The sequence below is a fragment of the Roseateles puraquae genome, assembly GCF_002205845.1.
Taxonomy (GTDB): Bacteria; Pseudomonadota; Gammaproteobacteria; order Burkholderiales; family Burkholderiaceae_C; genus Pelomonas; species Pelomonas puraquae.
On record NZ_NISI01000007.1, the window covers coordinates 226,157 to 282,565 of the forward strand.

General features: G+C 68.9%; 48 protein-coding genes (2 of these 48 only partly in view). 26 read left to right on the forward strand and 22 right to left on the reverse strand.

What is annotated here, in order from left to right; translation table 11 throughout:
* On the reverse strand, positions 1-271 hold the start of the coding sequence (locus CDO81_RS18255) for an ROK family transcriptional regulator (RefSeq protein ID WP_158218344.1). It extends 962 nt beyond the left edge of the window; the window shows 271 of its 1,233 coding nt (coding positions 1-271); its start codon is at positions 269-271; its stop codon lies beyond the left edge, outside the window.
* A gap of 192 nt (positions 272-463) precedes the next feature.
* On the opposite strand from CDO81_RS18255, the gene CDO81_RS18260 reads away from it, so the two are divergent.
* From CDO81_RS18260 to CDO81_RS18280, 5 genes are all read left to right on the forward strand, one after another.
* On the forward strand, positions 464-1,987 hold the full coding sequence (locus CDO81_RS18260) for a tryptophan halogenase family protein (RefSeq protein WP_088484657.1): 1,524 nt from the start codon (positions 464-466) through the stop codon (positions 1,985-1,987).
* Between the two features lie 199 nt (positions 1,988-2,186).
* Positions 2,187-4,460 carry an alpha-xylosidase gene (yicI, locus tag CDO81_RS18265; RefSeq protein ID WP_088484658.1) on the forward strand — a complete coding sequence of 758 codons (2,274 nt, stop codon included), beginning with the start codon at positions 2,187-2,189 and terminating at the stop codon, positions 4,458-4,460.
* Positions 4,457-6,193 carry a glycoside hydrolase family 9 protein gene (locus CDO81_RS18270; protein ID WP_088484659.1) on the forward strand — a complete coding sequence of 579 codons (1,737 nt, stop codon included), beginning with the start codon at positions 4,457-4,459 and terminating at the stop codon, positions 6,191-6,193. Before yicI ends, CDO81_RS18270 begins: the two co-directional genes overlap by 4 nt.
* Positions 6,190-7,506: an MFS transporter gene (locus CDO81_RS18275; RefSeq protein WP_088484660.1), complete on the forward strand. Its 1,317-nt coding sequence runs from the start codon at positions 6,190-6,192 to the stop codon at positions 7,504-7,506. The genes CDO81_RS18270 and CDO81_RS18275 overlap by 4 nt, the downstream gene beginning before the upstream one ends.
* The gene (locus CDO81_RS18280; protein ID WP_088484661.1) at positions 7,506-8,222 is read left to right on the forward strand and encodes a polysaccharide deacetylase family protein; all 717 of its coding nucleotides are present in this window, start codon (positions 7,506-7,508) and stop codon (positions 8,220-8,222) included. The genes CDO81_RS18275 and CDO81_RS18280 overlap by 1 nt, the downstream gene beginning before the upstream one ends.
* Positions 8,223-8,280: 58 nt before the next feature.
* Here CDO81_RS18280 and fusA read toward each other — a convergent pair whose 3' ends face one another.
* The 10 genes from fusA to CDO81_RS18330 all read right to left on the reverse strand — a co-directional run bounded on the left by fusA (position 8,281) and on the right by CDO81_RS18330 (position 24,829).
* Positions 8,281-10,296 (reverse strand): elongation factor G, encoded by a 2,016-nt coding sequence (fusA, locus tag CDO81_RS18285; protein WP_088484662.1) that lies wholly within the window; start codon positions 10,294-10,296, stop codon positions 8,281-8,283.
* A gap of 354 nt (positions 10,297-10,650) precedes the next feature.
* Positions 10,651-12,192 carry a tryptophan halogenase family protein gene (locus tag CDO81_RS18290; protein ID WP_088484663.1) on the reverse strand — a complete coding sequence of 514 codons (1,542 nt, stop codon included), beginning with the start codon at positions 12,190-12,192 and terminating at the stop codon, positions 10,651-10,653.
* Positions 12,189-13,196: a cupin-like domain-containing protein gene (locus CDO81_RS18295; protein ID WP_088484664.1), complete on the reverse strand. Its 1,008-nt coding sequence runs from the start codon at positions 13,194-13,196 to the stop codon at positions 12,189-12,191. The genes CDO81_RS18290 and CDO81_RS18295 overlap by 4 nt, the downstream gene beginning before the upstream one ends.
* A 3-nt stretch (positions 13,197-13,199) precedes the next feature.
* A complete protein-coding gene (locus CDO81_RS18300; protein ID WP_088484665.1) occupies positions 13,200-13,907 on the reverse strand; it encodes a SapC family protein in 708 nt (235 codons plus the stop codon).
* Complete coding sequence (locus tag CDO81_RS18305; RefSeq protein WP_088484666.1) at positions 13,904-15,436, reverse strand: tryptophan halogenase family protein; 1,533 nt, start codon at positions 15,434-15,436, stop codon at positions 13,904-13,906. The genes CDO81_RS18300 and CDO81_RS18305 overlap by 4 nt, the downstream gene beginning before the upstream one ends.
* A 188-nt stretch (positions 15,437-15,624) precedes the next feature.
* Positions 15,625-18,618 (reverse strand): TonB-dependent receptor, encoded by a 2,994-nt coding sequence (locus CDO81_RS18310; RefSeq protein ID WP_206602129.1) that lies wholly within the window; start codon positions 18,616-18,618, stop codon positions 15,625-15,627.
* A 346-nt stretch (positions 18,619-18,964) separates the two neighbouring features.
* Positions 18,965-20,014, reverse strand: a complete 1,050-nt coding sequence (locus CDO81_RS18315; protein WP_088484667.1) for a LacI family DNA-binding transcriptional regulator — start codon at positions 20,012-20,014, stop codon at positions 18,965-18,967.
* Positions 20,015-20,075: 61 nt separating this feature from the next.
* Positions 20,076-21,215, reverse strand: a complete 1,140-nt coding sequence (locus tag CDO81_RS18320) for a carbohydrate-binding protein (RefSeq protein WP_088484668.1) — start codon at positions 21,213-21,215, stop codon at positions 20,076-20,078.
* Positions 21,216-21,395: 180 nt separating this feature from the next.
* Complete coding sequence (locus tag CDO81_RS28880; RefSeq protein ID WP_144397300.1) at positions 21,396-22,997, reverse strand: chitinase; 1,602 nt, start codon at positions 22,995-22,997, stop codon at positions 21,396-21,398.
* Positions 22,998-23,086: 89 nt separating this feature from the next.
* On the reverse strand, positions 23,087-24,829 hold the full coding sequence (locus CDO81_RS18330; RefSeq protein WP_088484669.1) for a glycosyl hydrolase family 18 protein: 1,743 nt from the start codon (positions 24,827-24,829) through the stop codon (positions 23,087-23,089).
* Between the two features lie 340 nt (positions 24,830-25,169).
* Here CDO81_RS18330 and CDO81_RS18335 point away from each other — a divergent pair, with 340 nt between their 5' ends.
* The 7 genes from CDO81_RS18335 to CDO81_RS18365 all read left to right on the forward strand — a co-directional run bounded on the left by CDO81_RS18335 (position 25,170) and on the right by CDO81_RS18365 (position 33,591).
* A complete protein-coding gene (locus CDO81_RS18335; protein WP_088484670.1) occupies positions 25,170-26,450 on the forward strand; it encodes an ABC transporter substrate-binding protein in 1,281 nt (426 codons plus the stop codon).
* Positions 26,451-27,213: 763 nt separating this feature from the next.
* Positions 27,214-28,110, forward strand: coding sequence for a carbohydrate ABC transporter permease (locus CDO81_RS18340; protein WP_088484671.1), 897 nt, complete (start codon positions 27,214-27,216; stop codon positions 28,108-28,110).
* Positions 28,107-28,925, forward strand: a complete 819-nt coding sequence (locus CDO81_RS18345; RefSeq protein WP_088484672.1) for a carbohydrate ABC transporter permease — start codon at positions 28,107-28,109, stop codon at positions 28,923-28,925. Before CDO81_RS18340 ends, CDO81_RS18345 begins: the two co-directional genes overlap by 4 nt.
* A 9-nt stretch (positions 28,926-28,934) precedes the next feature.
* A complete protein-coding gene (locus CDO81_RS18350; protein ID WP_088484673.1) occupies positions 28,935-30,266 on the forward strand; it encodes a GH1 family beta-glucosidase in 1,332 nt (443 codons plus the stop codon).
* A 31-nt stretch (positions 30,267-30,297) separates the two neighbouring features.
* Positions 30,298-31,179 (forward strand): glycoside hydrolase family 16 protein, encoded by an 882-nt coding sequence (locus CDO81_RS18355; RefSeq protein WP_088484674.1) that lies wholly within the window; start codon positions 30,298-30,300, stop codon positions 31,177-31,179.
* Between the two features lie 79 nt (positions 31,180-31,258).
* Complete coding sequence (locus tag CDO81_RS18360) at positions 31,259-32,047, forward strand: EAL domain-containing protein (protein ID WP_088484788.1); 789 nt, start codon at positions 31,259-31,261, stop codon at positions 32,045-32,047.
* 2 nt (positions 32,048-32,049) lie between these two features.
* Positions 32,050-33,591 (forward strand): hypothetical protein, encoded by a 1,542-nt coding sequence (locus tag CDO81_RS18365; protein ID WP_088484675.1) that lies wholly within the window; start codon positions 32,050-32,052, stop codon positions 33,589-33,591.
* Between the two features lie 21 nt (positions 33,592-33,612).
* On the opposite strand, the gene CDO81_RS18370 is transcribed toward CDO81_RS18365, so the two are convergent.
* From CDO81_RS18370 to CDO81_RS18380, 3 genes are all read right to left on the reverse strand, one after another.
* The gene (locus CDO81_RS18370; protein ID WP_144397301.1) at positions 33,613-34,359 is read right to left on the reverse strand and encodes an energy transducer TonB; all 747 of its coding nucleotides are present in this window, start codon (positions 34,357-34,359) and stop codon (positions 33,613-33,615) included.
* Between the two features lie 116 nt (positions 34,360-34,475).
* Positions 34,476-35,537 carry an ABC transporter ATP-binding protein gene (locus CDO81_RS18375; RefSeq protein ID WP_088484677.1) on the reverse strand — a complete coding sequence of 354 codons (1,062 nt, stop codon included), beginning with the start codon at positions 35,535-35,537 and terminating at the stop codon, positions 34,476-34,478.
* Positions 35,534-36,769 carry an ABC transporter substrate-binding protein gene (locus CDO81_RS18380; protein WP_088484678.1) on the reverse strand — a complete coding sequence of 412 codons (1,236 nt, stop codon included), beginning with the start codon at positions 36,767-36,769 and terminating at the stop codon, positions 35,534-35,536. Before CDO81_RS18380 ends, CDO81_RS18375 begins: the two co-directional genes overlap by 4 nt.
* Positions 36,770-36,845: 76 nt before the next feature.
* On the opposite strand from CDO81_RS18380, the gene CDO81_RS18385 reads away from it, so the two are divergent.
* From CDO81_RS18385 to CDO81_RS18410, 6 genes are read left to right on the forward strand one after another with little or no spacing between them, the layout of a single operon-like run.
* On the forward strand, positions 36,846-37,514 hold the full coding sequence (locus CDO81_RS18385; protein ID WP_088484679.1) for a response regulator transcription factor: 669 nt from the start codon (positions 36,846-36,848) through the stop codon (positions 37,512-37,514).
* Positions 37,511-38,932: a sensor histidine kinase gene (locus CDO81_RS18390; RefSeq protein ID WP_088484680.1), complete on the forward strand. Its 1,422-nt coding sequence runs from the start codon at positions 37,511-37,513 to the stop codon at positions 38,930-38,932. Before CDO81_RS18385 ends, CDO81_RS18390 begins: the two co-directional genes overlap by 4 nt.
* A 39-nt stretch (positions 38,933-38,971) precedes the next feature.
* On the forward strand, positions 38,972-40,975 hold the full coding sequence (locus CDO81_RS18395; protein WP_088484681.1) for a molybdopterin-containing oxidoreductase family protein: 2,004 nt from the start codon (positions 38,972-38,974) through the stop codon (positions 40,973-40,975).
* Positions 40,972-42,027 (forward strand): aminopeptidase, encoded by a 1,056-nt coding sequence (locus tag CDO81_RS18400; protein WP_088484682.1) that lies wholly within the window; start codon positions 40,972-40,974, stop codon positions 42,025-42,027. The genes CDO81_RS18395 and CDO81_RS18400 overlap by 4 nt, the downstream gene beginning before the upstream one ends.
* Complete coding sequence (locus CDO81_RS18405; protein ID WP_088484683.1) at positions 41,993-42,529, forward strand: GNAT family N-acetyltransferase; 537 nt, start codon at positions 41,993-41,995, stop codon at positions 42,527-42,529. Before CDO81_RS18400 ends, CDO81_RS18405 begins: the two co-directional genes overlap by 35 nt.
* 51 nt (positions 42,530-42,580) lie before the next feature.
* Complete coding sequence (locus CDO81_RS18410; RefSeq protein WP_088484684.1) at positions 42,581-45,154, forward strand: FG-GAP-like repeat-containing protein; 2,574 nt, start codon at positions 42,581-42,583, stop codon at positions 45,152-45,154.
* 8 nt (positions 45,155-45,162) lie between these two features.
* On the opposite strand, the gene CDO81_RS18415 is transcribed toward CDO81_RS18410, so the two are convergent.
* Genes CDO81_RS18415 through CDO81_RS18425 form a run of 3 tightly spaced genes read right to left on the reverse strand, consistent with a single transcriptional unit; the run spans position 45,163 to position 47,366 of the window.
* Complete coding sequence (locus CDO81_RS18415) at positions 45,163-45,609, reverse strand: hypothetical protein (RefSeq protein ID WP_088484685.1); 447 nt, start codon at positions 45,607-45,609, stop codon at positions 45,163-45,165.
* 20 nt (positions 45,610-45,629) lie between these two features.
* Positions 45,630-46,592 (reverse strand): aldo/keto reductase, encoded by a 963-nt coding sequence (locus tag CDO81_RS18420; RefSeq protein WP_088484686.1) that lies wholly within the window; start codon positions 46,590-46,592, stop codon positions 45,630-45,632.
* A 12-nt stretch (positions 46,593-46,604) separates the two neighbouring features.
* Positions 46,605-47,366 (reverse strand): tetratricopeptide repeat protein, encoded by a 762-nt coding sequence (locus CDO81_RS18425; protein ID WP_088484687.1) that lies wholly within the window; start codon positions 47,364-47,366, stop codon positions 46,605-46,607.
* 126 nt (positions 47,367-47,492) lie between these two features.
* Between CDO81_RS18425 and CDO81_RS18430 the strand changes: the two genes are divergently transcribed.
* On the forward strand, positions 47,493-47,822 hold the full coding sequence (locus tag CDO81_RS18430; RefSeq protein ID WP_088484688.1) for a polyhydroxyalkanoic acid system family protein: 330 nt from the start codon (positions 47,493-47,495) through the stop codon (positions 47,820-47,822).
* Positions 47,823-48,015: 193 nt separating this feature from the next.
* On the opposite strand, the gene CDO81_RS18435 is transcribed toward CDO81_RS18430, so the two are convergent.
* Positions 48,016-48,267, reverse strand: a complete 252-nt coding sequence (locus tag CDO81_RS18435; protein WP_088484789.1) for an acyl-CoA-binding protein — start codon at positions 48,265-48,267, stop codon at positions 48,016-48,018.
* 119 nt (positions 48,268-48,386) lie between these two features.
* Between CDO81_RS18435 and CDO81_RS18440 the strand changes: the two genes are divergently transcribed.
* From CDO81_RS18440 to CDO81_RS18460, 5 genes are all read left to right on the forward strand, one after another.
* Positions 48,387-49,805: a wax ester/triacylglycerol synthase family O-acyltransferase gene (locus tag CDO81_RS18440; RefSeq protein WP_088484689.1), complete on the forward strand. Its 1,419-nt coding sequence runs from the start codon at positions 48,387-48,389 to the stop codon at positions 49,803-49,805.
* Positions 49,806-50,389: 584 nt separating this feature from the next.
* On the forward strand, positions 50,390-50,815 hold the full coding sequence (locus CDO81_RS18445; protein WP_088484690.1) for an Rrf2 family transcriptional regulator: 426 nt from the start codon (positions 50,390-50,392) through the stop codon (positions 50,813-50,815).
* 49 nt (positions 50,816-50,864) lie between these two features.
* Entirely contained in the window at positions 50,865-51,302 is a 438-nt protein-coding gene (locus tag CDO81_RS18450; protein WP_241517056.1) for an Ohr family peroxiredoxin, read from the forward strand.
* A gap of 10 nt (positions 51,303-51,312) precedes the next feature.
* On the forward strand, positions 51,313-52,038 hold the full coding sequence (locus CDO81_RS18455; RefSeq protein ID WP_088484692.1) for an SDR family oxidoreductase: 726 nt from the start codon (positions 51,313-51,315) through the stop codon (positions 52,036-52,038).
* Positions 52,039-52,071: 33 nt separating this feature from the next.
* Positions 52,072-52,755, forward strand: a complete 684-nt coding sequence (locus tag CDO81_RS18460; RefSeq protein ID WP_088484693.1) for a nuclear transport factor 2 family protein — start codon at positions 52,072-52,074, stop codon at positions 52,753-52,755.
* 201 nt (positions 52,756-52,956) lie between these two features.
* On the opposite strand, the gene CDO81_RS28170 is transcribed toward CDO81_RS18460, so the two are convergent.
* The 4 genes from CDO81_RS28170 to CDO81_RS18475 all read right to left on the reverse strand — a co-directional run bounded on the left by CDO81_RS28170 (position 52,957) and on the right by CDO81_RS18475 (position 55,136).
* A complete protein-coding gene (locus CDO81_RS28170; protein ID WP_158218345.1) occupies positions 52,957-53,130 on the reverse strand; it encodes a hypothetical protein in 174 nt (57 codons plus the stop codon).
* An 86-nt stretch (positions 53,131-53,216) separates the two neighbouring features.
* Complete coding sequence (locus CDO81_RS18465; RefSeq protein ID WP_088484694.1) at positions 53,217-53,558, reverse strand: hypothetical protein; 342 nt, start codon at positions 53,556-53,558, stop codon at positions 53,217-53,219.
* Positions 53,559-53,692: 134 nt separating this feature from the next.
* A complete protein-coding gene (locus tag CDO81_RS18470) occupies positions 53,693-54,466 on the reverse strand; it encodes a tetratricopeptide repeat protein (protein ID WP_088484695.1) in 774 nt (257 codons plus the stop codon).
* A gap of 10 nt (positions 54,467-54,476) precedes the next feature.
* Positions 54,477-55,136 carry a TetR/AcrR family transcriptional regulator gene (locus CDO81_RS18475; protein ID WP_088484696.1) on the reverse strand — a complete coding sequence of 220 codons (660 nt, stop codon included), beginning with the start codon at positions 55,134-55,136 and terminating at the stop codon, positions 54,477-54,479.
* Between the two features lie 60 nt (positions 55,137-55,196).
* Here CDO81_RS18475 and CDO81_RS18480 point away from each other — a divergent pair, with 60 nt between their 5' ends.
* Positions 55,197-56,117, forward strand: a complete 921-nt coding sequence (locus tag CDO81_RS18480) for an ABC transporter ATP-binding protein (protein ID WP_088484697.1) — start codon at positions 55,197-55,199, stop codon at positions 56,115-56,117.
* Positions 56,114-56,409: the 5' end (the start) of an ABC transporter permease gene (locus CDO81_RS18485; protein WP_088484698.1), read on the forward strand. The gene runs 460 nt beyond the window's last position; 296 of the gene's 756 nt are visible here — the first part of the coding sequence; it begins with the start codon at positions 56,114-56,116; its stop codon lies off the right edge, out of view. The genes CDO81_RS18480 and CDO81_RS18485 overlap by 4 nt, the downstream gene beginning before the upstream one ends.

A 56,409-nucleotide genomic window follows, 5' to 3' on the forward strand; every position in this document is an offset into this window, starting at 1 on the left:
CCTCGGCACCCAGCAGCAGCAGGCGGTCGGGGTCGATGAAGAGGGGCGTGGGGCGGCGGCCCAGGTCGCCCGTGGCGACGACTTCGCGCTCCACCAGCCAGCCTTCGCCGATCAGCTCGCGCACCAGGCCGCTGACAGTCGACTTGGTCAGGCCCACCGCGCCGGCGAGGTCCGCCCGCGACAGCCCCGGGTTGGCACAGAGGTGCCGCACCAGCGCCATGCGATTGATGACCTTGAGCAGCTGCTGGCTGCCGGCGGATTCGGCCTGCATGTGTCTCCTGTTGTGTTGGGTGCCATGACGGCTTTGTGAACTCATATTAGTTCGGTCGCTGAACGAAGTAAATAGGGTGAAAGCACCTATCCGGCGCAGCCATGCCTCACCGAAGATCGCGCCGCGGCGCACCCTGCCACGTTTTGGGGCGCCGAGATCCAGACCTGCACCACGCCCGCACACGCCCACGCCATGTCTGACCCGTCCATCCGCAAGATCGTCATCGTCGGCGGCGGCACTGCCGGCTGGATGACGGCGGCGCCACTGGCCCAGCGCTTCCAGCAGGCCGGGCCTCACGGCTGCGAGGTCGTGCTGGTGGAGTCGCCGGACATCGGCACCATCGGCGTGGGTGAGGCCACGTTGCCGCCGATCCGGGCCTACAACCGAACCCTGGGCCTGGACGGCGCCGACTTCGTGCGGCGCACGCAGGGCAGCTTCAAGCTCGGCATCGAGTTCCGCGACTGGGGCCGCGTCGGCCATCGCTTCTTCCATGGCTTTGGCGATTTCGGCCCCGCCATCGAGAATCGCTCGCCCTGGCAGCACTGGCTGCGGCTGTCGCGCATCGTCGATGGCCTGCCGGGTTACGAGGATTGGTCCACGTCGACCGTCATGGCGCGGGGCCATCGCTTCACGCCGCCGGTGGAGGGGCCACCGTCGGCCGCCAACGCCTACTCCTTTGCCTATCACTTCGACGCTGGCCTGTACGCGGCCTACCTGCGGGAGTACGCGCTGGCCCGCGGCGCACAGCGCGTCGAGGGCCTGATCGTCGACGTCGAGCTGCGCCCCGAGGACGGCTTCGTCAGCGCCATCCGGCTGGCGGACGGCCGGCGCATCGACGGCGACCTCTTCATCGACTGCTCGGGCTTTCGCGCCCTGCTCATCGGTGGCGCGATGCAAAGCCCCTTCGAGGACTGGAGCGCGCTGCTGCCCTGCAACAGCGCCCAGGCCGTGCCGAGCGCGCGCGTGGAGCCACTGACGCCCTACACCACCTCCACCGCCAAGGCCGCCGGCTGGCAGTGGCGCATTCCGCTGCAGCACCGCACCGGCAATGGCCACGTGTATTGCAGCCACTTCATCAGCGACGACGAAGCCGCGGCCACGCTGCTGGCGGGGCTGGACAGCCCGGCGCTGGACACCCCGCGCCAGCTGCGCTTCACCACCGGCCGGCGCAAGGCGGGCTGGGTCAAGAACGTGGTGGCCATCGGCCTGGCGGGTGGCTTCCTGGAGCCGCTGGAGTCGACCAGCATCCAGCTCATCATGGACGGCGTCGGCCGGCTGCTGCAGTTTTTCCCTGACCGCAGCTTCAAGCCGCATCTGGCCGCCGAGTTCAACCGCCGCATGAGCGTGCAGTACGAGTCCATCCGCGACTTCATCGTGCTGCATTACAAGCTGACCGAGCGGCGCGATTCGGAGCTGTGGCGCTACTGCGCCGCCATGCCCATCCCCGACACGCTGGCCCACCAGATCGAGCTCTTCCGCGAGGCTGGCCGTGTGGCTGTCCTTGACCCGGACGGTTTTGCGGAGCCCTCGTGGGTGTCCCTCTTCCTGGGGCTGGGCCTGGTGCCCGAGCGTTACGACCCCTTCGTCGACCACATCGACCCCGAGGCCCTGCTGCAGCACTTCGCCCGGCTGCGCCAGGCCATTGCACAGACGGCCGCCGGCATGCCGCGGCATGCCGACTACATCCGCCAGCACTGCCTGGCGCCGAGCGCTTGACATGAAATCCCACGAACAAAGCCACAGAGGCACAGAGACACAGAGGAGGACGGCGCATGCCCTCTCTGTGCCTCTGTGTCTCTGTGGCTGTGTTTGCCACCGGTGATGAGGCCGACTGCCGGACTCGACACCGACACGAACAACGCCGTGCAGGCCTTCTCCAAGCCTGCTCGACCACGGAGACAACAAGGATCGATTCATGAAGTTCACTGACGGACAGTGGATGCTTCAACCGGGCGTCGCCGCGCATTACGCGGCCGAGGCCTATGAGGTGGAAGCCCACGCCGACCGACTGGTCGTGCTCGCCACGACCCGACCCATCAAGCACCGCGGCGACACGCTGCAGGGCCCCACGCTGACCGTCACGCTCAGCTCGCCACTGCCGGGCGTCATCCGGGTGAGCGTGACCCACTACACCGCGTCCAGCGCGCCGCGCCTGCACATCCCGATGGTGGGCGCCACGCAGGCGCCGGTGCAGATCACCGAGACCGACACCCACGCCACGCTGACCTCCGGCGCGATCTCGGTGGATGTGAAGAAGGGCGAAGGCTGGAGCCTCACCTTCCGCGAGGGCAGCCGCATCCTGACCAAGAGCGACTGGCGCGGCCTGGGCTACATCCAGTGGGGGCCCAAGGGCAACCATGTGCACGAGCAGCTGAGCCTGGCGGTGGGCGAGAACGTCTACGGCCTGGGCGAGCGCTTCACCGCGTGGGTGAAGAACGGCCAGGTGGTCGAGAACACCAACAAGGACGGCGGCACGGCCTGCGAGCAGGCCTACAAGAACGTGCCCTTCTACCTGACCAACCGGGGCTACGGCGTGCTGGTGAACGAGGCCGGCCCGGTGTCTTTCGAGGTGGCCTCGGAGAAGGTGGCGCGCGTGCAGTTCAGCCGCGAGGGCGAGAGCCTGGACTACTGCGTGATTGCCGGTCCCAGCCCCAAGGATGTCGTGTCCCGGCTGACAGCGCTGACAGGCCGCGCCCCGCTGCCGCCGGCCTGGAGCTTCGGGCTGTGGATGACGACCTCGTTCACCACCCAGTACGACGAAGCCACAGCCACGCACTTCATCGACGAGATGGCGCGGCGCGAGCTGCCGCTGTCGGTCTTCCACTTCGACTGCTTCTGGATGCGCGAGTTCCAGTGGTGCGACTTCCAGTGGGACCCGCGCGGTTTCCCCGAGCCCGAGGCCATGCTCCAGCGGCTGCATGCCAAGGGCCTGAAGATCAGCCTCTGGATCAACCCCTACGTGGCGCAAAAGTCGCCGCTTTTCGCCGAGGGCGTGCGGGAGGGCTACTTCATTAAGAGGACCAACGGCCTGACCTTCCAGACCGACCTCTGGCAGCCCGGCATGGCCATCGTCGACTTCACCAACCCGGCGGCCAAGGCCTGGTACCAGGGCCATCTGCGCCGCCTGCTGGCCACCGGCGCGGACTGCTTCAAGACCGACTTCGGCGAACGCATCCCGAGCGAGGGCGTGCAGTACTTTGACGGCTCCGACCCCGTCGAGATGCACAACCTCTACGCGCTGCACTACAACGAAGCCGTGTTCGAGCTGCTGCAGGAAGTGCAGGGCCGCGACGCCATCGTGTTCGCGCGCTCCACCTATGCCTCGGGCCAGCGCTTCCCGGTGCACTGGGGCGGCGACTGCTGGAGCACCTTCGAGTCGATGGCCGAGAGCCTGCGCGGCGGCCTGTCGCTCACGGCCTGCGGCTTTGCGTTCTGGAGCCACGACATCGGTGGCTTCGAAGGCAAGCCGCCGCCGGCCGTCTACAAGCGCTGGATCCAGTTCGGCCTGATGTCTTCGCACAGCCGCCTGCACGGCAGCAGCAGCTACCGGGTGCCATGGCTGGTCGACGAAGAAAGCTGCGACGTGCTGCGCGTGTTCACCCGGCTCAAGCACCAACTGATGCCCTACCTCTACGCCACCGCGCAGGAGGCCTCGCAGACCGGCGTGCCGGTGATGCGGGCCATGGTGCTGGAACACCCGGACGACCCTGCCTGCGCGACGCTGGACCGCCAGTACCAGCTGGGCGGCAGCCTGCTGGTGGCGCCGGTGTTTACCGAGAGCGGTGAGGTGGATGTCTACCTGCCTACGGGCACCTGGACGCATCTGCTGTCGGGCGAAAAGAAGGCGGGTGGCCGCTGGCATCGCGAGACGCATGGCTTCCTGTCCATGCCGTTGTATGCGGCACCGGGCAGCGTCATCGCCTGGGGTGCGGAGACCGAGAAGCCCGACTACGACTACGCCCGCGGCACGGTGCTGCGCGTGTTCGAGCTGGCCGACGGTGCGAGTGCGGCCTTCACGGTGGTGGGCGTAGACGGCGCGGTGGCGGCGCGTGGCACGGTCAGCCGCCGCGGCGCGGCCTACACCGCCGAGGTGGCCGAAGGCGCGCTGCACGACTGGGCGATCGAGGTCGACGGCCATCGCAGCCCGGTGCTGGCCAGCGGTGCGCGCCTGAACTGGACGCCGGCATGAAGCGCGGCCTGCTGTGGTCGCTGCTGTTGACAGCGGCCGGCGCGGCGTGGGCGGATGCCGGCATCGCGGTCAACCAGGTGGGCTACCTGCCAGGCGCGACCAAGGTGGCGGCGGCCCCGGCCGCCCCGGCCATGAAGGCGGCAGGCTTCCAGGTGGTCGACGCCCGCAGCGGTCGCGTGGTGCTGCGCGGGCGCCTCGGCGCACCCGCGCTGTGGGCGCCTGCCGGCAGCGAGGTGCGGCTGATGGACTTCTCCGCGCTGACACGGCCCGGCCAGTACCAGATCCGCGTGGCCGGCCTGCCGGACTCGCCCACCTTCACGGTTGCGCCCGATGCCTATGCCGCGCTCAACGCCGCGGCGATCAAGGCCTTCTACTTCAACCGGGCCAGCACGCCGCTGCTGCCCGAGCATGCGGGTCGCTGGGCGCGCGCCGCGGGCCACCCCGACGACGAGGTGCGCGTGCATGCCTCGGCCGCCGGGCCCGGTCGGCCGGAAGGCACGGTCATCCGCGCGCCCAAGGGCTGGTACGACGCCGGTGACTACAACAAGTACATCGTCAACTCCGGCATCACGGTCTACACGCTGCTGGCGGCGTGGGAGCATTTCCCCGAGGTGTTCAAGGCGCAGCGGCTGAACATTCCGGAAAGCGGCAACGGCCTGCCCGACCTGATCGACGAGGTGCTGTGGAACCTCGAATGGATGCTGGACATGCAGGACCCGGCGGACGGCGGGGTCTACCACAAGCTCACCAACCAGGGCTTCGACGGCGTGGTGATGCCGGCCGACGCGCGCGGTGAGCGCTATGTGGTGCAGAAGTCGACCGCGGCGACCCTGGATTTCGCGGCCGTCATGGCGCAGGCCAGCCGCGTGTTCTCTGCCTTCGAAGCCCAGCGGCCCGGGCTGTCGCAGCGCATGCTCGTCGCCGCCCGCCGGGCCTGGACCTGGGCGCAGCAGCATCCCGCCGAGATCTATCGCCAGCCGCCCGACATCCGCACCGGCGGGTACGACGACAACCAACTGGCTGACGAGTTCGCCTGGTCCGGCACCGAACTCTGGCTGGCCACGGGTGAAGCGAGCTACCGGCCCGACCTCGCCCAGCTCACGATCAGCACCCCTGGCTGGGCGGATGTGAAGGGCCTGCTGTGGGTAACCCTAGGCGCGCATCTCGACAAACTCGGGGAAAATGACAGCGTTGTCGTCAAAGCCCGCCTCATGACCTTCGCGCAAGAACAGATCGCCCTCTGGCAGGCCTCGGCCTACCGGCTCGGCGTGCGCCCGGAGGACTTCGGCTGGGGCAGCAACTCGGAGCTGCTGAACCGCGCGCTGATGCTGCTGCAGGCCTATCGCCTGGACCGGCAACCCCGGCTGCTGGCTGCGGCGCAGTCGCTGTTCGACCATGTGCTGGGACGCAATCCGCTCGGCCAGAGCTACGTCACCGGCTTCGGCACCCATCCGCCGATGCACCCGCACCACCGGCCTTCCGAGGCCGATGGCGTGGAGGCGCCGGTGCCCGGCTTCCTGGTGGGCGGCCCCAACCCCGGCCAGCAGGACCAAAAGGGCTGCCCGGTGCCCTATGCCTCGAAGCAGCCGGCGCTGTCCTACCTCGATCACTTCTGCAGTTATGCGAGCAACGAGGTGGCGATCAACTGGAATGCGCCGCTGGTCTATGTGTCGGCCGCGCTGCAGGCCCTGACACCTGCGCTGCCCCCCCAAAAAGCCACGGAGACTCCATGACCTCGCCCCACCGCCACCCGCTTGTCTGGGTGCCCTCGCTCTACCTGGCCATGGGCCTGCCCAATGTGATGGTGGGGGTGGTCGCGGCCATCATCTACAAGAACCTCGGCGTCGCCAACGAAGACATCGCGCTGTACACCTCGCAGATGTACTTGCCCTGGGTGCTCAAGCCGCTGTGGGCGCCGCTGCTGGAGGCCTACCGCAGCAAGCGGTTCTGGGTGATCAGCATGGAGTTCACGATGGCTGCCGGCCTGGCGCTCGTGGCGCTGTGCCTGCCGCTGGAGGGCTTCTTCAAGCTGTCGCTGGCCTTCTTCTGGCTGGTCGGCTTCGCCTCGGCCACGCAAGACACCTGCGCCGACGGCGTGTTCATGACCACGGTCTCCAAGACCGACCAGGCGCGCTACTCCGGGCTGCAGGGCATGTGCTGGAACATGGGGGCGGTGATCGCCTCGGGCCTGCTGGTGTCGCTCACGGGCTATCTGCACAACCACATGGGCCTGAACTGGGTGCAGTGCTGGGTCATCGTGGTGTCGCTGGCGGCCGCGGCGATGGCGTTGTTCGGCGTCTATCACCTGCGAGTGCTGCCGCCGGGCTCGCCGTCGGCGCTGCAGGGCCAGGGCCTGGCCGTGGGCCTGAAGGCGACCGCTGAAGCCTGGGTCACGTTCTTCCAGAAGCCGCAGATCTGGATGATGCTGGCGGTCATCTTCTTCTACCGCTTTGGCGAGGGCTTCATCGAGAAGTTCGGCCCGCTGTTCCTGCTCGATGGCCGCGAGGCCGGCGGCCTGGGCCTGGACAACGAGGCGCTCGGCCACATCAACGGCACGGTCGGCACGCTGACCTTCATCGCCGGCGCCTTCCTGGGCGGCTTTCTTGTCGCGAGGCGGACGCTGCCGCGCAGCTTCTTCCTGCTGGCGCTGGTGCTCAATGTGCCGCACCTGACCTACTTCTACCTGGCCCAGTCCATGCCGACCGACACGACGACGATTGCCGTGGTGGTGGCGCTGGAGAAGTTTGGCTTCGGCATGGGCTCGGTCGGCCACATGCTCTACATGATGCAGCAGATCGCACCCGGCCGATTCCGCATGGCTCACTACGCGATGGCCACCGGCGTCATGGCCCTCACCAAGTGGGGCACGGGCAGCGTGAGCGGGCTGCTGTGGACCTACGTCAACCATCACTACGTGAGCTTCTTCGGCTGGGTGCTGGTGTTCTCCATTCCGCCGGTGGTGCTGGCCTGGCTTGCGCCGTTCCCGCACGACCACGAGGCAGCCCCCGAGGCGGCCGGTGAGCCCGCCATCGCCGGAGGCCACTGATGAGCCTGCTGTTGAGCCTGGCCCTGGCCGCGTCGACGACCACTGCGGCGCCGGCTTGCCCGGCCGATGCGCTCGGCACAACCCGCACCCTGACCCTGCCGCGGGCTGCAGGCGCCTGGGGCACCGCCCAGCATGCGCCGCTGCCGGGCCTCGCGCCCAAGGAAGTGGTGCTCACTTTCGACGACGGTCCGCGCCCCGAGTCCACGCCGCAGGTGCTCAAGGCCCTGGCCGATCAATGTGTTCAGGCGAGCTTCTTCATGAACGGCGAGCCCATGGCCCGCCATCCTGAGCTGGCGCGCGCGGTGCGCGATGCCGGTCACAGCGTGGGCATGCATGGCTTCCGGCATGACAACTTCTCGCAGCTGCCCGCTGAAGACCAGGGCCGCGACCTCAAGGCCATGATCGCGACTTACGTTGAGGTGCTGGGCGAGGCGCCGGCCGCCTACCGCTTCCCCTTCCTGGCCGAGTCGCCCACGCTGATGAAGGCGCTCGACAAGCTCGGCATCACGGTCATGTCGGTGGACGCCGGCGCCGAGGACTGGCTGCCCGACCAGACGCCGCAGATGCTGGCCGACAAGCTCATGGGCCAGCTCGCGAAGCCGGGCGGCGGCATCATCCTGCTGCACGACGCGCAGGATCAGACGGCGCGCGCGCTGCCCTTCCTCCTCAAGACGCTGAAGGCGGGTGGCTATCGCGTGGTGCACCTGCGCTGGTAGGCGCCATGAAGAAAAGGGGTGAGGCCCCTTGCAAGACCTCACCCCGTCTACTCCAGCTTCAGGCGGCCTGTGCCAGTCGGGCCGGCAGCTCGGCATGGTGGCTCAGCTGCATCGTGAACTGCGCGCGCCCGGCGCTGAGTGCGCGCAGCTGGCCGATGTAGCCGAACATCTGCGCCAGCGGCACCTGGGCCGACACGACGACGGCGCTGCCGCGCACATCCTGCCCCTGCACCTGCCCGCGGCGGCGCAGCAGATCGCCGATGACGTCGCCCAGCGCTTCGGCCGGCGTGACGACTTCCACCGCCATCACCGGCTCCAGCACCACGGGCGCCGCCTTGAGCACCGCCTCGCGCAGCGCGGTGGCCGCCGCCAGCTCGAAGGCCAGCGCCGACGAATCGCGCACGTGCGCGCTGCCGTCCACCAGCACCGCCTCGAAGTCCACCAACGGATGGCCGGCGAACGGGCCCGCCTGGGCCGCCTTGCGGATGCCGGCCTCCACCGCCGGGATGAACTCGCGCGGAATCGCGCCGCCCACCACCGTGCTGCTGAAGCGCAGGCCCTCGCCGCGCGCCAGCGGTGCGATGCGCAGCGTCAGCTCGGCGAACTGGCCGGGGCCGCCGCTTTGCTTGCGATGCACATGGCGCACCTCGGCAGCCGCCGTGATGGTCTCGCGGTAGGCCACCTGCGGGCGGCCCACCGACACGGCCACGCCGAAGCGGGAACGCAGCTTCTCGACCGCCACTTCCAGCTGCAGCTCACCCAGGCCCGACAGCAGCGTCTGTCCGGTCTCGGCGTCCTGCCGCAGGCGCAGCGACGGGTCTTCGCGCACCAGCACGGCCAGCCCCTTGGCCAGGGCCGTGGCGCCTGCCTGCTGCTGCGGCTCAATGGCGAGGTCGATGACCGGCTCGGGCACGGCGATGCTCTCCAGCACCGGCGCGTCGCGCGTGGCCGCCAGCGTGTGGCCGGTCAGCACGTCCTTCAGGCCGACGACGCCAGCGATGTCGCCCGCTACGAGCTCGTCGCGTTCGACGCGCCGGTCGGCGTGGATCTCGTACAGCCGTGTCACGCGCTCGGCCTGGCCGGTGCTGGCGTTGAACACCGTGTCACCGCGCCGCAGGCGGCCGCGGTAGACCCGCACGAACACCATCGTGCCGTGGTCATCCGCGCTCAGCTTGAAGGCGAGTGCCGACAGCGTGCCGTCGTCGGCCACCGCACCGGGGGCTTCGCCGGGCGCGGGCAGGTAGGCCACGACCGCATCCAGCAGCGGTTCCACGCCGCGGTTGCGGAAGGCCGAACCTGCCAGCACCGGCACCAGCTCGCCTGCAATCGTGGCCGCGCGCAGGCCCGCCCGCAGGGCGTCCAGCGAGGGGCTGTCGCCGCGCAGCCAAGCGTCCAGCAGGGCGTCGTCGCGCTCCACCACGGCTTCCACCAGGCGGGCGCGGGCCAGCTGAGCCGGGCCGATCAGTTCGGGCGGGATGGCGGTCACGCGCGGCGGCGCCTGGGCGTCGTCACGGTCCCATACCAGGGCCTGCTGCGAGAGCAGGTCCACCACGCCGCGGAAGTCGCCTTCCGTGCCCATCGGGAGCTGCACCGGCAGCACGTTCGCACCCAGGCGCTCGCGCATCATCGCGACCACGCGGTCGAAGTCCGCACCGGTCCGGTCCAGCTTGTTGACGAAGGCGATGCGCGGCACGCGGTACTCGTCGGCCAGGCGCCAGTTGGTCTCGGTCTGGGGCTCCACACCGGCCACGCCGTCGAACACGACCACGGCCCCGTCGAGCACGCGTAGCGAGCGGCGCACCTCGATGTTGAAGTCGATGTGTCCGGGCGTGTCGATCAGGTTGATCTGCGTGCCGTGCCAGTGCACGGTGGTGGCCGCGCTGTGGATGGTGATGCCGCGCGCGCGCTCCTGGGGGTCGAAGTCCATCGTGGTGGCGCCGTCGTGGACTTCGCCAATGCGGTGGTTCTCGCCTGTGTAGAACAGGACGCGTTCGGTGGTCGTGGTCTTGCCGGCGTCGACGTGGGCGATGACGCCGATGTTGCGCAGGTTGCGGAAGGTGATGTTCGAGTTCATGGTGATTCCTGATTCGGGGTTGGCTTGCCAGCCCCGGCGGAATCGCCATGGGGCTAGCGTGAGGTCAGGACGCCGAAGCGCGCACGCGACAGGCACAGCCGAGCCGCGCTCCGGCGCTCGGGAATCGTGGCGATCAGCTTGTCGAAGGTGCGGTTGAACATGGTGGAACTCTGAAAACGAAAAACCCCGGGAGGGACAGGCCTGCCGGGGTTGGGGGGACCGGAAGGCGCTGGCGCCTTCCGAACACGGTCGAAGGGCGCTCAGGTGTTGAGGCGGGCTTGGATCGTGTGGTTGAACTTCATGGTGGGCGAGATTGTGGGCTGAACGGCTATCTGGGGCAGCGGACAGGGTCTTTCAAGCCCTTGCAGGCATGGCGGCCAGTTGGCTGACGCTGGCCTGCCGGTACGGCGCGCACAGCTGCTCGACGTAGGCCTGGTGCCCCGGCAGCGCGGCGACCGTGCGGGACACCTTGAGGTGGATGTCGCCCAGGAAGCGCGTCAGCTCGTCACGGCCCATCAGGTCGGCGACCGGGTGGTAGCGCTCGGGCGTGATGCCCTGGCCCATCATGACCTGCACCCAGGAGTTTTCGGCAAAGAGTTCGTCGCTCGGGCGGAACACGCGGGCGCTTTCGCGGAACCGCTCGATGCGGTGGTGCAGCGAAGGCAGGATGTCCATCTCGCGCACGTGCTTCCAAAGCGCAGAGTCGGTGCGCTCGTTGACGTGGTAGTGCAGCACGATGAAGTCGCGGATGTGCTCCAGCTCGCGCTTGCTCTGCGCATTGAACTCGTCCACATCAGCCTGCTGGATGCCGCCCGACGGGAAGGTTTGCATGAGTCGGATGGCCGCACGCTGGATCAGGTGGATGCTGGTGGACTCCAGCGGCTCGACAAAGCCGCTGGCCAGGCCGACCGCGATGCAGTTGCGATGCCAGACCTTGTCGCGCTGGCCTGGCAGGAACTTGATGACGCGAGGCTGCGTGATCAGTTCGCCCTCGACGTTCTTCTTGAGCACCTCGGGCGCATCGGCGTCGCTCATCTCCTTGCTGCTGTAGACCAGGCCATTGCCCACCCGGTGTTGCAGCGGGATGCGCCATTGCCAGCCGAAGGGGTGGGCGATGGAGCGGGTGTAGGGCCAGGCATCGCGCACCGAGGCGGTCTGAACGGCCACGGCGCGGTCGCAGGGCAGCCAGTACGACCAGTCCTCATAGCCCACGCCCAGGGCCTCGCCGAGCAGCATGGAACGGAAGCCCGTGCAGTCGATGAACAGGTCGCCGTCGATGCGGCTGCCATCCTGCATCTGCAGCGCGGTGATGGGGCCGTCCCGACCTTGCGGGCCGTCCATCAGCACCGCGCCGATCTTGCCCTCGATGCGCTGCACGCCATGCGCCTCGCTCATCGCCCGCAGGTACTTGGCATAGCGGCCGGCGTCGAGGTGGTAGGCGTAGTTCAGGCCGCTGCGCGGCACATGGGCGAAGCGGTTGGCAAACGCGGCCACCGTCTCGGGGTTGTAGTCGGTGTAGGTGCGCGCCAGACCGTCGCGCTGGCCCTTGAGCCAGAAGTGCTGGAAGCCGGCGCTCCAGTGGTCGTTGCCGGTGCTGCCGAAGGAGTGGAAATAGTCCTGGCCGATGTTCTTCCAGCCCTCGAAGTTGATGCCGAGCTTGAAGGTGGCGTTGGTGGCCGCCATGAACTCGGCCTCGTTGATGCCGAGCAGGTTGTGGAAGCTCAGCAGGGCGGGGATGGTGGCCTCGCCGACACCGACAGTGCCGATCTCCTCGGACTCGACCAGCTTGATGTCGAGCTGCTTGCCGAGCAGCTTGCTCATCAGGGCGGCCATCATCCAGCCGGCGGTGCCGCCACCGGCGATGACGACGCGGTTGAAGGGCTTGGAAGTGTTCATCGCTTGAGTTGGTTCAAGAGTTGGGTGCGGGCCTGGCGCGACAGCGTCTCGTCAATGGGCCCGAGCAGGCCGCGGGCGGTGGCGGGAATGTGGTCCCAGGTGTGCGGGTCGTCGTTGAAGACGAAGTGATCGAGGTGATGCCGCCAGATGCGCTTTTCCTTCTCGGGCAGGTCGCGCAGGGTCATCAGCGCCAGGCGCAGCGTGCTCAGCGGCGAATCTACGTACTCGGGGGTCTGGCGCCACCAGGCATTGATCAACAGGTTGACCGGCGCCAGGCCCTCCACGTGGTGGAACCACATGCTCGGGATGAAGAGGGCATCCCCCGGGTCCAGCTCCACCACCTCGCCGGCGGCCAGCGCCTGCGCGAAGCGAGGGTAGCGGTCGAAGTCGGGGGCGGCGAAGTCCACCAGGCTGATGGGCTGGCCGGCCGGTGTCGGGTCGAGCGGCCCGACGTAGAGGTTCTTGATCTGCTCCGGCGGAAACACCGTGAAGCGCCGCCGGCCCGCGGCCACCACCGCGAGGTTGTCCGGCAGGTCGTAATGCGCGGCGATGCGGGTGCGGTTGCCCAGCCACAGGCTCACGAGGGCATCCCGCGCACCCAGGCCCAGGCCGTTGGCCTCCATGAAGCCGGGCAGCACGGCCTCCACCGTGGTCGAGCCCACGTACAGCGCGGGCGGCTCGGGCACGGCGGCCACGCCGAGCAGTCCGGTGAGCACCTGGTCGAGGGTGGCGCTGTAGCGGTTGAAGTTGAAGCGGGTGAGGCCGTCGTCGGCGTAGAACACACGGCCTCGTTCCTGGGGTTCGAGCTGGAACAGGCCGACGTGCACGCCGTTGTACATGCCCATCAGATAGCGGGCCAGGGCTTCGTCGGATTGGCGCGCGGCCTGCACCACCGGCCAGTGCGCGAAGCCGCCGCGCACCACATAGGGCCGCTCGGCCCTCAGCAAATCATCGGGCAGCGCGTTCGGGTCGAACGGGCCGGGCCAGGCTGGGACCTCGCGCATGGATTAACGCCGGCTGGCGCGCTCCAGCAGCACCGGCAGCTGCGCGAGCGAGGCGATCTGCATGTAGATCGGCAGCAGGTGACCTTCGCGCGCCAGCGTCTCCAGCGCCGCGCCGGGCAGGGCGGCCAGGCGCTCCTCGTTGACGGTGAACAGGCCCGTCAGCCGGCCCTGCTCACCGCTGGGGGTCTCGATGTCGATGACGAAGGGCTCCAGCAGCTGGTGGCGGGTCAGCGCCTCGATGAAGACGGGCAGCTGCTGGGCGTGCGCATGCAGGTGTTCCATCAGCTGCACGATGTGGTCGAGGTAGTCGCTGAAGCCGCCATGCGGCATGAAGAGGGCCGTGCCGACCTCGCCTTCGTCCGGCCGCACGATGCGCGGGCTGGCCAGGTCGATGTGCAGCTGCAGCGTGTCGTCCGGCGCGCGGCCGATCATGAAGGGGTCGCGCTGCAGGGCCATGGGCATGACGGGTGCGTCCCAGCCGGTGGGCGTCAGGAAGAGGTTCTGGCCCTCCTCCAGGCCGAACAGCGCGACGGGCTGGAAGCCGGCGTTGCCGTCCACCAGCTGGAAGACGATGGGGAAGTGGGCCTGCAGCTGGCGGAACTCGGCCGGCAGCGCGAGGCAGGACTGGCGTGCGTCGCCATGCGCCGCGGAGCGATCGGTGTGGATGCGCAGATGGCGGTGGGTGACGTTGTCGAGCAGGGCGGGCGTCATGCGTTGGACTGGTGGAGGTGATCGATGAGGGCGCGATGGCCCGGCAGGCCCGGCACGAAGCGGCGTGCCTGCCGGACGGCTTCGTCGAAGCAGGCCTGGGCGGCCTGCAGGCGATCGGCTGGCTGCGTTTGCAGCTCGGGGCGAAACCCCATGCCGTAAAGCACGTATTGGTAGCTGGCGGACGGGAACACCTCGTCGTTGCGGCCGAAGTCATGCCGGGCCGGGGCGCGCAGGCGCCACATCGGCAGCAGCTCGCGCAGCCGCTCGGGCCAGGTGGCGGGGTCGCGGTGGTCGCGCCAGTAGGTGCTGTCGTCGCGCTGGCTGAGCGCGTAATGCAGCTTCAGGAAGTCGATGACGCGGGCCCAGCGGTAGCTGAAGTCGTCGTTGAAGCGGCGGGCCACGGCGTCCATGGTGGCGCGGGTCATCGGCAGTTCGTCGCACAGGCGCTGCACGGAGAGTTCCACCATCGCCAGGGCGGAGGCCTCCAGCGGCTCGATGAAGCCCGAAGCCAGGCCGATGGCGACGCAGTTGCGCACCCAGAAGCGCTCCCGGTAGCCGGGGTCGTAGCGGATCTGCCGCGGGGCGGGGCGGTCGGGCGGCGTGCCGGTCGCGTCGAGATAGGCCTGCAGGGCAGCCTGGGCCTCGTCATCGCTGGCATGCCGGCGCGAGTACACGCAGCCCACACCGCGGCGGCTGGGCAGGCCGATGTCCCAGATCCAGCCCTTGGCCCAGGCGGTGGCGATGGTGCAGGTGGCCAGCGGCGCGTCGGGCTGGGCGTGGGGCACCTGCACCGGCATGGCGGCGTCGTTGAACAGCACGTCGCGCTCGCTCTTCAGGCCCACGCCGAAGTGCTCGCCGATGAGCCGCGCAGACAGGCCCGAGCAGTCGATGAAGAGGTCGCCGGCCAGCGGGCCGTGGGCGCGGGTCTGCAGGGCCGTGATGTCGCCTTCGGCGCTGGTGAGCACAGCATCGACATGGTCGACGACGTGGCGCACGTTCAGCCGCTGTGTGGCGTGCTCGCGCAGCGTCTGGGCGAACAGGCCCGCATCGAAGTGATACGCGTAGTTGGCGACGGCGGCGAAGCCGGGGGTCTGCACCTGCTTGGGAGCACGGCCGGCTTCGCAGACCTGCACCGACGGGCTGACGACGTCCGCGAACGGCCGCTCGGGCTGGGTGGCGAGCCAGGCCTGCACCAGGTCGACATCGCCGTAGCCGACCGGCAGCATGAAGGGGTGGTAGTAGCGATCGCCCTGTGCGCCGGGCGCACCGCGCGACCAGCCGTCAAAGCGTGAGCCCTGCTTGAACGAGACCTGGCAGCGGCGGATGAACTCCGCCTCGTCCAGCCCGATGCGGCGCAGGGTGTCGCGCATCGAGGGCCAGGTGCCTTCGCCCACGCCAATGGTGGGGACGTCGGTGGATTCGATCAGCGTGATGCGCAGATCGCCGTGCTCGGCCGCGAGCAGACCCGCCACCAGCCAGCCCGCCGAGCCGCCGCCCAGCACCACGACTTCACGCACTCTCTCGTTCACGGACGCGCCTCCTGAAAGAAAAAGGGCCGCAGATGCGGCCTCGCCAAGCGGCGAACAAGGGCGGAGCTCCACGCAGGGCAGCACCGCCGAACCAGACTTTGCCTCACAAGGACGCGTCGTTGCGTCCCGACTTTCCTTGACCTCCCCGCGGGAAGGGGGCCGGACGTCACCGGCCCCGAGGCGCGATCTCAGAACTTGTAACGCGCGCCGATCATGATGCGGCGGCCCAGCTGGGTCACCGCGCCGATCTGGTTCTCGTTGCGCAGGTGGGTGCGCGTGTACTGGTCGGTCAGGTTGATGGCCTCGAACTGCAGGCGCAGGTTCTTGTCGAAGTTGTAGCCGACGCTCAGGTCGAACTGGCCATAGGGCTCGACGTACAGCGGCTGGGCGCCTTCGACGCCGCCGTAGTTGGCGGCCAGGAACTTGCCGCGCCAGTTGTAGGCCAGGCGGGTGGTCCAGGTCTCGTTCTCGTAGAAGCCCACCAGGTTGCCCGAGTCGCCCAGGCCGACCAGCACGTTGGTCTGGGCGCCGGCCTTGTTGTTGTCGTAGCTCAGGTTGGAGCGGACCTTGGTGAAGTTGGCCGACACGCCGAAGCCGGTGTTGCCGAAGATGTGCTGGGCGTTGAGCTCGATGCCGTTGAGCTTGCTGGTGCGCTCGTTGTTCTGGAAGGTGCCCATCTGGAACACCAGCAGCGGATCGGTCGGCTGGGCCGTGATGATCTTGTTGGCCGCGTCCACGCCAGGCTGGCCGGCGAAGTTGGCGAAGATGTAGTCGCGGATGCAACCCGAATCATTCGCCGCGCACTTGCCCAGCTGCACTGCCTTCTGGAAGTAGCCACCGCCAATCGGCGTGGTGATGCCGGCGATCGTCTGCGGGGTGATGACGGCTTCGTTGTAGTCCTTCAGCGACTTGCGGAAGTAGCTCGCCGCGACGTAGCTGCTCTTGGCGTAGTAGTACTCGCTGGAGAAGTCGAGGTTGTTGGACTGCAGCGGCTTCAGGTCGGGGTTGCCCACGGAGCCCGAACCACCGTCGATGCGCGCCAGGCCGTTGAGCGTGCGACCGCCCTGGATGGCGTTCCAGCCCGGGCGACCGATGGTCTTGCCGTAGCTGGCGCGCACCTTCCAGTCGGCGCTCAGGTCAGCGCTCCAGTCGATGGAGGGCAGGGCGTAGCCGTACTTGCCGTCACGCGAGGCGTTGGTGGTGCCGTTGAAGGTGATCGGAATCTCATTGGCCGAGACCCAGCGCACGGTCGAGGGCACGGATTCGACGCTGGGCGAATGCACCTTGGTGCGCTCGTAGCGCAGGCCGGCCGAGAGGTCCATCGGCACGCCCCAGTCCCAGGCCAGGTTGTACTGGCCGAACAGGGCCTGGGACTTTTCCGTGGTGCGGTAGTCGTCGGTGAAGTTGAACGAGGCCTTCAGCAGCGAGTCCGAACCCAGCGCCTTGATGGCCGCGGCACGCAGGTCCTCGAAGTTGAAATAGAAGAACTGGTTGAACAGCCGCGGGTCGTTGGAGCCCGGGATGCGGCTGAAGTACTTGCTGATGGAGTCGACCTTCCAGATGTCATCCGGCATGGCCGACGGGCCGCCGGCGGCGCCGCCACCCCAGGTGTCGCGCTGCACGTTGGCGAAGGCCGAGCGGTTCTTGACTTCGGTCAGCGAGAGGCCGAAGTCCAGGCTGCTGTCGGCGTCGATCTTCCAGTTGCCCTTGGTCTGGATCTGGTTGACCTCGTTCTTCTGGTAGCTGTTGCCGAACACCGAGCCCTGCAGCTCCATCAGCTTGGGGTCCAGCGTGGTGCCCTTGATGTTGAGCACGGGGAACTTGTTGCTGAAGTCGACGTAGGTGTCGTTGCGGTTCAGCGAGGCCGTGCCCAGGGTCACGCTCGTGCCCAGAGGGTCGTTGGCGCCCGAGGTGGCGGTGGCGTGGTGGGCGTCGAAGTCGAAGTTCAGCGCATCGGTGGCCTTCCACTTCAGGTTCAGGCCGATCTGCTGGTTCTTGTTCTTGGTCTGGATGCGCGAGGCGCCCATGGCCAGGTCGGAGTTGGTCATGCGCTCGCCGTAGATGATGGGCGAGGAGGGCGAGCCCTGCTGGTATTCACCGAACTGCCCGCCGTAGTTGAACCAGGCGGAGATGTCGTTGCGGCGCTGGCGGAACTTCTGCTCCGACATGATGAAGTCCAGCGTGCCGACCACGTCCTTGACCGGGCGCATCTGCAGCACGAGCTGGCCGTTCAGGCGCTCGCGGTGCACGCCGGTGAACGAGTAGTTCATGTTCTGCGGCACGCTGTAGATGGAGTTGGCGGTCGGGCGGTTCTTGATGTCGCCCGACGAGGCCGGCGGCAGGCCGCCCCAGACGGCGTTGCTGCCGCTCCAGTCGTTGTCCTTGATGCCGTCGAAGGTCTTCCAGCCGCTGCTGACGTTGGCCTGCGAGTAGCCGGAGTCGCGCACCTGGTAGGTGCCCATCAGCGCAATGCCGAACATGCCGTCGTTGCTTTGCGTGCTGTAGATGCCGCTCAGCTCGGGCGTGGCGTTCTTGCCCTGCTCCTCGCCGGGCAGGCGGCGGGCCGACTGGTCGCTGACCAGCTTGACGCCGACCTGGGCGATGGTGTCCTTGATGTCGAACGGGCGCTGGGTGCGCACATTGATGGTGGCACCCATGCCGCCGGTGGGGCTGCTGGCGCGGCTGGTCTTGTAGACCTCCAGCGCAGCGACGCCGTCGGAGGCGAGGTTGGAGAAGTCGAACGAGCGCGAGCTCGGGGCGCTGCCGTCGATGCTGGAGGCCGGCATCTGGCGGCCGTTGAGCAGCACGAGGTTGAAGTCCGGGCCCATGCCGCGCACGGTCACGCGGGTGCCTTCGCCGTTGCTGCGGTCGATGGACACGCCGGAGATGCGGCTCAGCGACTCAGCGAGGTTGGTGTCGGGGAACTTGCCGATGTCCTCGGCCACGATGCCGTCCACCAGGCCGGACGACGAGCGCTTGAGGTTGACCGACGTCTCCAGCGATTTGCGGATGCCGGTGACGACGACGGTTTCCAGCTGCGTCGTGCTGGCCAGCGCCTGCGGCACCGAGGTGCTGGGCGTGGGGCCCGCATTGGGTTGCTGGGCCTGGGCGGCGCCCATGCACAGCAGGCCGCTTGCGGCGGCCAGGGTCGTGAGGCGAAGGGCAGGGCGAAGCTGTCTCATTCACTTGTCTCCAGAGTTGTGATCTTGTCGTGCGCTCGGTGATGAGCTGAAAGCGCTTTCAAGAATAAGCGATTGGAAGCGCTTTCAACCTAGGCAACACCCTCGGTGTGCGGTGTGCCTGCAACGGCGGGTGCCGTGCGTGCCGTGCCGCTTCGGGCGTGCGATGTGATCGCTCCCATGGGGGAAATCAGCTGTCGCGTCCCGAACTCGGAACATGCCAGGTTGAAAAGCTGCCGCTCGCGATCGCGATGAAAGCGCTTTCATTTGATGATGATGCCGGACCTGCCGGGCGGCCACATGGTTTACCCGTGCCGCGCAACAGTCCCCACGTCGGGGCGGGCGGACCTCAGCGCGGCAGGCGCCGCGTGCTCTCGCGCACCACCAGCTCGGGCGCCGGGAGTTGGGCCTTGGGCTGACCGCCGCGCAGCATCTCCAGCATGGCCGTGGCTGCCTCGACACCGATCTCGTACACCGACTGGCGCACCGTGGTCAGCGGCGGCATGGCGTAGCGCGCCATGATGAGGTCGTCGAAGCCGACGAGGGAGACATCGTCCGGCACGCGCACGTTGCGCCGGTGCAGGCCCAGGCAGGCGCCGATGGCCATCTGGTCGTTGGAGGCGAACAGCGCCGTGAAGTGCATGTCCCGCTCCAGCAGCCGGGTGACCGACAACATGCCGCCGGCCTCGGTGTAGTCGCTCTGCACGATGAGCTGCGGGTCCACCGGGATGCCGGCGGCGGCGAGGGCCTCGAAGTAGCCGTTCTGCCGTTCGACCGCGTCGTCGTGCATCAGGTCGCCGGCGATGAAGGCGATGCGCCGATGGCCCTGCTCGATGAGATGCTGCGTGGCCAGGCGGGCACCCTCGCGGTTGTCGAAGCTGAAGCTGAAAAGCTGCGGCCCCGACAGCTGCCGGCCCACGACCACCATGGGCAGCGCGTCCGACACTCGGCTGAGTTCGTCGTCCGACAGCCGGCCGGCCAGCACGATGACACCGTCCACCCGGCGCGACAGCAGGGTCTCGATGGCCTTGCGCTCGTCGTCCTCATGCCAGTTGCCTGACACGAACAGCGGTACATAGCCGGCGCGTTCGAGCTCGCGCTCGATGCCGAGCAGGGCCTCGCCATAAAACGGGCTGGAGATGATCTGCGTGACCACACCCACGCTGAGCGTGCGGCCGCCGGCCAGCCCGCGCGCGACCGGGTTGGGCCGGAAGCCCAGGTCGCGGATGGCGGCCTGCACCGCATCCTTCTTGGCCTGGCTGACAGCCGCCGTGCCGTTGAGGATGCGTGAGACCGTGCTGGGCGAGACGCCCGCGGCTTCAGCCACCTGCTCCAGCGTGACGACGCCCTCGGGGCGGCTGGGGAGCGCTTTCTTGGCGGGCAGGTTCTTGTTGTTCATCGGCGGCAGGCGGTCGAAGCCACGAGTTTAGGCGCGGCCTCGTGCCGCCCCGCCGCGCACGTCACAACTTGGTGAAGCGGATCCAGTTCAGGTTCCAGCCGCCCTTGGGCGCGAACACGCCGACGTTGTAGGTGCCGGCATTGATGTTCACGGTGTGCGAGACGGTCGTCCAGTTCTGCCAGCCGCCCGTGGCTGGCACGCCGAGCTGGCCGAGCTGGATGCTGCCGGCGTTCAGGTCCAGCGACAGCGTGCCGCCGCTCGGGCTGGCCACGCGGTACTCGACCCGGTAGCTGCCGCTGCTGGGGAAGGTGATGCTGTTGTAGGCCATCCAGTCGTTGGTATCGATCCAGCCGACGTTCAGGCCGCCTTCGGTGCAGGCCTCGGTCTGCACGCCGGCCTGCGCGCTGAAGGCCTCGGCTTCGATCTGGCGCGACCAGGTCGGGGCGTAGACGCGCACGTAGTCCACATACATGCGCGCCGGCAGCGCCGCGTTGTTGACGTTGAAGCCCGGCCAGTTGCCGCCGACCGCGAAGTTCAGCAGCAGGAAGAAGTCCTTCTGGAACTCGTCCGTGCCGTTCACGCCGTTGGCGATGTTGACCTCGTGGTACTTGTTGCCGTCGACGAACCAGCGGATGGTGTTGGTGTCCCACTCCACGGCATACACATGCCAGTCGGTCACGGTGGTGGCGGTGTTGCCGCCGTACTGGGCATAGGCGCCGGTGTGGTCTTGCCAGTGGATGGTGCCGTAGACCTTGTTCTCGTCGTTGACGTGCTCCATGACGTCGATCTCGCCGGAGGCGGGCCAGCCGACCTGGGGCAGGTTGGCGCCCAGCATCCAGAACGCCGGCCAGGCGCCCAGGAAGGACGGCAGCTTCATTCGTGCCTCGATGCGGCCGAAGCGGAAGGTCTTCAGGCCTTGCGTCTTCATGCGCGCCGAGGTGTAGGACGCGCCGCCGAAGTTCTCGCGCTTGGCGGTGATGACGAGCGCCCCGTTCTCGACGGTGGCGTTCTCGCGGCGGTAGTACTGCAGCTCGTTGTTGCCCCAGCCGCCGGCACCAGTCTCGAAGACCCAGTTCGGGCCGATGCTGCCGTTGAATTCGTCGCTCCAGACGAGCTGCCACGACTGGGCTTGCGCCAGACCGGCGGCGGCCATCACGAGGCCGGCCAGGGCCGGGCGGATCAGGGATCGGAAGAGGCTCATGAGGTGTCTCCAACTGTGAGGTGACCATCGCCTGTGTCGGCAATGTGAAAGCGCTTTCAGTGCGCGCTGCAGTGTGGCCTTCACGGCCTCGCGCGTGCAATGGGGCGCTGTGGCCGAAGGCGGGGACGGGTGAACCCTGGGGCCGGCAGCCGCCGCCGAAGCGGCCACCGGCGTGTTCGATCAAGGCAGGGCGTTCAGGGCGTTGCGCACGCCACGTGAAAAGGCCAGGCCGTCCTTGCGGTCCCAGTTGATCGACCAGGTCATCACGCCGCGCAGCGTCGGGTAGGCTGCCAGCGGCTTGATCGCGCCGCACTGCGTCAAGCGCGTCAGGCAGTTCAGCGCCGCGGTGATGTTCGCCAGGCTCGCCTGCCCGCTGTTGGCTGACGACGGGCCGGACGGCAGGCCGAAGGCCACCTGGTCGGGTCGCAGGCCCCGGAACACGTAGGGGCCGCTGCCGTTGTTGGTGGTGAAGCCCTCGATCAGCATGCGGCTGGCGGCCACCAGCAGGTCGACGCTGCCCTCGGCCAGGCCGGAGGTGGCGTAGGGCGCGTAGAGCGCACCGTTGTTGTAGTACTGCACGTGCAGCACGTTGAGCTCGTCGCGCAGGCCGTCGATGAGAGGCAGGTAAGCACCCCAGATGCCGCCGTAGGCGACGTAGCCGCCCTGCACGTAGGGGTGCTCCGGGGCCATCGACAGGTAGAAGCCGCTGCCCAGCCGCGCCTTGAGCTGCTTCACGGCCGTGACGAGGTTGGCCACCACAGGTGCGCCTGAGGTGACGCCGGCGCCGCTTTCCAGGTCGATGTCGATGCCGTCGAACCCGTACTTGCGCAGGATGGCCTCGACGCTGTTGACGAAGTTGGCCACCTGGGTCGCGTTGGTCAGCGTGACCGTGCCGTTCTGCCCACCGAAGGACAGCACCACCTTGCGGCCCTTGGCGCGCGCCGCAGCGATGTCGGCGATGAAGCGCGCTTCGCCGCCCGAGCCGCCGTCGAGGTTGAACACGATGTTGCCGTTGCCGCCGTCATCGGCAAACGCGACCACGATGACGTCGTAGTCCGCCGAGACCTCGCTGAGCGGGAAGGTCGGGCCCGACGGGTTGGTGAAGTTGTGCCAATAGCCGATGAGCTGGTGCTTGCCAGGCGACGGAGAGGGCGACGGCGATGGAGAAGGCGAAGGAGACGGCGAAGGCGATGGGGTGGGCGCCGGTGTCGGTGCGGGCGATGGCGCCGGGCTTGGCGACGGACTCGGGGCCGGGCCGGGCGAAGGTGCCCCGCTGCAGGCGCCCTGCGAGCTCCAGGGCTGGCCGCTGCCGGCCGGGCCGCTGCTGGTGGCCGGGTCATTGCCCTGCGTCCACCAGTTGGCTTTGTAGTTGGTGCTGGCCTTGCTGGCGATCTGCCCGCCGTTGTAGGCCGTGCTGCTGGACCAGGGTGCGGCGCAGGTCCCGCTTGCCGGTGGCGAAGGCGTGGGCGTGGGGCTGGGTGACGGCGACGGCGACGGTATTGGCGATGGCGATGGCGATGGCGAGGGTGCCGTGCCGGTCGCCGGGCCGAGATCCGTCCACAGCGACGCATTCGCCGGGTTCCAGCCGGTGCTGGCGTAGTCGGTCTGGTTGACGGTGGCGCGGTAGAGCCGGCCGTTGAACGTCACGACCATGCCGGCCGTGTAGTAGGTGTCGGGCTGCCAGGCCGCATAGGTCTGGGCGAGGGCGGGCTCGGCCAGCAGCAGGGCGCCGGCGAGCAGCCAGGGGCTGGCCGCGCGCGGCGGGCGTGGGCGCGAAATCATGGGCTTCTCCGGGTTGATCGAAAAGGCCGCCGCACCCCATCGGGGCGCGGCGGCAAAAGGGGCCCGACGCGGTCAGGCCCGAGGAGACATCACTTCCAGGGCGCGTTCTGCAGCGCCGGGTCGTCCACCAGATTCAGCAGGCCGGCCGCCTTCTTCCCGATGCTGCCGGGCGAGGCCAGCGGTGCGCTGCCGCAGCTGCCGCTGGCGGTCTTCAGGGCCTGCCACAGCATGGCGCCGTCGCGCGGGTTGCGGTTGGCCAGCGTGCTGGTTGTCACCGCGTTCAGGTAGCGCTCCACCGAGTAGGGCTGGTTGATGTTGGCGCCATAGCTGTTCTGCAGGATGACCGAGCCGGTGCATTGCGCGTCGGCGTTGTTCACCACCAGCTGCCCGCCGGCCCAGCCTTCGGGTGCGGTCTCGAAGCCGATGGACACGATAGTGCTGCTCGGGAAGAGTTGCCGGTACTGCTTCCAGGCCGTGACGCCGTCGTAGTGCTCGAAGCGGGCGTCGTAGCTCATGATGTTCACGAGGTTGAAGGCCGTCTTCATCGCCGGGTCGCTGTTGACCAGCTGGCGCTCGAGCCCCGCCTTGCCGCCCCAGTAGCTCACGCCCACACCGGCGCACTGTGGGTCGTTGGCCGTGGCGCCGGTGCAGTCGGCGCCGGTGGACCAGGCAGCCACCGTCAGGATGCGCCCGCCGCCCGCCAGATCGACCGCCTTGCGCATCGCCTTCACGGCGCCGGCATAGCCGTCCAGGCCTTCGATCTCGTAGTCGACGTCCAGCCCGTCGAAGCCGACATCTTTCATGATGTTGGCCAGCGCGGTGATGGTGGGGCCGCTGCCGGCATGGCCTTCGGCCGAGAGCGTGCTCCAGCTGTTGTAGGTGGCGCCGCCCACCGCCAGGATGACCTTGATGTTGCGGGCGTGCAGCACGTCGATCGCGGCCTTGATGTCCGACGGCCGGCCGTTGAAGTTGATGCCCGTGCCCGACCAGTTGTTGGCCGCCATGCCGCCCCAGCTGAAGTTGGGCTGCGCGAAAGCCGCCACCACGTGCGTGTAGTTGGCCGGGATGCGCGCGAAGTTGCTGGCCTGGAACACCTGGTTGAGCGTCTTGCCACTGGCATCGAACCAGTTGTCGCTCCAGCTCGGGTAGTAGACCGTGTAGGCCCGGCCGTTCTGGTTGGCCGACTTGGCGGCCGGGTCGCTCAGGCCCGGGGCCGGCGCGGGCGAGGGGGCCGGGCTGGGAGAAGGGCTGGGAGAAGGACTCGGTGAGGGACTCGGTGAGGGGCTCGGCGAGGGAGAGGGCGATGGCGACGGGCTGGTCGTGCAGGCCCCCTGCGATGTCCAGGGCTGGCCGCTGCCGGTCGGGCCGCTGCTGGTGGCGGGGTCATTGCCCTGCGTCCACCAGTTGGCCTTGTAGTTGATGCTGGCCTTGCTCGCGATCTGGCCGCCGTTGTAGGCCGTGCTGCTCGACCAGGCGGCAGCGCAGGTGCCGCTCGGGGTCGGGGAGGGCGTGGGCGATGGGCTCGGAGAGGGCGTCGGCGACGGGGTGGGTGAGGGGCTGGGTGAGGGCGTCGGGGCGGTGCCCGACACCGGGCCGAGGTCGGTCCACAGCGAAGCGTTGGTGGGGTTCCAGCCCGTGCTGGCGTAGTCGGTCTGGTTGACGGTGGCGCGGTAGAGGCGGCCGTTGTAGGTCACGACCGTGCCGGCCGTGTAGTAGACGTCGGGCGCCCAGGCGGGCGTGGTCTGGGCGGCGGCCGTGAGGGCGAAAGCGGCGGCGGAGATGGCCGCCAGGCGGCGCAACTGATGCGTCGGGATGCGGGAGAGTTGCTTCATGGGTCGGTCCTGTACAGGGCGAGGGCTCGTGAAAAGGCCGAGGCGCCCGGTCTTCGATCGGGGCACCTCTGCCGCGGCGGGCCCGCCGCTCCGTGCGGGCTCTTCGAGCTGGCTTCAACTGGTATGCATCCAGTTTGCGACTGCTACCACCTCTTAGATACCACTTTGCAAACCAGTCGCCGTGCCGTCACCGGGGAAAACCCAGGGATCGGGTGACAAAACGTTGCGGCGCCTCGGGGCGAAAGGGGGTTGGCGCCTTCGCGGTGCGAGGGGCCTAGGGTTTGTGCTGCTGGGGTGCCTGCCGCCATGAAGCACAATCTTGAAAGCGCTTTCAAGACCCATGCCCGACTCGTCCGCCTTCTCTCGTCGACACCTCCTGGCCGTTGCCCTTGGCGGCGCGGCGGCCAGCGCTGCCGGCCCGGCGCAGGCCCGGTCGACCGAGCCCTTGACCGTGGCGGCCTTCCCGCTGGTCGATGTCATCGCCCAGGACGTGATCAAGGGCTGGGCCACGCGCCACCCCGAGGTGCGCGCCCAGGTCATCAGCCGCCAGTACGACGACCACCACACCGCCATGACCACGGCGCTGTCCACGTCCGGCCACCTGCCCGACGTGATTGCGCTGGAAACGAGCTATCTGGGTCGCTTCTCGCTGGGCACGGGCCTGGAAGACCTGTCGGCGCCGGCCTATGGCGCGGATCGTTTCAAGGACCGCTTCGTTCCCTTCGCGTTCGAGACAGGTCGCAACCGCGACGGGCGCGTGGTGGCCATGCCCACCGACATCGGGCCGGGCTCGCTCTTCTACCGTGCCGACCTGCTCGCCCAGGCCGGGCTCAAGGAGGCGGATTTGACCGCCTCCTGGGACAGCTATGTACAGGCCGGCCAGCAACTCAAGGCCCGCACGGGGGCTTACCTGATCGGTGACGTGCGGCTGTTGAAGGACATCGTGCTGCGCGCCGGCACGCCGGCTGGCGAGAACATCTTCTTCGACCGCCAGCAGCGCGCCCAGGTCACCACGCCGCGCTTCGTGCGGGCGTTCGAGCTCGCGCAGAAGGTGCGCCGCCTGGGCCTGGATGCGCGCGTGGAGGTGTGGTTCAACGACTGGGCCGAGATGCTCAAGCGCGGCCGCCTGGCCACTGAGATCTCGGGCGGCTGGATGGCTGGCCAGATGGCCAACTGGGTCGCCCCCGGCACCGCGGGCAAATGGCGCGTGGCGCAGCTGCCCGAGAACACCTTCTGTGCCTACGGCGGCACCTACTACGCCATCCCGCGGCGCTCGGACCCGGCGAAGAAGGCCCTGGCCTGGCAGCTCATCCAGGAGCTCACGCTGGACCGCCAACGCCAGCTCGACGCCTTCCGCTCGCAGGATGCCTTCCCGGCGTTGCTCGCCGCGCAGGATGACGCCTTCTTCGACCAGCCCGTGCCCTTCCTCGGAGGTCAGCCAGCCCGGCTTCTGTGGCGCGACGCGGCACGCCGCATTCCGGTGATGCCGGTGCACAAGCAGCAGAAGTTCGCCGACGAAGTCGTCAATGCCGAGCTCGACAACGTGCTGGAGTACGGCAAGCCGATCGAGCGGGCGTTGGCGGATGCGCAGGCGTTGTTGGTTCACAGGGCGAACCGGTGATGGCGGACTTTTTCGGTGAACCCACTAGGGTGCCTTTGCTGCGAGCCTTTCGACTCGACGCACCGTGCCGGGAGTTCTGCCTTTGCGCTTGCAAGCGCAAAGGCCTTCGCCAGGCACAAGACAGTCCGCAGTGGACTGTCTTGTGTCCGGGCTCAGCCCCGGCGGGCGACCTACTTTTTGAGCGACCAAAAAGTAGGCAAAAAGTCGCCCCCCGACCCGCCCGGCCTTTCGCTTCGCTCTGGCTTCCCTGCGCTGCTCAGGCCTTGAGGGCCTGCGCAAAACTCGCTTCGCTACGCTGCGCTCAAACAGTTGCGCGGAGTCAGAGCCTGAAGCGCGCTGCGCGCGCGCCCTCAAGTCTTTGCGCTGCTCGGCGGGCTCAAGGGGGGACAGCAGAAACAGCCGGCGCCAGCCGGCTGATGCGTATGGCTGTTGGCTGTTTCGGCTGTTCTGGGCTTCCCCTTCTAAACCGCCGAGAAGCGCAGCAACCCAGGGCGCGCGCGAAGCGCGCATCAACCTCTGACTTCGCGCCCCTTTGTCTGAGCGTAGTGAGCGCAGCGAACGAAGCGAGTTGGGCGCGGCCCAGGGTTGCGAGCATCGCAGGGAACCCACCCGCAGGGTGGGCGGTTTTGCAGGGGCCGCTCTTTGCCTACTTTCTGGCGGGCCAGAAAGTAGGTCGCCCGCCGGGGCGAACTCCCGGCACCGACCGTGCCACCAAGCCCACGCCACAACAAGCACGCCTGGCGGGCAACAACGAGGCCCACGCATGACCCTGCGCATCCCCAACCACTGGGCCCCCTACCTCCTGATCAGCCCCTTCCTGATCCTCTTCGCCGTCTTCGGCCTCTTCCCCCTGCTGTTCTCCCTCTGGCTGGCCTTCCAATCGTGGGAGCCCACCAGCGGCATCGAGGCCATGCGCTTCGTGGGGCTGGACAACTTCGTGTTCGCCCTGACCGACGGCTGGTTCTGGAAGTCGCTGCGCAACACGCTGTGGCTGGCCATCGCCTCCGGTGTGCCGCAGCACCTGGTGGCGCTGCCGCTGGCGGTGTTCCTGCACCGGTCTTTCGGGCGCTGGCGTGGCCTGGTGTCGGGCGCCTACTTCCTGCCCTACATCACCTCCACCGTGGCGATCGCGATGCTGTTCGGCTCGCTCTTCTCCACCGACTACGGCCTGGTCAACCAGGCCTTGCATGCGCTCTTCGGCATGGAGCACATCCACTGGCTGCGCTCGCCCGAGGCCATCAAGCCGGCGGTGGCGCTGGTGGTGTTCTGGCGCTACGTGGGCTTCAACCTCGTGCTGTACCTGGCCGCGCTGCAGACCATCCCGCAAGACCTCTACCAGGCGGCCAAGCTCGATGGTGCCGGCCCCTGGCAGCAGTTCCTGCGCATCACGCTGCCGGGCTTGAAACCCATGATCCTGTTCGGCGTGACGCTGTCGGTCATCGGCGGCCTCCAGCTCTTCGAGGAACCCTTCATCCTGACCAACGGCAAGGGCGGTGCCGACCAGCAGGCCATGACGGTGGGCATCTACCTCTACCGCCTGGCGTTCGACTTCAGCGACTTCGGTGCGGCCAGTGCGCTGGCCTGGATCATGTTCGGCGTCATCGCGCTGCTGACCTGGCTCACGAACAAGGCGTTTGCAGAAAGGCAGGCCCAGTCATGAAGCCCGCGCCCAAGCTGCTCGCCTACGCCCTTGTGGGCATCGGTGCCCTCATCATGCTGGCGCCGTTCTATTTCATGTTCGTGTTCGCCACCCAGTCGCGCACCGACATCTTCAACGTGCCGCCGCCGCTGTGGTTCAGTGGTGAGCTGCTCAATAACCTGAAAGTGCTGACCACGCGGCTGCCGTTCTGGAAGAACGTCGGCTGGAGCCTGTATGTCGGCCTCATGTCCACGGCGCTCACGCTGCTCTTCTGCTCCATGGCCGGCTATGCCTTCGCGATGCTGGAGTTCCGCTTCAAGAAAGCGCTGTTCGCCCTCGTCATGGCCACCATGATGGTGCCGGCCTTCATGAACATGATCCCGATGTTCATGGTGATGGACACCCTCGGCTGGATCGACACCCACCGCGCGCTGTACCTGCCCGGCGCGGCCAGCGCCTTCGGCATCTTCCTGATGCGCCAGTTCGCCGCCAGCACGGTGCCCAAGGAGCTGCTCAATGCCGCGCGCATCGACGGCGCCAGCGAGCTGGGCATCTACTGGCGCATCGCGCTGCCGCTGATGAAGCCCGCTCTCGGCACGCTGGGCCTGATCACCTTTATCAGTTCATGGAACAACTTCATGAACCCGCTGATCGTCATGCGCACGGCGGACAACTACACGCTGCCCCTGGCCTTGCGCAGCCTCTTCAGCACGACCAGCACCGAATGGGGCGCGCTGATGGCGGGGTCTGCCATTGCCACGCTGCCCCTCATCGTTCTCTTCGTCATCTCCTCGCGCCAGCTGATCGCAGGCCTCACCGCCGGCGCCGTCAAGTAAGAAGCCTCCATGAATCCTTTGCACCGCCAGTTCCCCGCCGATTTCGTCTGGGGCGTGGCCACCAGCAGTTTCCAGATCGAAGGCGCCGCCCATGAAGACGGCAAAGGCGAGTCCATCTGGGACCGCTTCTGCAAGCAGCCCGGCGCCATCGCCGACGCGAGCAATGGCGACGTCGCCTGCGACCACTTTCATCGCCTGGACAGCGACCTCGACCTGATTGCCTCGCTGGGCGTGAACGCTTACCGCTTCTCCATCGCCTGGCCGCGGGTGCAGGCCCTCGGCCACGGTGAGTTCAACCCGCGCGGGCTGGATTTCTACGAGCGCCTGGTCGATGGCCTGCGCCAGCGTGGCATCCAGGCCTGGGCCACGCTCAACCACTGGGACCTGCCTCAGGGGCTGCAAGACCGCGGCGGCTGGAACGACCGCGACACGGTGCACCGCTTCGTCGACTACGCCCGCCATGTGCAGGCCCGCCTGGGCGACCGCCTGCACGGCATCACCACCCACAACGAGCCCTGGGTGATCGCCACGCTGGGCCACGACCAGGGCAACTTCGCGCCCGGCATCAAGAGCCGCAAGATCGCCGCCCAGGTGTCGCACCACCTGCTGCTCAGCCACGGGCTGGCCATGCAGTCGCTGCGTGCCGATGGCGCCAAGAGCCAGCTCGGCATCGTGCTGAACCTGTCGTCCACCGTGCCCGCCACCGCCATGCCGGCCGACATCGCCGCCGCCGACCTGGCTGACTCGCGCAGCCGCCGCTGGTACGCGGACCCGCTCTTCAAGGGGCACTACCCCGCCGACGTGCTGGCTGAACTGGGCGCCGATGCGCCCATCGTGCAGGCCGGCGACATGGCAGCCATCGCGCAGCCGATGGACTACCTGGGCATCAACTACTACACCCGCAGCGTCATCGCCGCCAGCGGTGAGGACTGGAATGCCAAGGGCCGCGGCCTGCCGGTCTCCGACATGGACTGGGAGATCTACCCCCGCGGCCTGACCGACCTGCTGGTGCAGATGCACCGCGACTACCCGGCGCTGCCGCCGGTCTACATCACCGAAAACGGCGGCGCCTTCAAGGACGACGCGCTGGCTCAGGGCCGCGTGCAGGATGACGACCGCATCGCCTACCTGCGCGAGCACATCGCCGCCGTGGCTCGCGCCATGCAGCAGGGCGTGCCCATGGCCGGCTACATGGTCTGGAGCCTGATGGACAACTTCGAGTGGGCCAGCGGTTACCTCAAGCGCTTCGGTATCGTGCATGTCGACTACGCCACCCAGGCCCGCACGCCCAAGGCCAGCGCCGAGTGGTACCGCCAGTTCCTGCGGGACTGGCGCGGTTGAATCCCGAACTTCACAACAACACGGAGACTCCATGACCCCCAACACCCTGCGCCGCTGGCGCCATGCCTTGCCCGTGATCGCGGCCGTGCTGACGGCCTGCGGCGGCGGTGGCGGCACCGCCACCGCCGCCCCGGCCTCTACGCCCGCGGCTGCCACGACCTGGAAGCTCGTCTGGAGCGACGAGTTTGACGGCGCGGCCGGCACGGTGCCCAAGGCCGCCAACTGGAACTACGACCTCGGCAACGCCGAGAACAGCGGCTGGGGCAACCACGAGCTGCAGTACTACACCAGCAATGCCCGCAATGCCCAGCACGACGGCAACGGCATGCTCGTCATCACCGCCGAGAAGGCCAGCAACCCGGGCCCCTGCTGGAACGGCAAGCCCTGCGACTACACCTCGGCACGCATCCACAGCAACGGCAAGGCCAGCTTCACCTACGGCAAGGTCGAGGCGCGCATGAAGCTGCCGGCTGGCGCCGGCATCTGGCCCGCCTTCTGGGCCCTGGGCACTGACCTCGCCACCGCCGGCTGGCCCAAGTCCGGCGAGATCGACATCATGGAATTCGTCGGCAAGACGCCCAACACCGTCTACGGCACCCTGCACGGCCCGGGCTACTCCGGCGCCCAGGGCATCAACAAGCCGTTCGACATGGGTGCACCCGTCTCGGCCGACTTTCACACGTACACCATCATCAAGCGGCCCAACGAGATCATCTGGCAGGTCGACGGCAAGGAATACCACCGCCTGACGCCGGCCATGCTGCCGGCGGGCGGCACCTGGGTGTTCGAGAAGCCGTTCTTCGTCATCCTCAACCTGGCGGTCGGAGGCGACTGGCCCGGGGCGCCGGATGCCGCCACCGCCTTCCCCGCGCAGATGCAGGTCGACTGGGTGCGCATCTACCAGGAGAACTGAGCGGCGACGGCCGTGGGCGCTGTGGTAACAATGCAGGGTCACCTCTGCATTGGGCCGCATGCCGCTCGACCGCCCCGCCATGTCCACCCGCTCCTTTCCTTCGCTGTTCACACCGCTGGACGGCACGCCTGAAGACTGCGAGTCCTGCGCCCGCGGCGAGCGGCTCGGCTTCCTGTTCGACTTTGCCTACCAGCCCATCGTCGACCTGGCCCGCCGCAGCGTCTTTGCGCATGAGGCCCTGGTACGAGGCCCGGCGGGTGAGCCGGCGGGTGTGGTGCTGGCCCAGGTCAACGAGGCCAACCGCTACCGCTTTGACCAGAGCTGCCGCGTCAAGGCCATCAAGGGCGCGGCTGAGCTGGGTCTCGCGGAGCGGCTGTCCATCAACTTCCTGCCCAACGCCATCTACCGGCCGGAGATCTGCATCCGCACGACGCTGGAGGCTGCCCGCGCGCATGGGTTCCCGCTGGAGCGCATCATCTTCGAGGTGACCGAGGGCGAGCGCGTGGAGGACGGCCCCTGGTTTGCATCCATCCTGCGCGAGTACAAGCGGGTGGGCTTCCTGACGGCGATCGACGACTTCGGCGCCGGCTATGCCGGCCTGAAGCTGCTGGCCGACTTCCAGCCGGACCTCATCAAGCTCGACATGGACCTCGTGCGCCACATCGACGCTGATGCGGCACGCCGGCTCATCGTCCAGCACCTGGTGCGCCTGTGCGCCGACCTGCGCATCGCCGTCATCGCCGAGGGTGTGGAGACGCCGGCCGAGCGCAACGCGCTGCTCGATCTGGGCATCACGCTGATGCAGGGCTACCTGTTCGCACGCCCCTCGCAGGGCGCGGCCGCGACCGTGGCCTGGGCGGCGGCCTGAGCATGCACCAGGCAAGCTCGCGCCCGTTCAGGGGCGGCTCCTGGCGCTTCGTCGCCCTGGGGCTGCTGGCGCTGGCGGGCGCCACCGCGGCGGCTGAACAGGCGGCCGAGCCCGCCACGGCGCTGCGCCGCGACGGCGGGCTCTTCACCGCCGAGTACCAGTCGGTCAAGGTGCCGGGCGACCGCCCCATCGATCTCATCGGTGCTCACCTCTATCACCGGCTGGGCGAGGGCCTCTATGTCGGGGCAGGCTTTTATGCGCCCTTGGTGCAAGGCGAGTACGGCGGCTTCGTGGCGGCGGACCTCGGCCTGCATGCGCGCCGACCGCTGTGGGGGCGATGGTTCGGCGTGGCCGGGCTGTCGGCTGGCGGCGGCGGCGGCGGCCGGGACGTGGAGCACAGCAAGCGGCTGTCCGGCAGCGGTGGCTTCGCCAAGGGCTATGCGGGCCTGGTGTACGACTTCGGCGACTTCAGCGCAGGCGCGACGGTGGCGCGGCTGAAGTTCCGCCATGCACTGATCGACAGCAGCCAGCTCAACCTGATGCTGGAAGTGCCCTTCACGTATCTCACCGGGCCTTATGCGGCCCAGGGCCAGCGGCTGTCGGTCGAAGACGATGCGCGGGTGGCGCAGGAGGGCGGCGAGTCCCTGCTCACGCTGGGCTTGGACAACTACCACCAGCAGTCGCCGCGCGGCAGCAACCGCAGCACGGTGCGGCTGGCCGACCTGCAGTTCGCGCGCTTCTTCAGCGCCGACCACTACTGGTTCGCATCGCTCGGCATGGGCTATGCCGGCTTGCCGCTGTACAACCAGTTGCTGGGCGGCCTGGGCTGGCGGGTACGCCTGAGCCCGGGCGTGGCCGTCTATGCGCAGCTGGGCGTGGGTTCGGGCGGTTATGCGCCCGATGTGATCGACACCCATTCGGGCCTGCTGGTGTATCCGAAGCTCGCGGCCGAGGTCATGGTCACGCGGGACCTGGGCCTCGGGTTCACGGCTGGTGCCATGACGGCGCCCACGGGCAGCTCACGCAATCTCACGCTGGGCCTGAACCTCACGCGCCATCTGCGCGCCGGAGGTGGCCATGAGGCGGCAGGGCCCGCCACGCTGCAGGGGCTGCGGCTGTCGGTGCTGCACGAAACCGAGTTCAGGCTGCGCTACCGCGAGGTGGACCGCCCGGCGCTTCAGATGATCGGGCTCCAGCTCGACCTGCCTCTCGGCCCGCGCGCCTATGTGCCGCTGCAGGCCTCGGGCGCCTATACCGCCTACCTGGGCTATCCCGGCTACGCCGAGATCCTTGGCGGGCTGGGCCTGCAGACCCGGCTGGAGACCGGCGAACGTTGGCAGGCCTTCGCCCAGGCCCTGGTCGGTGCCAACGTGCATGGCCGCACGGTGAAGGGCTCGGCCGGCCTGCGCTGGCTGCTGGACGAGCGTCTGGCCTTGAACGCCAGCCTGGGCCGGCTGGCCGCGCGCAGCCGTGGCGGCGGCCGCTTCGAGGCCAACCACGTCTCGCTGGGGCTGGACTACCGCTTCTCGGTGCCCACGCGCTGAGGCAGCGGCGCGGCGACGGCGTCAATCGCGCCGGAAGGCGATCTCCACGTCCACCGTGCGCGCCTGCGCCAGGGGCGCGAACTGCCATTGCAGGATGGCGTCCACCGCGGGCTTGGCCAGGCGGCGTGGCACCTGGGGCGCGGCCTCGGCCTGGCTGACGCGGCCGTCGGCCTCCACCGTGAAGCGCACCTTGACGTTGCGTGAGCCGGCACCCAGCGTCTGCTGCACGGCCGGCGTCAGCACCGGCGGAACAAAGGCGCGCAGTTGCAGCGCGCCGTCGTCGCCCTCGTCGTCGTCTGGCTCTTCCGCCTTGGGCGCCGCGGGCATCGGGTTGAGCGCCGGCGTCAACGCCACCGCGGCCAGGGGCGGGGCTTGCGGTGTGGGGGCGGCAAGCGTCACCGGGGCCAGCGCGGGAGGCGGTTCGACCGGAGCGAGCTCGGCCACAGTCTTCACGCCCGGCTCCTCGGCCGGCTTGGCAGCCGTGAGATGAGGCGCGGCCGGGGCGGCGTGGGGCTCCGGCGGGCGGGCTGCCACTTTGGGGCGTTCGGCGCTGGCCGTTGCCGGCCTGGGCGGCTTGGGTGCGGCTTCCGCCCCTGGCTTGGGCACGGTCTGAAACTTGATGAAGCTGAACACCTTTTCCGCATCCCGCCGCGCCCGCTCGGCGTCGGTCATGGGGGCCGTGGCCTGGGCCGCCGCGAACAGCGGCAGCAACAGGCCCAGCAGGGCGAGAAGGCAAGGAAGGCGAAGAACGCGGAGTGAGTCAGGCATGGCGGTACTGCAAGGCGCTGGACACATGACGGACCTGTCATTCAAGCAGACCTTCGTGACACCAGCATGCTTCGTGCCAGCAAGCGTGACAAACGACACGCCACGGGGTAGCGGCGTTACGTCTCCAGCCGGTCGCCTGCGGCGTCAAACCACAGGGTCTTGGCGGCGTCCAGGCCGACTTGCACCTGAGCACCCTCCTGCACCTCGGGCTGGCCTGGCAGTACGGCCGAAACGGTCACGCCGCCGCAATTCATCCACACCACATGCTGGTTGCCCAGCGGCTCGACCAGCTGCACCGTGGCCGGCCAGGCCTCGCCCGGGCCCACGCGCACGTTTTCGGGGCGGATGGCGAGCGTCAGCGCCTCGCCTTGGGCGCGCGTGGCGATGGCCGGCGGCAAGGGCAGGCTGAAGGCGGGCGACGCGAACAGGCCGCCTGCGGCGACCTGGCCTTCGATGCGGTTGATGGCGGGCGAGCCGACGAAGCCCGCCACGCGCAGGTTCTTTGGTCGGTCGTAGACCTCCGCCGGCGTGCCGATCTGCTGGATGACGCCCTGGTGCATGACCACGATGCGCGTGGCCAGGGTCATGGCCTCGACCTGGTCGTGGGTCACATAGATCATCGTGTTGCCCAGGCGCGCATGCAGGGTCTTCAGCTCGCGGCGCAGGTCGGTGCGCAGCTTGGCATCGAGGTTGGACAGCGGCTCGTCCAGCAACAGCACTTTGGCCTCCCGCACCACCGCCCGACCGATGGCCACCCGCTGGCGCTGGCCGCCGGAGAGCTGGCCCGGCTTGCGGTCCAGCAGGGGTTGCAGCTGCAGCATCTCTGCCGCGGCGGCCACGCGCTTTTCGAGCTCCGCCTTGGGCGTCTTGGCCATCTTGAGCGGGAAGGCGAGGTTTTCCTTCACCGTCATCGTCGGGTACAGCGCGTAGCTCTGGAACACCATGCCCACGCCGCGCTGGCTGGGTTCGGCCCGGGTCATGTCCTGCTCGCCGATGTGGATGCTGCCGTGGCTGACCGGGTTGAGGCCGGCGATGGTGTGCAGCAGCGTGGACTTGCCGCAGCCCGAGGGGCCGAGCAGCACGAGGAATTCGCCACTGCGCACATCAAGGTCCAGCCCCTTGATGACGTCGTGGTTGCCGAAGCGGATGCCGAGATCCTGGATGTGGACGCGGGTCAAGGGAGTCTCCTGTTGTCGGTGTTGTGCAGAACCTGGGCGATGCGCTGCTGCGCCGCGGTCACGGGCAGGTCGCGCTGCCAGAAGTCGCTCACGGCCTGTTCGAGCGCCGTCAGCTGCGGCTGAGGCAGCAGCATCTCGGTGTTGCCGACCAGGCGGCTGCCGTCGCGCAGGGCGGCGGCGCCCTGTTGCGCGCAGCTGTCGAGCGAGCGGGTATCGAGGTCGGTGCGCACGGGCACCGAGCCCTTGCGGGCGCTGAAGGCCAGCTGGGTGGCGGGCTGGATGGCGACCTGCGCGAGCAACTGCTGGGCGGCTTGGGTGCTGCCGTCACCGCGCGGGAACACCAGCACGTCGCCACCCACCACATAGGGCGAGCGCGGGTTCAGGCCGGGCGCGCAGCCGTAGTCGCGCCCGGGCTGCTGGCCGGCCGCCGTGAACTCGCCCTTGACCCAGTCGCCCATGAACTGAAAGCCGGCGCGACCGCTGATGAGCAGGCCCGTGGTGTCGTTCCAGCTGCGCCCCGGCGAGGCGCTGTCCACATAGCGGCGCAGACGCTTGTACGACACCAGCACCTGGCGCAACGCCTCGCCCTGCAGGGCGGCGGGATCATGGTCGCGCAGCACGGCGAGGTAGAGGTCGCGCCCGCCCTGGTTGGCGAGCACGGCGGTGAAGAGGTTGAGGTCCTGCCAGGGCTGGCCGCCGTGCGCCAGCGCAATGAGGCCAGCGGCCTGCAGCTTGTCGAGCGCCGCGAAGAGCTCGTCCATCGTGCGGGGCTCGGCCTTCACCCCGGCGCGCGCCAGGGCCGCCTTGGAGCTCCATAGCCACACCGGCATGTGCACGCTCAGCGGCACGGCGTAGAGGTGGCCGTCCACCCGCACGGCGTCCAGCAGCACGGCGGGCAGGGCGGCGGCCCAGCGCCCGGCGTCGGCGAGGGCGTCGAGCTGCGCCAGACGCCCCTCGCGGGCCAGCTGCACGAAATCCCGTGACGGGTTGAACTGCGCGGCCATCGGCGGGTTGCCCGCACGCAGTCGCGCCTGCAGCGCACCGCGCGCCTGCTCGGAGGACACCAGGGCCATGTCCCGCCAGCGGCCCCCTGCGGCGCGGTAGGCGTCGGCCAGGGCCTGCTTGGCCGCGACCTCGCCGGGCGAGGTCCACCAGTGCAGCACGTCGCTGGGCGGCCCAGCCTGGGCCGTGGCGGCCAGCAGCAGGGAGGCGAGGGCGCAGGCGCGGAGCATCGGCAGATCATTACTTCGAATTAAGAAACTTAATAGCGTATTAACCATAACGCCCGCCGCCGCTACAGTGCGGCCCATGAACCTCCTGCTCGCCGAAGACGACGCCCTGCTGGCCGATGCGCTGCAGCAGCAGTTGCTGAACGCGTCGTTCAAGGTCGAGTGGGCGGAGAACGGCGCCGTGGCCGAGTACCTGCTGCGCAAGCAGGATTTCGATGTCGCCATCCTCGACCTCGGCCTGCCGCTGGTGGATGGGCTGACCGTGCTCAAGCGGGTGCGCGAGGCCGGGCGCACGGTGCCCATCCTGGTGCTGACGGCGCTCGATGCCCTGGAGCACCGCGTGGCCGGCCTGCAAGCGGGCGCAGACGACTACCTCACCAAGCCCTTCGACTTCCCCGAGCTCGAAGCCCGGCTGCATGCGCTGATGCGCCGCGGCCGGCCGGCGTCGCAGAGCCAACAGCTGCGCCGGCTCACCCTCGACCGCGCCGCCCGCCGGGCCAGCGTGGGTGGCGAGCCGCTGGAGCTGAGCCCGCGCGAATGGACTCTGCTGGACCTGCTCGTGAACGAGCGCGACCGCGTCGTGACCAAGCCGCAGATCGTCGCAGCCTGGGGCAGCGAGGACAGCGCGGGCGGCTCCATCGAGGTCTACATCCACCGCCTGCGCAAGAAGCTCGAAGGCTCGGGCCTGGCCGTGCGCACCGTGCGCGGCCTGGGCTATCTGCTGGAAGCCACGGCGACGCCCTCGTGAGCACTGCCGCCGGCCGGTCGCTGCATCGCCAGCTGCTGTTGTGGCTGCTGCTGCCTCAGGTCGTGCTGTGGCTGGTGGCCGCGTTCGGCGCCTACCGGGTGGCCAGCCGCCATGCCGACGAGCTGGTCGACGCGAGCCTCCTGCAGGCCGCGCGGGCGCTGGCGCGGCAGATCAAGCCCACGGCCAGCGGCTTCTTCGTGGACCTGCCCCGCTCGGCGCAGGACATCCTCAGCGCCGACCCCGACGACCGGGTCATGTACACCGTCAGCTCGCCGCCCGGGCAACTGCTGCTGGGCGATGCGCGCATGCCGTCGCCGCCCGGCACGCCGGCCCTGGGTGCGCCGGTGTTCTACGACGCCACCGTCCCGGAGCCGATGCGCGTGGTGTCGCTGGACCTGCACCTCGGCGCGCCCGGGGCCGCCGACTCGACCCTGCGCGTGCAGATCGCGCGGGCCAGCGCGCCGCGCGAGCTGCTGGCCCGGCGCATGCTGCTGGACACGGCGCTGCCGCTGTCGCTGCTGATCGCGCTGATGAGCGTGGGCGTGTGGGCCGGCATCCGGCGCGGCCTGCGCCCGCTGGCGGAGCTGCAGCGCCAGATGGAAGGCCGCCGGGCCGATGCGCTGGACCCGGTCCAACTGCGCGCGGCACCGCCCGAGGTCAGCGCGTTGGCGGGTGCGGTCAACGAGCTGCTCGGCCAGGTGCAGCAGAGCCTGGGCCAGCAGCGGCGCTTCATCAGCGACGCGGCCCACCAGCTGCGCACGCCGCTGGCCGGCCTGAAGAGCCAGACCGAACTCGCCCTGGCGGCTGCCCCCGACCCGGCACTGCGCCAGCGCCTGCAGCGGGTGCATGACAGCGCAGTGCGCTGCGCGCGCCTGGTGTCACAACTGCTGGTGCTGGCGCGCGCCGAGCCCGAGGCCGTGGCGGCGCAAGGCTGGGCGCCCGTGGACTGCGCCGCCCTCGTGCAGGAGGTCGCGGCCGAATGGGTGCCACGGGCGCTGGTGGCGGGCATCGACCTCGGGGTGGAGATCGCGGTCGACGCACCCGCCGAAGGCCTGCAGGTGCACGGCGTGGCGCTGTTGCTGCGGGAGGCGCTCATCAACCTCATCGACAACGCGGTGCGCTACGCCGGCCGCGGCGCCACGCTGACGGTGCGCTTGCGCCGCGTGGCAGACGACCTCTGGCTGGAGGTCGAGGACAACGGCCCCGGTCTGCCGCCCGCCGAGCGCGAGCGGATGTTCGAGCGTTTCGTCCGCGCCGAGCATGGCAGCACGAGCCATGCCGATGGCTGCGGCCTGGGCCTGGCCATCGTGCGGGAGATCGCCGAGCGGCACGGCGGCGGCGCCGCACTGCTCCCAGCCGCGCCCCGGGGCTGTATCGCTCGGCTGACCTTGCCCCTGTATCACCGGGTGGCGCACTGACTGGCGACAATCGCGGTTCTTTCCTGAACCGTGATTGCCATGTCCACCCGCACCGTCTTCGGCGCCTGCCCCCACGACTGCCCCGACACCTGCGCCCTGCAGGTCACCGTCGAGAACGAACGTGTCATCAAGGTGCAGGGGCGGGCCGAGCATCCCAGCACCCATGGTGCGCTGTGCACCAAGGTGTCCCGCTACGCCGAGCGCACCTATCACCCGGAGCGGGTGCTGCATCCGCTCAAGCGCGTGAGCAAGAAGAGCGAGGCGCCGGCCTTCGTGCGCGTCAGCTGGGCCGAGGCCCTGGCCGACATCGCCAGCCGCCTCAAGGCCATCGCGGCCCGCGACGGTCAGCGCATCCAGCCCTACAGCTATGCCGGCACCATGGGATTGCTGCAGGGCGAGGCGATGGCGGGCCGGGTGTGGAACGCCCTCGGTGCCGCCCGGCTGGACCGCACCATCTGCGCCTCCGCCGGCGGCGCGGGCCTGGCCATGACCTATGGCCACAAGCTCGGCATGCACACGCGCCACTTCGCCGGCGCCAAGCTCATCGTCATCTGGGGCAGCAACAGCATCACGTCCAACCTGCACTTCTGGACCTATGCCAACCAGGCCAAGCGCGAGGGCGCCAAGCTCATCTGCATCGACCCGCGCAAGACCGAGACGGCTGACAAATGCCACCAGCACATCGCCGTGCTGCCGGGCACCGACGGTGCGCTGGCCTTGGGCCTGATGCACGAGCTGATCCAGCATGACTGGCTGGACCATGACTACATCGCCCGCCATGTCGACGGCTGGGACGAGCTGCGCGCCAAGGCCCTGGCCTGGCCGCCGGAGCGCGTGGCCGAGGTCTGCGGCATCACCGCCGACGAGGTGCGCGGCCTGGCGCGCGATTACGGCACGACCACCCCGGCCGCCATCCGCATGAACTACGGCCTGCAGCGGGTGCGCGGCGGTGGCAATGCAGTGCGCCTGATTGCGATGCTGCCTTGCCTCACCGGCGCCTGGCGGCACCCGAGCGGCGGCGTGCTGCTGTCGGCCTCGGGCTGGTTCGCGCCCTTCAAGAACCCGGACCTGGAGCGGCCCGACCTGCTGGCCGGACGCACGCCGCGCATGGTCAACATGAGCACCATCGGCGATGCGCTGCTGCAGGCCGACCCGCCCATCGAGGCGCTGGTGGTCTACAACAGCAACCCCGTCGCCGTGGCGCCCGAGTCGCCCAAGGTGGTGAAGGGCTTCCAGCGTGAAGACCTCTTCACGGTGGTGCTGGAGCACTTCATGACCGACACGGCCGACCTGGCCGACTATGTGCTGCCCGCCACCACCCAGCTCGAACACCTGGACGTGCACACCAGCTACGGCCACACCGATGTGCTGATGAACCAGCCCGCGATCGCGCCGCTGGGCGAGGCCAAGCCCAACACCCAGATCTTCCGCGAGCTGGCTGCGGCGCTGGGCCTGACGGACCCGTGCTTCCGCGAGACCGACGAGGAACTCGCCGCCCAGGCGTTCACGGCTGACATCGACCTGGGCCTGCTGCGCACCCAGGGCTGGCAGCCGCTGCCCATCCCTGAGGCGCCGTTCGCCGAAGGCGGTTTCCGCACCCCCAATGGCCGCGCCAATGCTGCGGGCGCCGACTACGTGCCGAACTACGAGAGTGCACGGACCGCGCCTGAGCTGGCCGCGCGCTACCCGCTGGCCATGATCTCCCCGCCGGCCCGCAATTTTCTGAACAGCAGCTTCGTCAACGTGAAGAGCCTGCGCGACATGGAGGGCGAGCCCCTCATCGAGATGCATGCCGACGACGCCGCCGCGCGAGGTCTGGCCGACGGCAGCCTGGTGGCCGCCTTCAACGACCGCGGCCGCTATGTCGCCCGGCTCAAGGTGAGCCCCCGCGCGCGCCCCGGCGTGGTCAACGGCCTGGGCGTGTGGTGGCGCAAGCTGGGGCCGCAGGGCACCAATGTCAACGAGGTGACCCACCAGCGCCTGACCGACATGGGCGAGGCGCCCGCCTTCTACGACTGCCTCGTGCAGGTCGAGCACGCTTGAGCCCTCGGCTGCTGCTGGTGGTGCTGACGCTGCTGTTGAGCGGCTGCAGCACGCTCGCTCACTGGACGCAGGCGGCCGGTGGCCACCTCGGTGTGCTGCGCGCCGCGCGCCCGGTGCCCGAGGTGCTTGCCGATCCGGCCACGCCGCCTGACCTGGCCGAGCGCCTGCGGCTGACGCAGCAGATGCGCGACTTCGCCAGCCAGCAGCTCGCCCTGCCCGAGAACAACAGCTACCGCCGCTATGCCGACCTGCACCGGCCGGCCGTGGTGTGGAACGTGGTGGCAGCGCCCGCCTTCAGCCTGCAGCTCAAGACCTGGTGCTACCCGCTGATGGGCTGTGCCGGCTACCAGGGCTGGTTTGACCTCGACGTCGCCCGCCAGCGGGCCGATGCGCTCAAGGCCGAAGGCTGGGAGGTGCAGGTGCAGCCCATTCCCGCGTACTCCACGCTCGGCTGGAGCCGCTGGCTGGGCGGCGACCCGCTGCTCAACACCTTCATCCGCTACCCCGAGGGCGAGCTGGCCGCGATGATCTTTCACGAGTTGGCCCACCAGCGGGTCTATGTGGCCGACGACACCCCATTCAACGAGTCGTACGCGGTGGCGGTGGAACTGCTGGGCGCGCGCGCATGGCTGGCTGACAGGCCGGCGGCGCTGGCGGCCTTCGACGCGGGCCGTGCGGGGCGCGAGCGCTTTCTCGCGCTGGCGCGTGAGGGCCGGGCGCGCCTGCAGGCGGCCTTTGCCGGCCCGGCCGAGACCCGTGCGCAGGCCAAGGCCGACATCCTGGCCGACCTGCGGGCCCGCGCGCCGCGCGAGGCGCCGGGCTACGAGGCCTGGTTCCAGCGCGCCAACAACGCGAGCTTCGCCATCCTGTCGGCCTACGACGAACTCGTGCCCGACTTCCTGCGCCTGTTCGAACGCGAGGGCCGCGACTGGGCGCGCTTCCACGCGGCGGTCGAGGCCCTCAAGCCGCTGTCGCGCGACGCGCGGCGTGCTACCTTGCGCGGCTCAGGAGGACCTCATGAGCTTGATCATCCGCCGCGCCCGGGTCAGTGACGCCGCCGCGATCACCGAGCAGTTCGCCGACCCCGCCGTCTACGCCGGCACGCTGCAGATGCCCTACCCGAACGAGGAGCTGTGGGCGCAGCGCCTGGTGGGCCAGAACCCGCCGACCGCAGGCTCCAGCGAGATCGTGCTGGCTGCCGTGCTCGACGACAAGCCCGTCGGCCTGGCCGGGCTGCACCCCGTGGGCGCGTCGGTGCGACGCCGGCATGCGATGAGCCTGGGCATCACCGTGTCCCGCGCCCACCAGGGCCAAGGTGTGGGCAACGCGCTGATGGCTGCGCTGGTGGACTATGCCGACAACTGGGCGCAGGTCTTGCGCATCGAGCTGACGGTCTACCACGACAACCAGCGCGCCATCCGCCTGTATGAGCGGCACGGCTTCGTGCCGGAGGGCCGCCTCAAGGCCTATGCGCTGCGCAACGGCGTGTTCGACGACGTTTTGATGATGGCGCGGCTGCATCCCCGCCAGCCCCTCGTGCCGACGACGGTATAAGACGCCCATGAGCTGCGGACATGAACGCGGCCGACAGGGAGTTTCGACTTGATGAAGCGTGAACTGAAGCCGGCCCGGCTGGCCGGTTGGGTTGCTGTGGTCTGCGCGCCACTATGGCTCGTGGCTTGCGGTGGCGGCGGAGGCTCCGGCGCAGACGGCGGCAGTGCGCCGCCCATCCCCACCTTGAGCGCCGATGTCTATCCCCTGGCCACCGGTGATCGACGCAGCTGGCGGACGACGCAGGGTGGGATCAATGGTGCCATCCGGCACGAACGTGTCGGCGAGGCCGTTGGCGCGGCCTTGGTGGTGCGCAGCGGTGATTTCCGGGTCGAGCTGCCCGCCGATGAAGAGTACTTGCAGCGCAGTGCGACGGGCGTGTCCACGGTGCCCGGTCCGAACAGTGATGCGCTGACCCGTGCCGTGGGTCCGGTCGAGCTCTTGCGCTTTGGCATGGCGCAGGGGCAGTCGGTCGTGCTGCTGGACCGCACGTTCACTGTCGACGTCGACGGGGATGGCCGGGCTGACAGCCTCGACCTGCGCGTCGAGAGCCAGTTCACCGGCGTGGAGGCCGTGACCACGCAGCTGGCCGCCTTTGCCGATGCCTCTCGGGTGCGCACGTCGGTGCGCACGACGATTCGGCTGGCCGGCGCGTCGGCGACGCGCACGATCAGCCAGACTCTGGACGACTGGTATGTGCCCGGCATCGGCCCGGTGCGGTCATCGTCCAGTACCAGCACGGATGGCGGTGCACCGGTCTTGGAAACCGAAGAGGTGGTGGTCTATGCCGTCGGCAACCGGCGCAGCGAGGCCGTGGCGCCGACCGTCGTGGCGGTCTCCCCGGCCAGCAACGCCACCAGCGCCGGCCAGACCGGTGGCAGTGTGGAATTGCGCCTGAGCTTCAGCGAGCCGGTGGATCCACTCTCCCTGAAGGGCGCCGGCGGTGTGCAGTTGCTGCGCGACGGTCAGCTGGTGGCGCTGAAAGACCTGCTGCTCAGCGCTGACGCCAAGACCTTGATCCTTCTCCCGACCACCTCCCCGCTGTCCGATGGCGCTTACGAGGTGCGCAACGGTGGGCAGGTGTCGGATTGGGCGGGCAACTTGGCGCCGACGCCGCTGAACAGCTTCCGCGTCGACACGCGCGGACCGCGCCTGCAGTCAAGCCAGCCTGCCGATGGCGCGACCGAGGCGGTACTGTCCGGCAGCCTGAGTTTCGATTTCGACGAGGCCCTGGTGGCGCCTGCGGGTGTGGAGGTGCGCGTGTGGCTGCGGGAGGACAGCGTCGGCGACTTCCAGCCGCTGGCCGCCAGCTTGCAGGGCCGCCGCATCGTCGCGCCGCTGTCCGCACCGCTGAAGGCCAACACCGCCTATGTCGCCTCCGCGGGCGCGGGTCTGACCGATGCCAGCGGGAACCCGTTGGGCAGCGTCACGATCTACTTCCGCACCGACCCGGGCGCCTTCGCGAGGCCGCAGACATGGGCGCCGGGCCTGGTGCCCAATCTGGTGACGCTGGCCGACCTGGACGGCGATGGCCGCAGCGACGTGGTCTTCGTGGCGCAGGTGCTCGGTGCGGGCCCGGTCCTGGGCGTGCGGCGCCAGCAGCCGGATGGCACCTACGCCGCCGCGACCGTGCGCCACATCATTTCCGACAGCTACTGCGGCCCGGTGGAGCGTCTGGCCGTGGGCGACATCGACGGCGATGGCCGGGCCGACGCGGTGGTGCGCGGCGGCTGCAGCACGCTGGGCATGACCCGGCTGCTGCACCAGAACCCGGATGGCAGCTTCACCGCCCAACCCCTGCCTGTGGATCTGATGGGCCCGCTGGCGGTGATGGACGGCGGCGTCATGGGCGTCACGACCGTGGGGCTGACTTATGTGAGCCGGGCCACCGATGGCAACTGGACGGTCACGGTGCCGGCGTCGGCCCTGACCTCCGACATTCGTGACTGGCGTTCTGCCGACCTGGACGGTGACGGGCGGCAGGACCTCGTCTGGGTGCAGGGCAGCAGCTCGGGCTTGGGTTACGAATTGGGCTGGCAGCTGCGCACGGCCTCGGGCTGGGGGGCGTTGCAGCGCCGCCCGCTGCCCCAGGGCTCACCCAATGCCCTGGCGACCGGCGACTTTGACGGCGATGGCCGCCCCGAGGTCGTCCTGGCCATCGACAACGGCGCGTCCGGCCCTGCCAGCAACGGTGAGATCTGGTTGATGAGATTCAACGGCGCTGGTGGCTTTGCCGACCCGCAGCGCCTGCCGGCCGCCTCGGGGGCCTCGGCCCTGCTCGTGGAGGACTTCAACGGTGACGGCCGTGCCGACATCGCCGTGTCGCACGACATCCTGAGCCGCACCGGCATCTACCTTCAGGCGGCCGGCGGCGGCCTGGAGGCGGAGCGGCTGTTCGAGTCGGGCTATGGCTACTTCGCGGGTCGCCGGTCGCTCGTCTGGGTGGACCTGACGGGAGATGGCTTGAAAGACCTCGTGCAAGCCGAGGTGCTGCTGCCGGGGCGCACCTTCGCTGGCACCTGGCCGTTGGGCGCCGCGTCGCCGGCCGTGCAGGCGCGGTCCAGCAGCCGGGTGTTGCGCGCGGCGACGGGCGCCCTGAAGACCGCAGGCAGCAGCGTCCAGCGCTGACGACGCCTTCAGCCGGCTCGCCGCCGGCGCTCACGCCGCGTCGGTAGCCAGAGGACGGCTGCCGTGGTGAGGGACAGCAGCGTCCACAGACCTGCGAAGACGTAGTGTGGCCAGCGCAGCTCACCAGCCGGCACGCGGCAACGGCTGGCGGTGTGCCGGCTGCACAGCAGGACGACCGGCTCGCCCAGCCGCGGCAGTTCGCTGGCGACGAGGGGCTCTTCGAGCCTGAAAGGTGTGCCGCCCGCGACGGGCTGGAAGGTCGGTCTGAATCTGGGCCGGCTGGTCTTGCGTTCGAGCGGACCCGCGTCGACCATGACGGCCTCGATCTCCTGCACATCGCCACGCAGGAAGTCGGCATCCTGCTGCCAGAGCCCCAGGTTCATGCCGGCTGCGACCAGCAGAAAGGGCAGCGGAAACAGGGCCTCGGCCCAGCGCAAGCGGGTGTGCAGCGCCATCCCGGGTCAGCACGCAGGCGTCACGGCAGCGCCTGACCGCGCGCGGTCACGTAAAGGCGATACCACTCCTCCCGGCTCAGCGTGATGCGGGTGGCATCGGCGCAGGCGCGGATGCGGTCCGCGTTGCCGGTGCCGATGACGGGCTGGATGCCGGCCGGGTGGCGCAGCAGCCAGGCCAGCAGCACGGCGTTGGGGGTGGTGCGGTGGGCTTCGGCGATCTCGTGCACGGCTTGGGCAGCGGGCGATGCCGCACGGTCGTTGAAGCGGCCCTGCGCCAGCGACCCCCAGGCCTGCAGCTGCACGCCGTGTTGCTGCGCGTACTCCAGCGTGCCGGCCCAGGCGGCCGCGCCGGGGCGCGACACGGCCTGCGGGTCGTTGAAGGTGGTGCCGGCGTCGAAGGCGTCGAGCTTGGCCAGGCTCAGCTCCAGTTGGTTCACGACCAGCGGCTCGCCCAGGGCGGACTGCAGCCAGCGCATCTGGCCCGCGTGCATGTTGGACACGCCGAGGTGGCTGACCTTGCCCGCCGCCTTGAGCCGTGCGAAGGCATGCGCGATCTCGGCGGGCTCCATCAGCGCGTCGGGGCGGTGCAGCAGCAGGATGTCCAGCCGCTCCACGCCCAGGCGCTGCAGGCTGCCGTTGACGCTGGCCTCGATCCAGTCGGCACTCAGGTCGAAGCGGCCCACGTGGTGTTCATCGGCGAAGCGGATGCCGCATTTGCTCTGCAGCCGCAGGCGCTGGCGCAGCGAGGGGTTGCGGCGCAGCACCTCGCCGAAGACGGCCTCGGCCTTGCCGCGGCGGTAGATGTCGGCGTGGTCGAACAGGGTGATGCCGATGTCCAGCGCGGCGTCAATGGCGGCATGGGCCTGCGCAATGTCGCCCTCGGTGATGGGCCCGCCATTCCAGTCGCCGCCCAGGGCCATGCAGCCGTAGACGAGGGGGCTGGCGTCAATGAAATGGGTACGCAGGGGCAGGGCGGCAGGCATGGTGGGCAAGGGTCAGGCGATGGAGGTGGGGCCGGAGTCAGGCGCGAAACCGCGCGAGCCCCGGTGTTGAAAAACGGCAGCGAAGACGGCCGAGGCCAGCGCGGCCAGGCCGCCCATGCGGGACAGCAGGCGCTGGCGCTGTTGCCGCATCAGCATGGCTTTGCGGGCCGGTTCGTGGCGCAGTTCCAGCCGGCGGGCAATGTCCTGCTGGCGGGTGTCGAGGATGTGCGCAAGCGCGCTGCCGTCGGCCAGTTGACGGGCCAGTTCGCGCACCGGGCCGAGCTCGCGTTGCTGCACGCGCAGGCCCGGCGCCTTCAGTGGGCTGCCCAGCAGGCGGGCGCGCAGGAAGAGGGCCTTGGCCGCCAGGCGGTCGGGCTGGCAACCCCAACCGGCGTCCAGGCAGCTGGCGAGATTGAAGGTGGCATCGGCGTGCCCGCGGGCGGCCGCGGCCTGGTACAGCGCCACGCCGCGCGCGGCATCGGGCTCGCCGCCCCAGCCCGACACGAGGGCGCGGCCGAGGTGGAACTGCGCCAGCAGGCTGCCCTGCGCCGCCGCAACTTCCAGCTCGGCGCGGGCCTGCGTGACGTCGCGCGGCAGGCCCAGGCCTTCGAGCCGGCAAAAGGCGAGCAGCGCCCGGCCCTCGTTGTCGCCGGCGTCGGCGGCCTGCATGAACCAGTACACGGCCTGCTCATGGTCGGGCTCCCGCGCATTGAAGTGCAGCAGGCCTTCGCTCAGAGGGTCGAGGCGTTGGGGTTCGAGGTCATCGGGGCGCATGGTTCCTCCCGCACTCGGGCGCGTGGCCCGGCGTTTGGCGGCGAAGTATGCGTGCAATTGGCGCCGGGCCGGCACAGGGTTGGCGCGGGCGTTAGAGTGCGCTCCACGTCACAAGGAGGGCCGCCGATGGCCGAGATCCGCATTCACCGAGAGCACGCCCTGGGCCTGAAGAAGGCCCGCGAGATCGCCTGGCAATGGGCCGAGCAGGTCGAAGAGAAGTTCGACATGGATTGCACCGTCGTCGAGGGCGACGACGAAGACACTGTCGAGTTCACGCGCTCCGGCGTGAAGGGCGTGCTGACGGTGGCCGCTGACCACTTCGAGCTGGTGGCCCAGCTCGGCTTTCTGCTCGGCGCCTTCAAGGCCACCATCGAGACCGAGATCCAGAAGGAGCTCGACACCCTGCTGGCCGACAGCGGCAAGAAGAAGGCGCCTGCCAAGAAGAAGGCAGGCTGACCCGCACGTAGGTCTCGCGCCCGGTCTGGCGCCGAGGACGGGCGGCACCTCGCATCGTCGGCCGAGCGCCGGGCCGCTCCCAAGCCGGCCGGCGGGCGATGTGCTTGGCGGCCACGCCGTCAAGCATCGCCGTCCCCTCGGGGGACCGACTGGGCTGGCCGCGTTCAGCAGGCCAGCCCGGGCGAGGGGCGTCTTACTTCAGCGATTCGATGAGGTCGATGTACTGCTGCATCGCCTCGTCCTGCGACGTGCCCTTGAGCTCGTTCCAGGCGTCCCACTTGGCACGGCCGACCATGTCGGTGAAGCCGGGGCGCTTGCCGTCCACGTCGCCGCTGCTGCCCTGCTTGTACAGGGCGTAGATCTTCAGCAGCGTCATGTTGTCCGGCCGCTCGGGCAGGTTCTTGGAGTCGGCGACGGCGGCTTCGAATTGGTCTTTCAGGCTCACGGGGTTCTCCAGGCTGATCGGGGGCGCGAATCTCATGACAATCGCACCACGGGCCGCATGAGTTTAGGCCCGCCCAACAACGATTCGGAGGAGACGCCGTGGCCCCGTTGAGCGAACGCATGTCCAAGGTGGACACGGCCTGGCTGCGCATGGACACCGAGGCCAACCTGATGATGATCGTCGGGGTGTGGTCCATCCGCCCGGGCATCACGCTGGCGGCGCTGCGCGAGCGCGTGGCCGAGCGGCTGCTGCAATACCCGCGCTTTCGCCAGAAGGTGGTGGAGGACGCGCTCACCGGCGCGCAGTGGGTGGTCGACAAGGACTTCGACATCGCCCGCCATGTGGTGGCGGAGGTGCCGCTGCCGCTGCGCGGGCAAAGCCGCGACGAGGTGCTGCGCGAACGCGTGGGCGAGCTGTGCTCGCAGCCGCTGGACCCGGCGCATCCGCTGTGGCAGTTCCAGCTCATCGAGGACATGGGCGACGGCAGCAGTGCACTCATCGCCCGCATCCACCACTGCATTGCCGACGGCATCGCGCTGATCGCGGTGATGCTGTCCATCACCGACGGCGGCAAGGCGCCGCCGCAGCGCAAGGTGCGCGAGCCCGAGCCGCACCACGAGACCGACTGGCTGCTCGACGCCTTCCTGCGCCCGATGACCAACATGACCGTCAAGGCCATCGGCATGACAGGCAAGGGCATGGCCAAGGGCGTGGACCTCGCCTTGCACGGCACGACCCCGATGGACTCGTCACTGGAGATGGCCCGCATGGGCTACCAGGCGGTGTCCGATGTGGCGGCGTTTGCGCTGATGCCCGACGACTCGCACACCCGGCTCAAGGGCAAGCCCGGCGCGCGCAAGACCGTCGCCTGGGATGACCGCCTGGCGCTGGACGAGGTCAAGGCCGTGGGCAAGGCGCTGGGCGCTTCCATCAACGATGTGCTGCTGGCCTGCGCGGCCGGTGCCATCGGCCAGTACCTGTCCGACCGCGGCGAAGACCCGGCCGGCAAAGAGATCCGGGCCATGGTGCCGGTCAATCTGAGGCCGCTGGAGCAGGCCTGGCAACTCGGCAACCGCTTTGGCCTCGTGCCGCTGGTGCTGCCCATCGGCATCGCCAACCCGGTGGAGCGGCTGTTCGCGGTGCGTGCGCGCATGAACGAGCTCAAGGGCAGCTTCCAGCCGGTCATGGCCTTCGGGCTGCTGTCGGTGGCCGGGCTGCTGATCAAGCCGGTGCAGCACGCGATGCTGAACGTCTTCGCCAAGAAGGCCACGGCCGTGATGACCAATGTGCCGGGGCCGGCCGAGGCGCTGAAGTTCTGCGGCTCGACGGTGGAGAAGGTGATGTTCTGGGTGCCGCAGTCGGGCGACATCGGCGTGGGCGTCAGCATCCTGACCTACGCCGGCCGCGTGCAGTTCGGCCTCATCACCGACACCGGCCTGTGCCCCGACCCCGAGGCCATCGTGGCCAACTTCGCGCCGGAGTTCGAAAAGCTGTTGCTGCTGTCGCTGATGCTGCCCTGGGGGCAGGACGGGGCTTGAGCCCGAAGTGGGTGGGGAACGGGTGGGCGGCTGCGGTAGCAAAGGGTTGGACGGGGGCGCTTGAATTGGCTGCTTTAGGCTGATCTCGGTCGTTCTCGGTTAGGGATTCAGCAGCAGCTATCGCCAGGAACGGTCATTCAAGCTGTCGCACGCTGGCCGGGAGCTACCGCTCTGGAACCGGGCGATCGGTCCGGCGTATGCGCGCGCGAAACCAGTGACGGCTTTGCAGATGAGTGACCATCACCACCCTCGGCGAGCAGGGCGCGCCTGCAAAGCGCGCCGCCCAATTCCGGCAGTATCGGGACGCGCTGGCAGCATAGGCCGTGCAGTTCTCGCATTTGATCGACAAGCTGGATGGGCAACGAAGCCGCAAAGTGCCGGATCCGTCGGCGGGCCATCGGCGGCTCGCATTGCGGCATGACATTCTGCGCATGGAGGCTGCAGTGCAGTGGCTCGACGAAGTAGCGTCGGTCCCTGAGGTGCACCGCTGAAGTGACTGTCGTCGGCAGAACGAGCGGCGGAACGGCCAAGGCCAAACACCCCGGCTTGACAGGTGGATATTATGTGCTTACATTGAGCACATTATGAGTTCCACCAACAGCCGCTTCCGCACCGCGATGCATGCACTCGCCGTCATCGCCTACGTCGAAGGCCAACAGGCCACGTCTGACCAGATCGCCGCCAGCGTGGCGACCGACGCCTCAGTCGTCCGCCGCTTGCTCTCGGCTCTGCGCGAATCCGGCCTGGTGCAGACCGTTGGGGGCCGTTTCGGCGGCTATGCACTGGGCCGCTCCTCCGCGCGGATCAGCTTGCTGGACGTGTATCGAGCCGTGGGACCGGACACCCTGTTTCCAATGCCCGACCGCAAGCCCAACGCCGACTGCCCTGTTGGCGCACGCATCCACGGTGTCCTCGACGATCCGCTCGACGCCGCCCACGCGGCGCTCGAGCAACGGCTGGCTGCCACCAGCCTGGCCGATGTCATGCAACGCATCCTGGGGGCAGGCTGAGCCCCTTTTTTTTGACCTTAACTGTGTCTATATCAGCCACATTACACCCATGTCTTCCATCCATCACCCGGAGATCCCGATGAAGAACCTCTACACCGCCCACGTCCAGGTCACCAGCGGCCGCGACGGCACCGCCACTTCCTCCGACGGCAGGCTCGACCTGCGGCTGGGTTTCCCGAAGGAACTCGGCGGTGCCGGCGACGCCGCCAACCCGGAGCAGCTTTTCGTGGCCGGCTATGCCGCGTGCTTCGCGAGTTCCGTGAAAGCGGCTGCGGCCAAGCTGCAGGTGCCGGCGGCTGCGGTGCGGGTCGACGCTTCAGCCACGCTGTCACTGCGTGACGACGGCTCTTACCTCGTGTCGCACGTCTCGCTGCAGGTGCACGGCCTGAGCGAGCGCGCCGATGAGGTCATCGCCGAAGCGCGTCGCATCTGCGCGTACTCCAACGCCACCCGTGGCAACACGGTCACCGATGTGACGCTGGCCTGAGGAGAACGCCGTGACTCACCTTCAAGACCAACACATCATCGTCGTCGGCGGCAGCTCCGGCATCGGCCTGGCCGTCGCTGCGACGGCCTTGCGGGCGGGTGCCCGCGTGTCGATCATGGCCCGCTCCCGGGCCCGCCTGGACCGGGCCCGACAGCAGCTGGATGCGGGCGATGCGCTGCAGACGGTGGCCGTCGACGTGACCGACGAGTCGACCGTGCAGCTCGCCTTCGCCGGGCTGCCTGCGCCGGACCATGTCCATGTGTCGGCCGCGGGCTTTGTCGGCGGCTCGGTGCTGGGCACCCCGATGACCGAGTTGCGTGCTGCGCTGGACGCGCGCCTGTGGGGCGCTGTGCACGTCGTGCGCGCCGCAGCACCGCGCATGACGGCGGGCGGCTCCTTCGTGCTGACCGGCGGCATCTCGACCGAGCGGCCGGCCAAGGGCGCCTGGCCGACGGCGGTCGCCACGGCCGCGGCCGAGCAGCTGGCGCGCTGCCTGGCGCTCGAGCTGGCGCCACTGCGCTTCAACGCGATCGCTCCCGGCTGGACCGACACGCCGATGTGGGACGGCCTGCTCGGCGCGTCCAAAGCCGACACCTTCGCCGCCGTGGCGGGGCGCACACCGACCGGTCGCCTCGTCACGGCCGACGAAGCCGCGCAGGCCGTGCTGCTGCTGATGAGCAACGCCTCGCTGAACGGCGAAATCCTCCACATCGACGGCGGGCTGCGCCTCGCTTGATCTCCTCAACATCCCTCAACGGAAAACCACACCATGAAGAACTTCCAACATCGCATCGCCGCGGCGACCGCCGCCATGGCCGTCATGGCCTCGGTCGCCCTGGCGATCACCCATCCCGCTCACGCGGCGGAGCCGGGCAAGCCGGCCAAGAGCCTGTCCACTGCCGCCTCCCAGCAACTGCTGCAACGCCTCGCCGACGAAAGCGCGCTGCGCGACCTGATGTATGCCTACGGGCGCGGCAACGACGAACTCTCCATCCATCACGCAAACCGCAAGCTGGCCAAGGAACGTGGCGCTGCGGAGTACAGCAAGGCGTTCACGCCCAGCACCCGCGTGGAGGTCTACGCCCTGGGCGGCGACAAAGCCATCGGCCAGCTGGTTGGCGTGCCGGCCTGGGTGGACTTCGTCGACCAGTACTACGGCGGCAACGGCTACAGCAGCACGCTGCACCTGATGTCCAACTTCGAGTTCGGATTCGACGGTCCGAACCAGGCCCGCATCACGGCCTATGCGTTGGCGCCACACTTCTTCCTGCGGGCCGCCGCCCGCGACAAGGCCAGCGCGGATACCGCGGTGGAGTGGATGCTGTGCCGCTATGCCGCCCTCGCCGAGCGCCAGGCTGACGGCAGCTGGAAGCTGTCCCGACTGCAGATCAACCTGGAGGAGATGTCACGCGCAGCGGGCTTCTTCCCGGGTGGGCAGCGGGACGGGCGCTGAGGCGTGCCGAGGAAACATGTGGTGAATGCCGTCCCATCGAATGACGGCTCCGCAGCGGTCTGCTGACGATCGCAAACTGCTAGTGATCGTCAGCAACCGCTGCAAACCTGCCCCTGCCACGCAACCCGCGACGGCACCACACCGCCATCTCCCCTGCGCCCAGTCCACGCCTGCGCCCGACGACGGCCGAAACTGATCCGCCTACCTCGGCTGTCCCAACACCTCGGCCGTGAGCCGCACCCGCGCATACTCACCGCTCAGGTTGGCCAGCGCCAGGCGATGGATGTCTTCGGCAGAACGGGGCGTCCCGTCGAGGTCGGGGCGGTCGCAGGTGTAGCGGGCGTCTGCGACCACCGTGTAGTCGAACCCAGGCATCCTGCGCTGCGCACGCTGTCTGATCGCGCTCCGAAAAACAAAAGGCGCTCCGAGGAGCGCCTTCTTGCTGGGAACCCGTCCTGAGATTACAGGCGGAACGGCTCGGCCTTCTTCTTGGCGGTCGGGCGGCCGGCGGCGGTCGGGTAGGCGGCCATCACCTTGGCGGGGTCGGCCTTGGTGTCGAGGTAGGCGGCGTACTGGTCGTTGGTGCAGGGCAGCAGCTTGCCCGGCTTGGCTTCACCCTTGTACTTGCCGTTGGCGTACACGAACTGGTACTCGTTGGCGGCGACCGGCGTGCTGATGCTGCTGGTGTTCTCGTAGCTCTTGGCGCACTCGGCGCGCAGCTCGGCCTGTTCGGGCGTGGCGTTGTTGGCGGCCTGGGCAGCGAAGACGGTGACGGCAGCGAAGGCGGGGATCAGGAACTTCATGGCGCGGTCTCGGGTGGGGGGTGGCTGATGGATGCGAAGCTTACGCCCGGCGCCCGCGCGGCGCACCCCCGAAGGCGCGGGAGGGTGGTCTGTGACGCAGTTCACGGTCGGCCGGGGCTGCCGTGACGGAATGCTCACTCTTCGAGTTCTTCCTTGGCCAGCTCGATGTCCAGCAGCTCCATCGCATCCATCGCTTCGCAGGCCGCGGCGTCGGCGTAGAGCTGTTCGGCTTCTTTCATGCGCTTGTCGCCCTCCAGCATCACGAGGCCGTTGGCGCGCTCGATCATCGCGATGGCGCTGGTCGGGTTGAGTTTCAGGGCCTGCTCGAACATCTTCAGGCCCGTGGCCGTGTCGGCGCCCTGGGTCTTGCCCAGCAGCTTGCCGACCTTGTCGATCACCTCGGCATGGAAGGCGCCCAGCGCGATGTGGGCGTCGGCATGCTTGGGCGCGAGCTTGATCGTCGTCTCGAGCGCGCCCTTGACCTTGGTGCCCAGCCCCTGCGCCAGGGCCTTGGCCACGCTGATGCCCTGGCCGTAGCGGCCCAGCGCGTAGGCCTGCCAGTAGTAGGCGTTGGCGTTCTTGGGTTCCTCGGCCTGCTGGGCTTCCGCGCGCTCGGCGATCTCCAGGAACATCTCCAGCTTCACCTTCTCCTTCTTCTCGAGGTAGTTGGCGTAGATGCCCTGGGCCTTGTTGGCCACCGTGATGCCGGCGCCGCCTGCGGCCAGGCCAGCGTCGTACGCGGCCTGGAACTCGCCTGCGTGGAAGTGGATCCAGGCCTGCACGACATCCGCGTCCTTCGGGAAGGGCTCGGCGTCGCCGGCATGCAGGCGGGCCCAGTGCTTCTTCAGCGTGGCCGGCGTGTAGACGAAGGCGCTGTTGTCGTACGGGAAGGCGGTCCACTTGGCCATGGCTTGTCTCCTAGGTTGATTGGTATTGGCCGGCGAGTTTGAAGAGGTGGTCTTTCGACGCGGGCTCCAGGTAGGGTAGCAGCAGGCTCAGCGCATGGAAGGCGCCCCGCATCAGCGCCGCGCCGGCCCGGTCGGGCTCCAGCGCGTGGCGCGGGTCGCGCACGTATTCATAGCTCAGCCAGTAGCTGACCACCACCACCATCGCGTTCGCCGTGGGGGCGGCTTCGCGCAGGTCCATCTTGAGTGCGCCGCCCAGGTGCAGGCCCGACAGCACATGCCGCATGGCCTGTTCCTTGGCTGCGAGCAGACCCTGGAAATGCGTCTCCAGGCGCCGGTTCTTGAACAGCAGGTCGTTGAGGTCGCGGTACAGGAAGCGGTGCTTCCAGATCAGCTCGAAGAGCATGTGGAAGAACAGCCAGGCGTCTTCCACATGGCGCACGTTGTCGGCAGCTGCCAGCAGCTCGTTCAGCTCGGCCTCGTAGCGGCCGAAGAGGGCGTTGACGAGTTCGTCCTTGGCCGGGTAGTGGTAGTAGAGGTTGCCCGGGCTGATCTTGAGCTCGGCCGAGATCAACGTCGTCGACACATTGGGCTCGCCGAAGCGGTTGAAGAGGTCCAGCGTGACCTCCAGGATGCGCTCGGCGGTGCGGCGGGGGCGTTTGGGCGTGGGCATCGTGGGTCATTCTGTCAGCGTTCAGCGGGCGCGGAGGGCCGACTTCTAGAATCGCGCCCCATGCCGAATTCGACCTCCCCGCCCGCCATCTCCTTCGAGAACGTCAAGAAGACATACCGGGGAGGGCAGGTCAAGGCGCTGAACGGGGTCAGCTTCGACATTCCGTGCGGCGAGTTCTTCGGCCTGCTCGGCCCCAACGGCGCGGGCAAGACGACGCTGATCAGCGTGCTCGCCGGCCTGGCCCGGGCCACCGAGGGCCGCGTGCGCGTGATGGGCCACGACGTGGTGGACGACTACGCCGCCGCCCGCAAGGCGCTGGGCGTGGTGCCGCAGGAGCTCGTGTTCGACCCCTTCTTCAGCGTGCGCGAATCGCTGCGCATCCAGAGCGGCTACTTCGGCGTCAAGCACAACGACGACTGGATCGATGAGCTGCTCGCCAACCTGGGTCTGGCCGACAAGGCCAACGCCAACATGCGCCAACTCTCCGGCGGCATGAAGCGCCGCGTGCTGGTCGCCCAGGCCCTGGTGCACCGGCCGCCGGTCATCGTGCTCGACGAGCCGACCGCCGGCGTGGATGTGGAGCTGCGCCAGACGCTCTGGCAGTTCATTGCCCGCCTGAACAAGGAGGGGCACACGGTGCTGCTGACCACCCACTACCTGGAAGAAGCCGAGGCCCTGTGCCAGCGCATCGGCATGCTCAAGGGCGGTCGCCTCGTGGCGCTGGACCGCACCTCGCAGCTGCTGGCGGGCACGGCCCACACCATGCTGCGATTCAAGACGGATGTGGCGTTGCCGGCCGAGGTGGCCGCTCGGGCCCGCGTGACCGGGCGCATCGTGCAGGTCACGGCCCACGACGCCACCGAGGTGGAGACCACGCTCGCCACGCTGCGCGCGGCCGGCGTGCCGGTCGAAGACTTGGAGATCGGCCGGGCTGACCTCGAAGACGTGTTCCTCAACATCATGCAGGGAGAAGCCGCATGAACGGTGCTTCGACCCTCTTCAAGAAAGAAGTGCTGCGCTTCTGGAAGGTCAGCTTTCAGACCGTGGCCGCGCCGGTGCTCACCGCCTGCATGTACCTGCTGGTGTTCGGCCATACGCTGGAAGACCATGTGAAGGTCTACGAGACGGTCGGCTACACGCAGTTCCTGATCCCGGGTCTGGTGATGATGAGCGTGCTGCAGAACGCCTTTGCCAACAGCTCCTCCAGCCTCATCCAGAGCAAGATCACCGGCAACCTGGTGTTCCTGCTGCTCACACCGCTGTCGCCGCTGGC

Excerpts from the sequence above, each read along its gene's own strand:
- CDO81_RS18425 (WP_088484687.1), bottom strand. The coding sequence starts at position 47,366 with ATGCGCCCCGATGACCTCGAACCCCAACGCCTCGACCCTCTGAGCGAA.
- CDO81_RS18340 (WP_088484671.1), top strand. The coding sequence starts at position 27,214 with ATGACCCTGCGCATCCCCAACCACTGGGCCCCCTACCTCCTGATCAGC.
- CDO81_RS18480 (WP_088484697.1), top strand. The coding sequence starts at position 55,197 with ATGCCGAATTCGACCTCCCCGCCCGCCATCTCCTTCGAGAACGTCAAG.
- CDO81_RS18405 (WP_088484683.1), top strand. The coding sequence starts at position 41,993 with ATGAGCTTGATCATCCGCCGCGCCCGGGTCAGTGACGCCGCCGCGATC.
- CDO81_RS28170 (WP_158218345.1), bottom strand. The coding sequence starts at position 53,130 with ATGCCTGGGTTCGACTACACGGTGGTCGCAGACGCCCGCTACACCTGC.
- yicI (WP_088484658.1), top strand. The coding sequence starts at position 2,187 with ATGAAGTTCACTGACGGACAGTGGATGCTTCAACCGGGCGTCGCCGCG.
- CDO81_RS28880 (WP_144397300.1), bottom strand. The coding sequence starts at position 22,997 with ATGATTTCGCGCCCACGCCCGCCGCGCGCGGCCAGCCCCTGGCTGCTC.
- CDO81_RS18385 (WP_088484679.1), top strand. The coding sequence starts at position 36,846 with ATGAACCTCCTGCTCGCCGAAGACGACGCCCTGCTGGCCGATGCGCTG.
- CDO81_RS18470 (WP_088484695.1), bottom strand. The coding sequence starts at position 54,466 with ATGGCCAAGTGGACCGCCTTCCCGTACGACAACAGCGCCTTCGTCTAC.
- CDO81_RS18410 (WP_088484684.1), top strand. The coding sequence starts at position 42,581 with ATGAAGCGTGAACTGAAGCCGGCCCGGCTGGCCGGTTGGGTTGCTGTG.
- CDO81_RS18460 (WP_088484693.1), top strand. The coding sequence starts at position 52,072 with ATGAAGAACTTCCAACATCGCATCGCCGCGGCGACCGCCGCCATGGCC.
- CDO81_RS18445 (WP_088484690.1), top strand. The coding sequence starts at position 50,390 with ATGAGTTCCACCAACAGCCGCTTCCGCACCGCGATGCATGCACTCGCC.
- CDO81_RS18350 (WP_088484673.1), top strand. The coding sequence starts at position 28,935 with ATGAATCCTTTGCACCGCCAGTTCCCCGCCGATTTCGTCTGGGGCGTG.
- CDO81_RS18280 (WP_088484661.1), top strand. The coding sequence starts at position 7,506 with ATGAGCCTGCTGTTGAGCCTGGCCCTGGCCGCGTCGACGACCACTGCG.
- CDO81_RS18370 (WP_144397301.1), bottom strand. The coding sequence starts at position 34,359 with ATGCCTGACTCACTCCGCGTTCTTCGCCTTCCTTGCCTTCTCGCCCTG.
- CDO81_RS18380 (WP_088484678.1), bottom strand. The coding sequence starts at position 36,769 with ATGCTCCGCGCCTGCGCCCTCGCCTCCCTGCTGCTGGCCGCCACGGCC.
- CDO81_RS18260 (WP_088484657.1), top strand. The coding sequence starts at position 464 with ATGTCTGACCCGTCCATCCGCAAGATCGTCATCGTCGGCGGCGGCACT.
- CDO81_RS18320 (WP_088484668.1), bottom strand. The coding sequence starts at position 21,215 with ATGAGCCTCTTCCGATCCCTGATCCGCCCGGCCCTGGCCGGCCTCGTG.
- CDO81_RS18365 (WP_088484675.1), top strand. The coding sequence starts at position 32,050 with ATGCACCAGGCAAGCTCGCGCCCGTTCAGGGGCGGCTCCTGGCGCTTC.
- CDO81_RS18420 (WP_088484686.1), bottom strand. The coding sequence starts at position 46,592 with ATGCCTGCCGCCCTGCCCCTGCGTACCCATTTCATTGACGCCAGCCCC.
- CDO81_RS18450 (WP_241517056.1), top strand. The coding sequence starts at position 50,865 with ATGTCTTCCATCCATCACCCGGAGATCCCGATGAAGAACCTCTACACC.
- CDO81_RS18465 (WP_088484694.1), bottom strand. The coding sequence starts at position 53,558 with ATGAAGTTCCTGATCCCCGCCTTCGCTGCCGTCACCGTCTTCGCTGCC.
- CDO81_RS18475 (WP_088484696.1), bottom strand. The coding sequence starts at position 55,136 with ATGCCCACGCCCAAACGCCCCCGCCGCACCGCCGAGCGCATCCTGGAG.
- CDO81_RS18440 (WP_088484689.1), top strand. The coding sequence starts at position 48,387 with ATGTCCAAGGTGGACACGGCCTGGCTGCGCATGGACACCGAGGCCAAC.
- CDO81_RS18345 (WP_088484672.1), top strand. The coding sequence starts at position 28,107 with ATGAAGCCCGCGCCCAAGCTGCTCGCCTACGCCCTTGTGGGCATCGGT.
- CDO81_RS18270 (WP_088484659.1), top strand. The coding sequence starts at position 4,457 with ATGAAGCGCGGCCTGCTGTGGTCGCTGCTGTTGACAGCGGCCGGCGCG.
- fusA (WP_088484662.1), bottom strand. The coding sequence starts at position 10,296 with ATGAACTCGAACATCACCTTCCGCAACCTGCGCAACATCGGCGTCATC.
- CDO81_RS18430 (WP_088484688.1), top strand. The coding sequence starts at position 47,493 with ATGGCCGAGATCCGCATTCACCGAGAGCACGCCCTGGGCCTGAAGAAG.
- CDO81_RS18360 (WP_088484788.1), top strand. The coding sequence starts at position 31,259 with ATGTCCACCCGCTCCTTTCCTTCGCTGTTCACACCGCTGGACGGCACG.
- CDO81_RS18300 (WP_088484665.1), bottom strand. The coding sequence starts at position 13,907 with ATGACGCCCGCCCTGCTCGACAACGTCACCCACCGCCATCTGCGCATC.
- CDO81_RS18415 (WP_088484685.1), bottom strand. The coding sequence starts at position 45,609 with ATGGCGCTGCACACCCGCTTGCGCTGGGCCGAGGCCCTGTTTCCGCTG.
- CDO81_RS18310 (WP_206602129.1), bottom strand. The coding sequence starts at position 18,618 with ATGAGACAGCTTCGCCCTGCCCTTCGCCTCACGACCCTGGCCGCCGCA.
- CDO81_RS18295 (WP_088484664.1), bottom strand. The coding sequence starts at position 13,196 with ATGCGCGAGGTCCCAGCCTGGCCCGGCCCGTTCGACCCGAACGCGCTG.
- CDO81_RS18275 (WP_088484660.1), top strand. The coding sequence starts at position 6,190 with ATGACCTCGCCCCACCGCCACCCGCTTGTCTGGGTGCCCTCGCTCTAC.
- CDO81_RS18355 (WP_088484674.1), top strand. The coding sequence starts at position 30,298 with ATGACCCCCAACACCCTGCGCCGCTGGCGCCATGCCTTGCCCGTGATC.
- CDO81_RS18335 (WP_088484670.1), top strand. The coding sequence starts at position 25,170 with ATGCCCGACTCGTCCGCCTTCTCTCGTCGACACCTCCTGGCCGTTGCC.
- CDO81_RS18315 (WP_088484667.1), bottom strand. The coding sequence starts at position 20,014 with ATGAACAACAAGAACCTGCCCGCCAAGAAAGCGCTCCCCAGCCGCCCC.
- CDO81_RS18395 (WP_088484681.1), top strand. The coding sequence starts at position 38,972 with ATGTCCACCCGCACCGTCTTCGGCGCCTGCCCCCACGACTGCCCCGAC.
- CDO81_RS18290 (WP_088484663.1), bottom strand. The coding sequence starts at position 12,192 with ATGAACACTTCCAAGCCCTTCAACCGCGTCGTCATCGCCGGTGGCGGC.
- CDO81_RS18330 (WP_088484669.1), bottom strand. The coding sequence starts at position 24,829 with ATGAAGCAACTCTCCCGCATCCCGACGCATCAGTTGCGCCGCCTGGCG.